53 protein-coding genes, 2 tRNA genes and 1 pseudogene (2 of these 56 running past the window's edge) are annotated in these 56,478 nt (G+C 67.1%); 29 read left to right on the forward strand and 27 right to left on the reverse strand.

The window, feature by feature from the left end:
- Positions 1–1,156, forward strand: the 3' portion of a protein-coding gene (gene hmgA / locus ACM0PB_RS04295) for a homogentisate 1,2-dioxygenase (protein ID WP_065186524.1). Its footprint begins 143 nt before the window's first position; the window shows 1,156 of its 1,299 coding nt (coding positions 144–1,299); its start codon lies off the left edge, out of view; the stop codon is at positions 1,154–1,156.
- Positions 1,157–1,240: 84 nt separating this feature from the next.
- Here hmgA and ACM0PB_RS04300 read toward each other — a convergent pair whose 3' ends face one another.
- Positions 1,241–1,774: a hypothetical protein gene (locus ACM0PB_RS04300; protein ID WP_065197057.1), complete on the reverse strand. Its 534-nt coding sequence runs from the start codon at positions 1,772–1,774 to the stop codon at positions 1,241–1,243.
- Positions 1,775–1,899: 125 nt separating this feature from the next.
- Between ACM0PB_RS04300 and ACM0PB_RS04305 the strand changes: the two genes are divergently transcribed.
- Together ACM0PB_RS04305 and ACM0PB_RS04310 are read left to right on the forward strand one after the other, a co-directional pair.
- The gene (locus ACM0PB_RS04305) at positions 1,900–2,556 is read left to right on the forward strand and encodes a hypothetical protein (RefSeq protein ID WP_164230231.1); all 657 of its coding nucleotides are present in this window, start codon (positions 1,900–1,902) and stop codon (positions 2,554–2,556) included.
- A gap of 72 nt (positions 2,557–2,628) precedes the next feature.
- Positions 2,629–3,594, forward strand: coding sequence for a sodium:calcium antiporter (locus ACM0PB_RS04310; RefSeq protein ID WP_164230233.1), 966 nt, complete (start codon positions 2,629–2,631; stop codon positions 3,592–3,594).
- Positions 3,595–3,681: 87 nt separating this feature from the next.
- Here ACM0PB_RS04310 and ACM0PB_RS04315 read toward each other — a convergent pair whose 3' ends face one another.
- The 8 genes from ACM0PB_RS04315 to ACM0PB_RS04350 form a co-directional block, all read right to left on the reverse strand.
- Positions 3,682–4,071 carry a Na+/H+ antiporter subunit G gene (locus tag ACM0PB_RS04315; RefSeq protein WP_005419868.1) on the reverse strand — a complete coding sequence of 130 codons (390 nt, stop codon included), beginning with the start codon at positions 4,069–4,071 and terminating at the stop codon, positions 3,682–3,684.
- On the reverse strand, positions 4,068–4,352 hold the full coding sequence (locus ACM0PB_RS04320) for a K+/H+ antiporter subunit F (protein WP_005411334.1): 285 nt from the start codon (positions 4,350–4,352) through the stop codon (positions 4,068–4,070). Before ACM0PB_RS04320 ends, ACM0PB_RS04315 begins: the two co-directional genes overlap by 4 nt.
- Positions 4,349–4,855, reverse strand: coding sequence for a Na+/H+ antiporter subunit E (locus tag ACM0PB_RS04325; protein ID WP_005419867.1), 507 nt, complete (start codon positions 4,853–4,855; stop codon positions 4,349–4,351). The genes ACM0PB_RS04320 and ACM0PB_RS04325 overlap by 4 nt, the downstream gene beginning before the upstream one ends.
- Entirely contained in the window at positions 4,852–6,387 is a 1,536-nt protein-coding gene (locus ACM0PB_RS04330; protein WP_065178873.1) for a monovalent cation/H+ antiporter subunit D, read from the reverse strand. Before ACM0PB_RS04330 ends, ACM0PB_RS04325 begins: the two co-directional genes overlap by 4 nt.
- Entirely contained in the window at positions 6,384–6,776 is a 393-nt protein-coding gene (locus tag ACM0PB_RS04335) for a Na+/H+ antiporter subunit C (protein WP_005419863.1), read from the reverse strand. Before ACM0PB_RS04335 ends, ACM0PB_RS04330 begins: the two co-directional genes overlap by 4 nt.
- Complete coding sequence (locus tag ACM0PB_RS04340) at positions 6,776–9,604, reverse strand: monovalent cation/H+ antiporter subunit A (protein ID WP_414603687.1); 2,829 nt, start codon at positions 9,602–9,604, stop codon at positions 6,776–6,778. The genes ACM0PB_RS04335 and ACM0PB_RS04340 overlap by 1 nt, the downstream gene beginning before the upstream one ends.
- A gap of 333 nt (positions 9,605–9,937) precedes the next feature.
- A complete protein-coding gene (locus tag ACM0PB_RS04345) occupies positions 9,938–10,423 on the reverse strand; it encodes an Mpo1 family 2-hydroxy fatty acid dioxygenase (protein ID WP_414603688.1) in 486 nt (161 codons plus the stop codon).
- A 135-nt stretch (positions 10,424–10,558) separates the two neighbouring features.
- Entirely contained in the window at positions 10,559–11,485 is a 927-nt protein-coding gene (locus ACM0PB_RS04350) for a phosphoribosylaminoimidazolesuccinocarboxamide synthase (protein WP_065186521.1), read from the reverse strand.
- A gap of 144 nt (positions 11,486–11,629) precedes the next feature.
- On the opposite strand from ACM0PB_RS04350, the gene ACM0PB_RS04355 reads away from it, so the two are divergent.
- From ACM0PB_RS04355 to ACM0PB_RS04400, 10 genes are all read left to right on the forward strand, one after another.
- The gene (locus tag ACM0PB_RS04355) at positions 11,630–11,959 is read left to right on the forward strand and encodes a J domain-containing protein (RefSeq protein ID WP_008265098.1); all 330 of its coding nucleotides are present in this window, start codon (positions 11,630–11,632) and stop codon (positions 11,957–11,959) included.
- Between the two features lie 30 nt (positions 11,960–11,989).
- Positions 11,990–12,667, forward strand: coding sequence for a ribulose-phosphate 3-epimerase (gene rpe, locus ACM0PB_RS04360; protein ID WP_005419843.1), 678 nt, complete (start codon positions 11,990–11,992; stop codon positions 12,665–12,667).
- Between the two features lie 13 nt (positions 12,668–12,680).
- Positions 12,681–13,163 carry a GNAT family N-acetyltransferase gene (locus ACM0PB_RS04365; protein WP_053497693.1) on the forward strand — a complete coding sequence of 161 codons (483 nt, stop codon included), beginning with the start codon at positions 12,681–12,683 and terminating at the stop codon, positions 13,161–13,163.
- A 256-nt stretch (positions 13,164–13,419) separates the two neighbouring features.
- Positions 13,420–14,355, forward strand: a complete 936-nt coding sequence (gene yegS, locus ACM0PB_RS04370) for a lipid kinase YegS (RefSeq protein ID WP_164093394.1) — start codon at positions 13,420–13,422, stop codon at positions 14,353–14,355.
- Between the two features lie 200 nt (positions 14,356–14,555).
- Positions 14,556–16,031 (forward strand): anthranilate synthase component I, encoded by a 1,476-nt coding sequence (trpE, locus tag ACM0PB_RS04375; protein ID WP_065178876.1) that lies wholly within the window; start codon positions 14,556–14,558, stop codon positions 16,029–16,031.
- A gap of 67 nt (positions 16,032–16,098) precedes the next feature.
- The gene (locus tag ACM0PB_RS04380; RefSeq protein ID WP_329844104.1) at positions 16,099–16,878 is read left to right on the forward strand and encodes an SIMPL domain-containing protein; all 780 of its coding nucleotides are present in this window, start codon (positions 16,099–16,101) and stop codon (positions 16,876–16,878) included.
- A gap of 2 nt (positions 16,879–16,880) precedes the next feature.
- Complete coding sequence (locus ACM0PB_RS04385; RefSeq protein ID WP_005419831.1) at positions 16,881–17,468, forward strand: anthranilate synthase component II; 588 nt, start codon at positions 16,881–16,883, stop codon at positions 17,466–17,468.
- Positions 17,469–17,484: 16 nt separating this feature from the next.
- Positions 17,485–18,516 carry an anthranilate phosphoribosyltransferase gene (gene trpD / locus ACM0PB_RS04390; RefSeq protein WP_049443905.1) on the forward strand — a complete coding sequence of 344 codons (1,032 nt, stop codon included), beginning with the start codon at positions 17,485–17,487 and terminating at the stop codon, positions 18,514–18,516.
- Positions 18,517–18,590: 74 nt separating this feature from the next.
- Entirely contained in the window at positions 18,591–19,385 is a 795-nt protein-coding gene (trpC, locus tag ACM0PB_RS04395; protein ID WP_005419828.1) for an indole-3-glycerol phosphate synthase TrpC, read from the forward strand.
- Complete coding sequence (locus tag ACM0PB_RS04400; protein WP_005419826.1) at positions 19,382–20,098, forward strand: haloacid dehalogenase-like hydrolase; 717 nt, start codon at positions 19,382–19,384, stop codon at positions 20,096–20,098. The genes trpC and ACM0PB_RS04400 overlap by 4 nt, the downstream gene beginning before the upstream one ends.
- 141 nt (positions 20,099–20,239) lie before the next feature.
- Here ACM0PB_RS04400 and ACM0PB_RS04405 read toward each other — a convergent pair whose 3' ends face one another.
- Together ACM0PB_RS04405 and crp are read right to left on the reverse strand one after the other, a co-directional pair.
- On the reverse strand, positions 20,240–21,001 hold the full coding sequence (locus ACM0PB_RS04405; RefSeq protein WP_414603691.1) for a sulfite exporter TauE/SafE family protein: 762 nt from the start codon (positions 20,999–21,001) through the stop codon (positions 20,240–20,242).
- Positions 21,002–21,135: 134 nt separating this feature from the next.
- Positions 21,136–21,825, reverse strand: a complete 690-nt coding sequence (gene crp / locus ACM0PB_RS04410; RefSeq protein WP_010482649.1) for a cAMP-activated global transcriptional regulator CRP — start codon at positions 21,823–21,825, stop codon at positions 21,136–21,138.
- A 149-nt stretch (positions 21,826–21,974) separates the two neighbouring features.
- Between crp and speD the strand changes: the two genes are divergently transcribed.
- Complete coding sequence (speD, locus tag ACM0PB_RS04415; RefSeq protein WP_005411315.1) at positions 21,975–22,769, forward strand: adenosylmethionine decarboxylase; 795 nt, start codon at positions 21,975–21,977, stop codon at positions 22,767–22,769.
- Between the two features lie 168 nt (positions 22,770–22,937).
- Positions 22,938–23,258, forward strand: coding sequence for a DMT family transporter (locus ACM0PB_RS04420; protein WP_005419816.1), 321 nt, complete (start codon positions 22,938–22,940; stop codon positions 23,256–23,258).
- A gap of 84 nt (positions 23,259–23,342) precedes the next feature.
- Here ACM0PB_RS04420 and coq7 read toward each other — a convergent pair whose 3' ends face one another.
- Positions 23,343–23,987 carry a 2-polyprenyl-3-methyl-6-methoxy-1,4-benzoquinone monooxygenase gene (gene coq7, locus ACM0PB_RS04425; protein ID WP_065178880.1) on the reverse strand — a complete coding sequence of 215 codons (645 nt, stop codon included), beginning with the start codon at positions 23,985–23,987 and terminating at the stop codon, positions 23,343–23,345.
- 196 nt (positions 23,988–24,183) lie between these two features.
- On the opposite strand from coq7, the gene rplM reads away from it, so the two are divergent.
- Complete coding sequence (rplM, locus tag ACM0PB_RS04430) at positions 24,184–24,612, forward strand: 50S ribosomal protein L13 (protein WP_005414692.1); 429 nt, start codon at positions 24,184–24,186, stop codon at positions 24,610–24,612.
- A 2-nt stretch (positions 24,613–24,614) separates the two neighbouring features.
- Complete coding sequence (gene rpsI / locus ACM0PB_RS04435) at positions 24,615–25,007, forward strand: 30S ribosomal protein S9 (RefSeq protein ID WP_005411311.1); 393 nt, start codon at positions 24,615–24,617, stop codon at positions 25,005–25,007.
- 333 nt (positions 25,008–25,340) lie between these two features.
- Here the strand turns inward: rpsI and ACM0PB_RS04440 are convergent.
- Together ACM0PB_RS04440 and ACM0PB_RS04445 are read right to left on the reverse strand one after the other, a co-directional pair.
- Positions 25,341–25,415, reverse strand: a tRNA-Gln gene (locus tag ACM0PB_RS04440).
- A gap of 55 nt (positions 25,416–25,470) precedes the next feature.
- Positions 25,471–25,547: transfer RNA gene (locus tag ACM0PB_RS04445), tRNA-Met, on the reverse strand.
- Positions 25,548–25,668: 121 nt separating this feature from the next.
- Between ACM0PB_RS04445 and ACM0PB_RS04450 the strand changes: the two genes are divergently transcribed.
- The 3 genes from ACM0PB_RS04450 to bfr all read left to right on the forward strand — a co-directional run bounded on the left by ACM0PB_RS04450 (position 25,669) and on the right by bfr (position 27,318).
- Positions 25,669–26,292, forward strand: a complete 624-nt coding sequence (locus tag ACM0PB_RS04450; protein ID WP_005419809.1) for an RNA pyrophosphohydrolase — start codon at positions 25,669–25,671, stop codon at positions 26,290–26,292.
- A 203-nt stretch (positions 26,293–26,495) separates the two neighbouring features.
- On the forward strand, positions 26,496–26,705 hold the full coding sequence (locus ACM0PB_RS04455; protein ID WP_065178881.1) for a (2Fe-2S)-binding protein: 210 nt from the start codon (positions 26,496–26,498) through the stop codon (positions 26,703–26,705).
- 142 nt (positions 26,706–26,847) lie between these two features.
- Positions 26,848–27,318, forward strand: coding sequence for a bacterioferritin (gene bfr, locus ACM0PB_RS04460; RefSeq protein ID WP_005419804.1), 471 nt, complete (start codon positions 26,848–26,850; stop codon positions 27,316–27,318).
- 1 nt (position 27,319) lies between these two features.
- Here the strand turns inward: bfr and ACM0PB_RS04465 are convergent, their stop codons facing one another.
- Genes ACM0PB_RS04465 through ACM0PB_RS04475 form a run of 3 tightly spaced genes read right to left on the reverse strand, consistent with a single transcriptional unit; the run spans position 27,320 to position 32,107 of the window.
- Entirely contained in the window at positions 27,320–29,554 is a 2,235-nt protein-coding gene (locus ACM0PB_RS04465; RefSeq protein WP_414604909.1) for an ATP-binding protein, read from the reverse strand.
- A gap of 1 nt (position 29,555) precedes the next feature.
- Positions 29,556–31,445 carry an EAL domain-containing protein gene (locus tag ACM0PB_RS04470; RefSeq protein ID WP_032954585.1) on the reverse strand — a complete coding sequence of 630 codons (1,890 nt, stop codon included), beginning with the start codon at positions 31,443–31,445 and terminating at the stop codon, positions 29,556–29,558.
- Positions 31,446–31,489: 44 nt separating this feature from the next.
- A complete protein-coding gene (locus tag ACM0PB_RS04475) occupies positions 31,490–32,107 on the reverse strand; it encodes a DUF4126 domain-containing protein (protein ID WP_005419792.1) in 618 nt (205 codons plus the stop codon).
- A 179-nt stretch (positions 32,108–32,286) separates the two neighbouring features.
- Here ACM0PB_RS04475 and ACM0PB_RS04480 point away from each other — a divergent pair, with 179 nt between their 5' ends.
- From ACM0PB_RS04480 to ampE, 5 genes are all read left to right on the forward strand, one after another.
- Positions 32,287–33,030 (forward strand): DUF6776 family protein, encoded by a 744-nt coding sequence (locus ACM0PB_RS04480; RefSeq protein ID WP_005419791.1) that lies wholly within the window; start codon positions 32,287–32,289, stop codon positions 33,028–33,030.
- A 4-nt stretch (positions 33,031–33,034) separates the two neighbouring features.
- Positions 33,035–33,499 (forward strand): bactofilin family protein, encoded by a 465-nt coding sequence (locus ACM0PB_RS04485; protein ID WP_053497672.1) that lies wholly within the window; start codon positions 33,035–33,037, stop codon positions 33,497–33,499.
- A gap of 31 nt (positions 33,500–33,530) precedes the next feature.
- A complete protein-coding gene (gene erpA / locus ACM0PB_RS04490; protein WP_005419789.1) occupies positions 33,531–33,923 on the forward strand; it encodes an iron-sulfur cluster insertion protein ErpA in 393 nt (130 codons plus the stop codon).
- A gap of 119 nt (positions 33,924–34,042) precedes the next feature.
- A complete protein-coding gene (gene nudC, locus ACM0PB_RS04495) occupies positions 34,043–34,948 on the forward strand; it encodes an NAD(+) diphosphatase (protein ID WP_065178883.1) in 906 nt (301 codons plus the stop codon).
- A gap of 146 nt (positions 34,949–35,094) precedes the next feature.
- The gene (ampE, locus tag ACM0PB_RS04500) at positions 35,095–35,982 is read left to right on the forward strand and encodes a regulatory signaling modulator protein AmpE (RefSeq protein WP_005419787.1); all 888 of its coding nucleotides are present in this window, start codon (positions 35,095–35,097) and stop codon (positions 35,980–35,982) included.
- A gap of 564 nt (positions 35,983–36,546) precedes the next feature.
- Here ampE and ACM0PB_RS04505 read toward each other — a convergent pair.
- From ACM0PB_RS04505 to ACM0PB_RS04550, 10 genes are all read right to left on the reverse strand, one after another.
- Positions 36,547–36,972, reverse strand: a complete 426-nt coding sequence (locus tag ACM0PB_RS04505; RefSeq protein ID WP_005419786.1) for a DUF2752 domain-containing protein — start codon at positions 36,970–36,972, stop codon at positions 36,547–36,549.
- Positions 36,973–37,015: 43 nt separating this feature from the next.
- On the reverse strand, positions 37,016–37,294 hold the full coding sequence (locus ACM0PB_RS04510; RefSeq protein ID WP_005419785.1) for a CD225/dispanin family protein: 279 nt from the start codon (positions 37,292–37,294) through the stop codon (positions 37,016–37,018).
- Positions 37,295–37,328: 34 nt separating this feature from the next.
- Entirely contained in the window at positions 37,329–37,616 is a 288-nt protein-coding gene (locus ACM0PB_RS04515) for a CD225/dispanin family protein (RefSeq protein WP_005419784.1), read from the reverse strand.
- A 229-nt stretch (positions 37,617–37,845) separates the two neighbouring features.
- Positions 37,846–39,735: an MFS transporter gene (locus ACM0PB_RS04520; protein WP_065178884.1), complete on the reverse strand. Its 1,890-nt coding sequence runs from the start codon at positions 39,733–39,735 to the stop codon at positions 37,846–37,848.
- 98 nt (positions 39,736–39,833) lie between these two features.
- Positions 39,834–40,628: an SDR family NAD(P)-dependent oxidoreductase gene (locus ACM0PB_RS04525; RefSeq protein WP_065178885.1), complete on the reverse strand. Its 795-nt coding sequence runs from the start codon at positions 40,626–40,628 to the stop codon at positions 39,834–39,836.
- A gap of 141 nt (positions 40,629–40,769) precedes the next feature.
- Complete coding sequence (gene yccS / locus ACM0PB_RS04530) at positions 40,770–42,947, reverse strand: YccS family putative transporter (RefSeq protein ID WP_171956164.1); 2,178 nt, start codon at positions 42,945–42,947, stop codon at positions 40,770–40,772.
- A 95-nt stretch (positions 42,948–43,042) separates the two neighbouring features.
- On the reverse strand, positions 43,043–45,112 hold the full coding sequence (locus ACM0PB_RS04535) for a TonB-dependent siderophore receptor (protein WP_414604493.1): 2,070 nt from the start codon (positions 45,110–45,112) through the stop codon (positions 43,043–43,045).
- 286 nt (positions 45,113–45,398) lie between these two features.
- Positions 45,399–48,521, reverse strand: a complete 3,123-nt coding sequence (locus tag ACM0PB_RS04540; protein ID WP_065197066.1) for an efflux RND transporter permease subunit — start codon at positions 48,519–48,521, stop codon at positions 45,399–45,401.
- Between the two features lie 31 nt (positions 48,522–48,552).
- Entirely contained in the window at positions 48,553–51,786 is a 3,234-nt protein-coding gene (locus tag ACM0PB_RS04545) for an efflux RND transporter permease subunit (protein WP_065186764.1), read from the reverse strand.
- A gap of 74 nt (positions 51,787–51,860) precedes the next feature.
- Positions 51,861–53,105, reverse strand: coding sequence for an efflux RND transporter periplasmic adaptor subunit (locus ACM0PB_RS04550; RefSeq protein ID WP_065186765.1), 1,245 nt, complete (start codon positions 53,103–53,105; stop codon positions 51,861–51,863).
- 186 nt (positions 53,106–53,291) lie between these two features.
- On the opposite strand from ACM0PB_RS04550, the gene ACM0PB_RS04555 reads away from it, so the two are divergent.
- The 4 genes and pseudogenes from ACM0PB_RS04555 to ACM0PB_RS04570 form a co-directional block, all read left to right on the forward strand.
- A complete protein-coding gene (locus ACM0PB_RS04555) occupies positions 53,292–54,611 on the forward strand; it encodes a M20 family metallopeptidase (RefSeq protein ID WP_414604492.1) in 1,320 nt (439 codons plus the stop codon).
- A gap of 491 nt (positions 54,612–55,102) precedes the next feature.
- Positions 55,103–55,915 (forward strand): annotated as a pseudogene (gene queF, locus ACM0PB_RS04560) (NADPH-dependent 7-cyano-7-deazaguanine reductase QueF); the annotation flags it as partial.
- A 128-nt stretch (positions 55,916–56,043) separates the two neighbouring features.
- Positions 56,044–56,337: a LysM peptidoglycan-binding domain-containing protein gene (locus ACM0PB_RS04565; protein WP_049410686.1), complete on the forward strand. Its 294-nt coding sequence runs from the start codon at positions 56,044–56,046 to the stop codon at positions 56,335–56,337.
- A gap of 43 nt (positions 56,338–56,380) precedes the next feature.
- Positions 56,381–56,478, forward strand: partial view of a hypothetical protein gene (locus tag ACM0PB_RS04570; protein WP_072169182.1) — the 5' portion only. It continues 415 nt past the right edge of the window; the window shows 98 of its 513 coding nt (coding positions 1–98); it begins with the start codon at positions 56,381–56,383; the stop codon falls past the right edge of the window.

The raw sequence follows: 56,478 nt of genomic DNA on the forward strand, positions 1-56,478 counted from the left end.
CACCGCCTTCACCGCGCCGCGCGGCAGCAATCGCCGCAGCTGGCTGTACCGGATCCGTCCGGCGGTGACCCATGGCGAGTTCACCCCGTTCGCGCAGTCGCAGCTGCAATGTGATTTCGGCGCACAGCCGGCCTCGCCGAACCAGCTGCGCTGGAGTCCGCTGCCGCTGCCGGAGCTGCCGACCGACTTCGTCGAAGGCCTGTACACGATGGGGGGCAACGGTTCGCCCGATGCGCATGCTGGCGTGGGCATCCACCTCTACGCTGCCAACCGCGACATGGTCGGCCGCTACTTCTACGATGCCGACGGTGAGCTGCTGATCGTGCCGCAGCTGGGCGCGCTGCGCCTGCTGACCGAGCTGGGCGTGATCGAGATCGAGCCGCAGCAGATCGCGGTGATCCCGCGCGGCGTGCGGTTCCGCGTTGAACTGCCCGATGGCCCGAGCCGCGGCTACATCTGCGAGAACTACGGTGCGCTGCTGAAGCTGCCTGACCTTGGCCCGATCGGTTCCAACGGCCTGGCCAATCCGCGCGACTTCGAAACCCCGCACGCGGCGTTCGAGGATGTCGATGGCGATTTCGAGCTGATCGCCAAATTCGAGGGCCGCCTGTGGCGTGCGCCGATCGACCATTCGCCGCTGGACGTGGTGGCCTGGCACGGCAACTACGCGCCGTACCGCTACGACCTGCGCCGCTTCAACACCATTGGCTCGATCAGCTACGACCACCCGGATCCGTCGATCTTCCTGGTGCTGCATTCGCCCAGCGACACGCCGGGAACCAGCAACATGGATTTTGCGATCTTCCCGCCGCGCTGGCTGGTGGCGCAGAACACGTTCCGCCCGCCGTGGTTCCACCGCAACATCGCCAGCGAATTCATGGGCCTGGTGCACGGTGCCTACGATGCCAAGGCCGAAGGCTTCGTGCCGGGCGGCGCATCGCTGCACAACTGCATGAGCGGCCACGGCCCGGACGCGCCGACCTTCGACAAGGCATCCAATGCCGATCTGTCCAAGGCGGACGTGATCAAGGACACGATGGCCTTCATGTTCGAGACCCGCGCGGTGATCCGCCCGACCGCACAGGCCCTGGCCGCCGGCCACCGTCAGGGCGACTACCAGCAGTGCTGGAACGGCCTGCGCAACAACTTCCGCTGACCCGAAAAAGGGGACGGAGGGGATTAAGCCGCAATCAGCACACGTGTGCTTGAAACGACTTAATCCCCTCCGTCCCCTTTTTCTTCAGGCCACCTCGGCGAACGCGTCGCAGTGCTCCAACGGCAGCGCTTCCAGCAGGCGTTGGCGTACACGCTGGCAATAGCCTTCCGAAGTCAGCCCGGGCAGCACCCGCATCGCCGAGTGCAGCACCTGCAGTACTTCACTTTCGGCGCGTGCCTGCTGCAGGTCGCGGAACAGCGCCGCCGCCTGCGGGTGTCGCTGCATTTCCAGGATGCCCAGCACATAGATGCGCGCGGACACCAGCGAGCGGCGGCGTTCGACCGCTGTGGCAGCAGCTGCGGCAGGTGTCGCGGGCTGCGGCTCTACCGTGGCTGCCGGCGGCGGTGGCGGGGCTGCGGCACCGGTGCCGGTGCTCAGGTAGCCGGCCTGCACCAGCTGGATGACCATCGCGGGCGCATCCTGGCCGAGCAGACCGGTCAGGTCGGTGATGCTGCGTTGGCCGTCGCACAGGATCAGCAACCGGCGCTGGCGCATGTCCAGCGGCGCGCGATGGGCCTGCAGCGCGGTTCGGGCGAGTTCGGTCTTGCGCGGTAGCATGGAAGGGACAGCCAGGTCGGTGCATGCCGAGCCTGAACGAGGGCGATGAAACCGCGATGACAATGCAGCGCCTGCACGCGCGCTGCGCTAGCGTGCAGCTACCTTCGTGCCAGGGAACCGCACCGATGAAGCACCTCCCGATTGCTGGTCTGTTGCTCCTTTCGCTCGCCGCATGCAGTGGCGGCCCCGACAAGCAGGGCGCCGCCGGCAGCGGCAGCGATACCCCGGCGGAAACCGCCTCGGCGACCGGTCCGGCCCAGTCGACGGATCCTGATCTGGCGGCCCGCCCGGCGAACGACCTCCGCAAGGACAGTCCGGCCCGCCTGGACGGCTTCGCGGGTGCGAAGCTGGGCACCGGCATCGCCGAAGTCCGCAGTGGTTTTGGCACGCCACTGCAGGGGCTGGGCACCGATGCCGCCGGCAAGCCGCTGTCCGCCGACGACGGCAACGACGGCTGCTACTTCCTTCGCCCGCAGGATGCCGAGGACCCGCGGCTGATGATCGAAGGCCGCAAGCTGGTGCGCTACGACGTGCGCAGCGCCGCCATCACCGCACCGGGCGGCGGCAAGGTCGGCATGACCCTGGGCGAGCTGCAGGTGCTGTATCCCGAGCGCGCAGACGTCGGTCCCGACAAGTACGACGAGAAGACCCAGCACCTGCGCGTGCGGCCGGCGCAGGAGGGCGGGGCAGTGATCGACTTCGCGCTCGGTGCCGATGGCCGGGTGGGGGCCTGGCGGGTCGGGCAGACCCCGCAGGTCGACTATGCGGAAGGCTGTGGCTGATCCTTGATCCATCGCCCAGCCATGCGCTCGGGCCAAGCGTAGAATCGCGCCACCACTGCTGGGGAGTGCTCGATGATCGCCATTGCCATTGCCTGGTTCCTGCTCGGCCTGCTGCTGCTGGCACTGGGCGGGGACTCCATCGTCAAGGCCGTCTCTGGCCTGGCCCAGCGCTTCGGGGCCGGCCCGTTCACTGCCGGGCTGCTGCTGCTCGGCGTGACCACCTCGTTGCCGGAACTGGCGGTCAACGCACGTGCGCTGGCGGTTGGCCAACCGGAGCTGGCACTGGGCAATGCAGTGGGCAGCAGCATCGTCAATCTGGGCTTGACCCTGGCGGTGGCCGCCGTCGCCGCCCCCCTGCTGCTGCGCGCGCGCCTGCAGGCGGTGCTGTGGTGGTCGCTGCTGGCGGCCGCCGTGCTGCTGATCCTGTTCGGCCTGGATGGTCACCTGGTGCGCTGGGAAGGCGGCGTGCTGGTGGCGGGCTTCATCGTCGTGCAGGTGCTGCTGCTGCGCCGCGGCCGCGTCGAGAGCGCCGAGGTGCAGGCAGCCATCGCCGAATCCGCGCTGAGCCGCACCAGCCTGCCGTTGAACGTGCTGCGCGTGTTGATCGCCGCACTGACCCTGTACTGGGGCGCGCGCCTGGTGGTGGGGGCTGCCGCCGACTTCGGTGCCGCACTGGGCTGGACGCCGTTGCTGGTCGGCCTGCTGCCGGTGGCGATCGGCACCGCACTGCCCGAGGTGGCCACCGCCATTGCCGCCTCGCGTCGCGGGCATGGCGACATGGTGCTCGGCCACGTGCTGGGTTCCAGCGTGGTCAACCTGCTGCTGGTGATCGGCGCGATGGCGATGTTGCAGCCGTTGGCCTTGCCGGCCTCGTTCGTGCGCCTGGAACTGCCTGCGCTGTTGGCGTTCGCGCTGGTGCTGTACCCGATGCTGCGCGGCGACCTGAAGATCAGTCGTGGCGAAGGCGGGATCCTGCTGGTCGCGTTCGTAGGCTGGTTCGTGCTGGAGCTGCTGCTGGTCGGCGCACCGGCGTTGTAGATCCACGCCATGCGTGGATGCAGTCGATTTCGTGCCGACCAACGGTCGGCACCCACGGGGCGTCACCCTGCCGGCCAGCGGCCGGCACTACCGGTTCTGCGTGGTTTCTTCTTCCCGCACCGGTTCCGGCGGCGGCAACTGCTCCTCGGCGGCCGGCTCGTTGCCCGGCAGGCTGGGGCGGGTTTCCATCAGCAGCGACAACGCCGCCTTGGCCATCATGTGCGCGCTGATCGGTGCGGTGATGAACAGGAACACGGTGATCAGCAGCTCGCGTGGCTGCGGGTCCTGGCCGAGGAAGATGTGGTAGCACACCGAGCACACCAGCACGCAGCCCACGCCCAGCGTGCTGGCCTTGGTCGGTGCGTGCAGGCGCTTGAAGAAGGTGGACAGCTTCACCAGGCCCAGTGCGCCGACCAGGATGAAGAAGCAGCCGAACAGCAGCAGGATCGACAGGACGATCTGGATCGCGGTGATCATTCGACGATGTCCCGGCGCAGCACGAACTTGCTCAGCACCACGGTGCTGCCGAAGCCGAGCATGGCGATGATCAGCGCCGCCTCGAAGTAGATCGGCGAGTTGAGGTACATGCCGAACAGCATCAGCTCAGCGATCGCGGTCACCGACAGCGTGTCCAGCGCGAGGATGCGGTCGGGCACGGTCGGCCCGCGCAACAGCCGCCAGGTGGCCAGCAGCATCGCCAGGCCGACCACGTGCATGCACACCACCAGGGTGGTCTGGATGACTTCAAAACCGGTCATGGGAAGATCTCCATCAACGGCGCCTCGTAACGGCGCTTGATCGTATCGATCAGGTCCTGCGGGTCCTCCAGGTGCAGCACGTGCACCAGCAGGTACTTGCGGTCGTCGCTGAGCGCGGCCGAGACCGTGCCCGGGGTCAGCGTGATCATGCTGGTCAGCGCAGCGATGCCATGGATGTTGGCAATGTCCAGCGGCAGCCAGATGAAACCGGGGTGGATGTTCTTCTCCGGCCCCAGTACCTGCAGGGCGACACGGATGTTGGACATCAGGATGTCCCACAGGGTCACGCACAGCAGTTTCGGCAACGGGCGCAGGGTGCCGATGCGGGCGAACTCGCGGTCCAGGCGTGCGGCGAACAGCGGCACCACCACGCCCAGCAGCAGGCCCAGCACGATCTGGCCAAGGGTGAAGCTGTCGGACATCAGCAGCCAGAACGCCACCACCATGATGCTCAGCATCGGCGACGGAATCAGGCGACGGAACAGGGAGCGCTGGGCGGTCATGGCTGGCGGATCTCCGGTGCAGTCGCACGCAGCTGCTGCACGTACTCGCTGGGGTGCAGCAGCTGCGCGGCGGTGGCGTCGGTGTAGCGCATCAGCGGTGCTGCGGCCAGGGTCATGCCGATGCCGTAGGCCAGCAGGATGCAGGCCGCGTACAGCTCGACCCGGCGCAGCCGCGCCTTGCGCGGTACCGGCGCTTCCGGATCGACCGGTGGCACGCGCCAGAACAGGCGGATGCCCCCCCGGGTCAGGCCCATGATCACCAGCAGGCTGCTGACCAGAACGGCGGTCCAGACCGGGCCGGTGTACTGCGCCGGCATGCCGGCCAGCAGCGCAGCCTTGGCCAGGAAGCCGGACAGCGGCGGCAGGCCGGCCACCGACACCGCGCCGATCAGGAACAGCACGGCGGGCGTCTCCTTGCCTGGCATCGGCGCGACCACTTCCTTGCGGTCGCTGGCGCCACCGCGACGGCGGCGGATCAGGTCGGCAACCAGGAACAGCGCGGCAGCGACGAAGCTGCTGTGTGGCAGGTAGTACAGGCCAGCCGAGAGCACCTGTGGCGTGCCCACCGAGAAGGCGATGAACAGCGTAGCCGCCGACACGATCACCAGGTACGAGATCAGCACGCGCAGGCGGGTCGCGGCCAGCGCGCCGAGGCCGCCCAGCACCAGCGTCGCGACGCCGGCCCACAGCAACCAGTCGCGGCCGTAGCCGGCCATCGCGCCGGCATCGTCGCCGAACCACAGCATCTGGATGCGCAGCACCGAGTACAGGCCGACCTTGGTCATGATCGCGAACAGTGCGGCCACGGCGGCCGGCGCGCGCGAATAGGCTTCCGGCAGCCACAGGTACAGCGGCATCAACGCGGCCTTGGCGCAGAACACCAGCAGCAACAGGCCCATCGTCGCCTTCACCAGGGTCAGCTGTGCCGGCGGTACCTCGGCGATGCGCTGCGACAGCTCGGCCATGTTCAATGAGCCCAGCGAGGCATACAGCAGGCCCAGCGCGACCAGGAACAGGGTCGAGGCGGTGACGTTGAACACCACGTAATGCAGGCCGATGCGCATGCGGAGGCCGCGGCCACCACTGAGCAGCAGGCCGTAGGAGGCGATCAGCATCACTTCGAAGAACACGAACAGGTTGAAGATGTCGCCAGTCAGGAACGCACCGTTGAGGCCGACCAGCTGGAACTGGAACAGCGCATGGAAGTGCGGCGCGCGGCGGTCCCAGCCCGAGCAGGCGTGCAGCAGGCAGGGAATGGCCAGCAGCAGGGTGGTCAGCAGCATCCACGCCGACAGCCGGTCGGCCACCAGCGCGATGCCCAGCCGCGACGGCCAGTCGCCAAGCAGGTAGACGTTGATTTCACCACTGGCCGTGGTGGCAAACAGCAACCCGACCGCCAGCGCCAGCGCCGACTGCGCGGTCCAGGCCACCGCCCGCTGCACCCTGGGGCCATAGCGGCGGTGTTCGACGAACAGCGACAGCGCCGCACCCAGCAGCGGAATCAGGATCGGCAGGATCACCAGGTGGTTCATGCGCGGTCCTCGCCCTGGCGCGGCGGCACGCGCTCATCCTGCAGGTCGTCATCCGGCTCGTGGGCATCCACGTGGTCGCTGTGGTTGTCGCTGCGGCTGCGCATGGCCAGCACAATGCTCACCGCGGTCATCGCAAAGGCGATCACGATGGCGGTCAGCACCAGCGCCTGTGGCAGCGGGTCGGTGTAGTTGCCCAGGTGGCTGTCCACGCCTTCCTGCAGCACCGGCGCCTTGCCCAGCACCACGCGGCCGCCGGCGAAGATCAGCAGGTTGGTGGCGTAGGACAGGAAGGTCATGCCGAGGATCACATCGAAGCTGCGCGCACGCAGCAGCAGGTAGATGCCGATGGCGGTCAGCACGCCGATCGCGGTAGCCAGGGCCAGTTCCATCAGTGCATCTCCCCGGTGCGTGCCGAGCGGCGTTGCAGGTCGATCTCACCCTTGCGGGCAGTGCGGGTACGCGACGGCTTGATCGTGCCCATCATCGACAGCATCAGCATGGCGCCGCCGAACACCACCAGATAGACGCCGATGTCGAAGCCGATTGCGCTGGCCAGCGGTACGTCGCCGATCAGCGGCAGGTGCAGGTCGAGATGGCCGCTGGTCAGGAACGGCACGCCGAACAGCATCGAGGCGCTGCCGCTGAGCAGGGCGATCAGCAGGCCCATGCCGATGCAGCGGATGTAGTCGAAGCCGAAGCGCGACTCCACCGATGCAGTGCCCTGGATCACGTACTGGATCAGCAGCGGCACTGCCAACACCAGGCCGGCGATGAAGCCGCCACCCGGTGCGTTGTGCCCGCGCAGGAACAGGAAAATCGACACGGTCAGGGTCAGCGGGAACATGATCTGCGCCAGGTCGGCCGGCACCGGCAGCTTGATCGGCGGGCCGGGCATGATCTGCTCCGGTGCCATCCGCGTACGCCGCAGCAGCGCATGCACCACCAGCGCGGCGATGCCGAACACGGTGATCTCGCCGAAGGTATCGAAGCCGCGGAAGTCGACCAGGATCACGTTGACCACGTTCTGGCCGTAGGCCTCGGGCAGGGCACGGGCGAGCAGCTCGCCGGCCATGGTGTTCGGCGGCAGGGTCATCGCCGAATAGGCCAGCGCGCCAAGCCCGGCACCGGCGATGATCGCGATCACCGCGTCACGGCGCTTGCGCCAGCGCGGCCGCTCAGGCCCGGACTGCGCGGGCAGGTAATTCATGCCCAGCAGCATCAGCACCAGCGTCACCATCTCCACCAGCAGCTGGGTGAGGGCCAGGTCGGGCGCGGACAGGAACACGAAGGTCAGCGCCACCATCAGGCCGACGCCGCCGACCAGCAGCACCGCCAGCAGGCGCTGCTTGTAGATGCGCAGGGTGGCGACCGCGCAGGCCATCATCACCAGCCACAGGGCCCAGCCCAGCAGCGGAATCGGCTGCGGCGCGGTCCAGTTCGGCGAGGCTGGGTTGGCCACGAACGGCGCAGCGGCAACCACGATCGCCACCAGCACCAGGCCCAGCAGCATGCGCTGCAGGCTGCCATTGGCGATGCCATTGGTCAGGCGCATCGCCAGCGCGGACACGGCGTCCAGCTGGGCGTGGAACACATTGCGGCCCGTGCTGACATTGGTCACGGCATGCAGGTTGATCAGCCTGCGTAGGCCGAAGTACAGCGCCACGCCACCGACCACGCCGATCGCGCTCATCGCCAGCGGCAGGTTGAAGCCGTGCCACACCGCCAGGCTGTATTCGGGCATGGCGGTGCCGAGGATCGAGGCCGCAGCGGCGTGCAGCACCGGCGCGACGGTCAGTGCCGGTGCCACGCCCACCGCCACACAGATCACCACCAGCAGCTCCACCGGCACCTTCATCCAGCGCGGCGGCTCGTGGGGCACGCGGTCCAGGTCGTGCGGGCCAGTGCCGAAGAAGGTGTCGTGCACGAAGCGCAGGCTGTACGCCACGCCGAACACGCCTGCCAGCAACGCAGCGATCGACACCGCCGTGCGCATTATGCCCGGGCCGCCGGCCGTAATCGCTTCGGCGAACAGCATTTCCTTGGACAGGAAGCCGTTGAGCAGCGGGATCCCGGCCATCGCCAGCGAGGCGATGATCGCCAGCGCGCTGGTGAACGGCATCAGCCTGCGCAGTCCCCCCAGCTTGCGCATGTCGCGGGTGCCGGTTTCGTGGTCGATGATGCCGGCGGCCATGAACAGCGAGGCCTTGAAGGTGGCGTGGTTGAGGATGTGGAACACGCCGGCGACCACCGCCATCGGCGTGGACAGGCCGAACAGCAGGGTGATCAGGCCCAGGTGGGAAATGGTCGAGTACGCCAGCAGGCCTTTCAGGTCGTGCTGGAAGATCGCGTTCCAGGCACCGATCAGCAGGGTCAGCGCGCCGATGCCGCTGACCGTATAGAAGAACAGGTCGCTGCCGGCCAGCGCCGGATGCAGCCGCGCCAGCAGGAACACGCCGGCCTTCACCATGGTGGCCGAGTGCAGGTAGGCCGAGACCGGGGTCGGCGCTGCCATCGCGTGCGGCAGCCAGAAGTGGAACGGGAACTGCGCGCTCTTGGTGAAGATGCCGGCCAGCACCAGGAACAGGGCGTACGGGTACAGCGTGCTGGCGCGGATCTGCTCGCCGGCGGCCAGCACCACATCCAGGTCGAAGCTGCCGACGATACGGCCGATCAGCAGCACGCCACCGAGCAGGGCCAGGCCGCCGCCGCCGGTGATCACCAGCGCCATGCGCGCGCCTTCGCGTGCGTCCTGGCGGTGCGACCAGAAGCCGATCAGCAGGAACGAGCTGATGCTGGTCATTTCCCAGAAGATCATCAGCAACAGCAGGTTGCCCGACAGCACCATCCCCAGCATGGCGCCCATGAACAGCAGCAGGTAGCAGTAGAAGCGGTGCGCGTTGTCCTGCTGGCTCAGGTAGTAGCGCGCATACAGCACCACCAGGGCGCCGATGCCCAGCACCAGCCCGGCGAACATCCAGGCCAGCCCGTCCAGGCGCAGGGTGAAGTCCAGCCCGATCTGTGGAAGCCAAGGGACCAGGGTGCGGACCACCTGGCCATCGAGCACCGCCGGGGTCAGCCAGCCGAGCATGGCCAGCCCGCCCAACGGCGCCAGTGCCGCCAGCCAGGCAGCAGTCGAGCGCGAACTACGGGGGAAGGCCGCAACAGCCGCTGCCATCAGGAACGGCAGGGCCAGCAGCAGGGGCAGGCTGGGGAGCATGCAGGGAATCCATGATTCACGAGCAGGTCAGGGAGAATAACAGGCTGCGAAATGTCGCCGAAACCCATCGAACAGCGATCAATTCCATGTAACGTTCGCTGATTCATTTTTTTCTGCGGCGCAACATCACGTTCCTGCGGTCCCTCCCGGGTTGCTCTCGGGGGACACCCTACGCCCACGCAGGGAGACCGCAGGCCCTGTCGCACAGGGGCTGCCGTCAACGGACGGGAAGCGGGGAGCGAGTCACCGGCGCAGGCTGGCAGGGCCGCCGTGGAGTGTGGGTGATGGAATTCGCCCGTTCAGGAAACGACGGCCGCTGTCGGCCACCCGCGATCAGTAGCGCCAGTCGAGCTTGCGATAGAACTTGCCCATCACCCAGGCCGGGCCGATCAGCAGGTAGGTCAGGTCGGTCAGGAAGCTGGGCTTGCGACCCTCGAACGTGTGGCCGATGAACTGCGCGATCCAGGCCGCCACGAACACGCCCACCGCCAGCCAGCGCAGCGCATGCAGGCCGATCTCGGCCTCCAGCAGGCGGCACAGGCAGCCAAATACGAAGAACTGGACGAGCATGCCGATGCCCAGGGGGCGCGACAGCTTGTTGTAGAAGCACCAGGCGCTGAACATCGCGAACGCCGACCAGATGCCGTACTGGAACCAGGTGATCAGCGGCGGCAGGCACCACAGCAGGGCCACCACCGACCACAGGATCGCCGGCACCGCCACCACGTGGATGCGCTGGTTGATCACGTTGCGGTGGTCGTCGGAGTAGCTGGCGAAATAGCGGTCGATCGGCCGCGCAAGCTCGGTGGATGTCTGCATGCGGCCAGCATACTCCCGCCGGGCCCGTCAGTAGAGCCAGGCCATGCCTGGCTGCAGGTGTTCGTCGACGTTGCCGGCCAGCGGCCGGCACTACCGAACGCACCCCCCGCCTTTCCGGCCGGGGGCGCAGGCGGGTCAGTCGACGCTGATCCCGGCCAGGCGCTGCAGCGCCTCAGCGTACTTGGCGCGGGTGCGCTCGATGATGTCGGCCGGGATGTTCGGACCCGGGGCGGTCTTGCCCCAGTCCAGCGTCTCCAGGTAATCGCGCACGAACTGCTTGTCGTAGCTCGGCGGGCTGGTGCCCACCTCGTACTCGTCGGCCGGCCAGTAACGCGAGGAATCCGGCGTCAGCATCTCGTCCATGATGTACAGCCGGCCATCGGCGTCGGTACCGAACTCGAACTTGGTGTCGGCCAGGATGATGCCGCGCTCGCGGGCGTAATCGGCGGCGAACTTGTAGATGCGCAGGGTGGCGTCGCGCACCCGCTCGGCCAGTTCCGCACCGACCTGCTTCACCATCGCGTCGAAATCGATGTTCTCGTCATGGTCGCCGACCGCGGCCTTGGTCGAGGGCGTGAAGATCGGCTCGGGCAGCTGTTCGGCCTGGCGCAGGCCATCGGGCAGGTCGATGCCGCTGACCTTGCCGGTGCGCTGGTAATCCTTCCAGCCGCTGCCGATCAGGTAGCCGCGGGCGATCGCTTCCACCGGCACCGGCTTCAGCTTGCGGGTGACCACCGCGCGCCTGGCGTACAGGGCCGGGTCCACGCCTTCGGGCAGCACGCTGGCCACGTCGATGCCGGTCAGGTGGTTGGGCATCAGGTGCGCAGTCTTGGCGAACCAGAAGTTGGAGACTTGGCAGAGCATCTCGCCCTTGCCCGGGATCGGGTCGGGCAGGACCACGTCGAACGCCGACAGGCGATCGGTGGCCACCATCAGCAGGTAGTCGCCCGGCGGGGTTCCGGCTGGCAGCCGCTCGCGCGGGATATCGAACACATCACGCACCTTGCCGCGATGGCGCAAGGGCAGGCCGGGGAGATCGGATTGCAACAGCGTGGTTGGCACGGGCACTCCTGGGGCGTTGTCGATACGGCTGCTGCCCAACGGACCCGGCGGGCCCGCTGACCAGCGGGCGGCCTAGTGTAAAGCCGTCCGGGCCCGCTGTGACGTAAAATGAGCGTCCATTTCGTCGGTCGACCCCGGAGCGCCATGCGCTGGTACGGAAAACTGCTCGGATTCATCGCCGGCGCCCTGCTGTTCCGGCCCAATCCGCTGTTCGGCGCGGTGGTCGGCCTGCTGATTGGCCACGCCTTCGATTCGGACTGGTTCCGCCTGAACAAGGAGAACCCGTACCGGGAGCTGGGGCTGACTTCCGAAGCCACCGATGCCGAGATCGAACGCGCCTACCGCAAGCTGATCTCGCAGTACCACCCCGACAAGCTTGGCGGCGCCGCCCCCGAGCTGCAGCAGCAGGCCGAGCAGAAGTCGCGGCGGATCAATGCCGCCTACGACCGCATCAAGACCCTGCGCAAGCGCTGACCCACTTTCCCCTCGTTGCAAGGCCCGGCCATGTCCCACTGCCTCATCGCCCCCTCCATCCTGTCCGCCAACTTCGCCCGCCTCGGCGAGGAAGTCGACAACGTCCTCGCTGCCGGTGCGGACTGGGTCCACTTCGACGTGATGGACAACCACTACGTGCCGAACCTGACCATCGGCCCGATGGTCTGCCAGGCCCTGCGCAAGCACGGCGTCACCGCGCCGATCGACGTGCACCTGATGGTCGAGCCGGTGGACCGCATCATCCCGGACTTCGCCGAGGCCGGTGCCACCTACATCAGCTTCCACCCGGAGGCGAGCCGGCACGTGCACCGCACCATCCAGCTGATCCGCTCGCTGGGCTGCAAGCCGGGCATCGTGCTCAATCCGGCCACCCCGGTGGACATCCTCGACTGGGTGCTGGATGACCTGGACCTGGTGCTGCTGATGTCGGTCAACCCGGGCTTCGGCGGCCAGGCCTTCATCCCCTCGGCGCTGGACAAGCTGCGCGTGGTGCGCAAGATGATCGATGCCAGCGGCAAGGACATCCGCCTGGAGATCGACGGTGGCGTGAAGGCCGACAACATCGGTGAGATCGCTGCCGCCGGCGCCGATACCTTCGTCGCCGGCTCGGCCATCTTCAATGCCAGGACCAGCTATCAGGACGTGATCGCGCAGATGCGCGCCAACGTTGCCGCGGCGCGGGGCTGAACTCATGAGCACGGTGGCCGTGTTGAACATCCGACCGGCCACCGTGGCCGATGCCGGTCTGATCCTGCATTTCATCCGCGAGCTGGCCATTTACGAGAAGGCCGAGCACTCGGTGCAGACCGATGAGATCGGCATCGCCGAAAGCCTGTTCGGACCCGATGCCACTGCACGTGCACTGATCTGCGAAGCCGGTGGTGAAGCGATCGGCTATGCGGTGTATTTCTACAACTACTCCACCTGGCTGGGCCGCAAGGGCATCTACCTGGAAGACCTCTATGTCAGCCAGGAAAAGCGTGGCGCGGGCGCCGGCAAGGCGCTGCTGAAGTACATCGCACGCCAGGCCGTGGCCGAGGGTTGCGGTCGTTTCGAATGGTCGGTGCTGGACTGGAACACTCCGGCCATCGAGTTCTACACCGCCGCCGGCGCGAAACCGCAGGATGAGTGGACCGTGTACCGGCTGCAGGGGCAGGCGCTGCACGATTTCGCCAACGGGTGAGGCGTGTGGCGGGTGCGAACCGCAACCCGGTGGGTGCGAACCTTGGTTCGCACTCCCTGGGTACCCGCCCCCCAAAAAAAAAGCCACGCCAATCACTGGCGTGGCCTCGCTGCATGCGTGGGAGGCTGATCCTGCCTCCATCCGTCGTCCCTGCTATGGCCTTCCATTCTCCAGCAGCTGAATGACACCTGCGTGACATTCACTGCGGGCAAACAGTGCATTGCTAGCCTGTGCCGCCCTGACCTGGAAGTACCGCATGACCACCCCGCGCTGGCGCCTGATCCTCAACGGCAAATCGGCTGGCAACGATGAACTGCGCGACGCCGTGGGCCATTGGCGCGGGCAGGGCGTGCAGCTGGAGGTGCGGGTGACCTGGGAAGACGGTGACGCTGAACGCTACGTTGCCGAGGCCATCCATCATGGCGTGGACGTGATCGTGGCGGCCGGTGGCGATGGCACGCTCAGCGCGGTGGCCGAGACGTTGGCCCATCGTGAGGAACCGGCAGAAGCGCTGCCTTCGCTGGCGTTGATTCCGATGGGGACCGCCAACGACTTCGCCACGTCGGCAGGCATTCCCACCGAGCCCGGCGATGCCCTCGCGCTGATCGGCCAGGTGCCGGCACGGCCCATCGACCTGTTGCGCGTGGATGCCGATGGCACGCCCTGGTGGTGCGCCAACCTCGCCAGTGGTGGCTTCGGCACGCAGGTGACGGTGGAGACCGATGCCGGCTTGAAGAAGATGCTCGGTGGGCTGGCCTACGTGATCACCGGCATCGCCAAGCTGGGCCGCATCGAGCCGATCGCCGCGCGCCTGTCCGGCCCGGACTTCGCCTGGGAAGGTGACTTCATCGCGCTCGGCATCGGCAATGGCCGGCAGGCCGGCGGTGGCCAGCAGCTGTGCCCGCAGGCACTGATCGATGATGGACTGCTGGATGTGACCGTGCTTCCGGAACTGGAAGGGGAGGTCGCCGCCACCCTCGGCCAGATGCTGAAGTCCGGTACCCAGGCCGCACTGGAACAGCTGGCCACACGGGCGCGGCTGTCGTGGCTGCAGATCGATGCGCCCAAGGCGCTGACCCTGAATCTGGACGGCGAACCGGTGCAGGCCCGTCACTTTCGCGTCGAGTGCGTGCCGGGCAGGGTGCGGATGCATCTGCCGACCGGATGCCCGTTGCTGGAGGGGCAGGGGTAGAGTCATCAGTCCCCGTGGCCACTGCGGGCGTCCGGTGGTTCAGTTTCCCAGGGTTCCCCTGCCGCGCAAGCTGCGATACAGTCAAGGGGTGTCCAGCCTGACGACCCCGCATACTCTTTCTTCCGCACGCCGTTGGTGGCGATGGTGGCCCGTTGCCGTCGTCCGCCCCCATAACGCTGTGTCCCGGAAGGAAAGTCGTCTTGAACTCGCACGCTCAGTTTCAGCAGCAGGCCGCTGAAGGCCACACCCACATTCCCGTCGTCCGCGAAGTGCTGTCCGACCTGGACACGCCGCTTTCGGTCTATCTGAAGCTCGCCGACGGCCCCAATACCTACCTGTTTGAATCCGTCGAAGGCGGCGAGCGCTTTGGTCGTTACTCGATCATCGGCCTGCCGGCGCGCCGCGTGTATGCCTTCCACGGCCACACGCTGACCGTGCGCGAAGACGGCCAGGTGGTGGACACCCGCGAGGTAGCCGATCCCTTCGCCGAAGTCGAGGCGCTGCGCAGCGCCCACTCGGTGCCCAAGCTGGAAGGCCTGCCGGGCTTCACCGGCGGCCTGGTCGGCTGGTTCGGCTTCGAATGCATCGGCTACATCGAGCCGCGCCTGGCCCCGCCAGCTGGCCGTGATGAGCTGGGCACGCCGGACATCCTGCTGCTGGACTCCAACGAGCTGGCGGTATTCGACAATCTCAAGGGCCGGCTGTACCTGATCGTGCACGCCGACCCGCGTGTCGACGGTGCCTTCGAGCAGGCGCAGGCGCGCCTGGATGCCCTGACTGCGAAGCTGCGTGCGCCGGGTGCCGGCTATCCGGCGCCGCTCAACAGCGACGTGCTGGACGAATCGGATTTCGTCTCCGGCTTCACCCGCGAAGGCTTCGTCGATGCGGTCCAGCGCAGCAAGGAATACATCCGCGCCGGTGACATCTTCCAGGTGGTGCTCAGCCAGCGCCTGAGCGTGCCGTTCAAGGCGCGCCCGGTGGATGTGTACCGCGCGCTGCGCGCGTTGAATCCCTCGCCGTACATGTATTTCCTCGATGTCGGCGACCTGCAGGTGGTTGGTTCCTCGCCGGAAATCCTGGTGCGTTTGCAGGATGGCGAAGTGACCGTGCGCCCGATCGCCGGCACCCGCCCGCGTGGCGCCACGCCCGAGCTGGACCTGGCACTGGAAGCCGAGCTGCTGGCCGATCCGAAGGAACGTGCCGAGCACCTGATGCTGATCGACCTCGGCCGCAACGATGCCGGGCGCGTCTCCAGGGCCGGTACCGTGGAAGTGGGCGAGCAGTTCGTGATCGAACGCTACAGCCATGTCATGCACATCGTCAGCGAAGTGACCGGCCAACTGCAGCCGGGCCTGAGCTATGCCGACGTGCTGCGCGCCACCTTCCCGGCCGGCACGGTCAGCGGCGCGCCAAAGATCCGCGCGCTGGAAGTGATCCGCGAACTGGAACCGATCAAGCGCAACGTCTACGCCGGCAGCATCGGCTACATCGGCTGGCACGGCGATGCCGATACCGCGATCGCGATCCGCACTGCGGTCATCAAGGATGGCCGCCTGTACGTGCAGGCCGGCGCCGGCATCGTCTACGACTCGGACCCGGACAAGGAATGGGACGAGACGATGAACAAGGGCCGTGCGCTGTTCCGCGCCGTCGCCCAGGCCGCCAAGGGCCTGTGACGCTCCCCGTGCCGTGGCCTGCGCCGCGGCATCTTCCGCTGTTCCCATTGAAGACAAGGAGTACCGCATGAAGCTGCTGAGCGCATTGCTGTGGTCGTCGCTGCTGGCCACGATGGCCCCGTCTGCGTGGGCGCAGGCCAATACCATTCCGTCGCAGCCGCACCTGCTGGTGAAGGGCGAGGCGCGTCGGGTGGTGATGCCGGACCGCTTCGGCCTGCAGTTGAACATCGAAGAGACCGACATGGATGCCGACGCCGCGCGCCGCCGCGTGCAGGGCAACGTGGCCCGCGTGCTGGCGCTGTTCAAGCAGCACAAGGCGGTGGACGGCAGCGTGCGTGCGGACAACCTGCGGATCGGCCCGGCGACGCGCTATGAGCAGAACCGGCAGGTCTTCATCGGTACCCGCGTATCGCGCCAGCTGCGTGCGAGCTTCGCCAGCGTGAAGGCGATGCAGGATGTGCTGGGTGCGTTGAAGGCCGACGAGAACGTACAGGTGAGCAGCCTGGCGCCAACCTATTCGGGTGAAGTGGCGCTGCGCCGCGAACTCAAGGGTGAGGCGGCGGCCCGGACCCGCGAGTCCGCGCAGGGCCTGGCCAAGGCCTACGGCACCCGGCTGCGCGGCCTGTACAGCATTTCCGACGTAGCGCCGAACTTTGCTTATGGCATCCAGGCCGGCAGTTGGCCGAGCAGTGGGGATCTGGTGACGCCGCCTTCGCCGCCCGCGCCCGAGGCACCGATGAACAGCATCGAGACCACGGGCTCCCGCCTGCCCGAGTCGGTCGAAGCCGGCCCCATCACCTACACCGAAAACGTGTACGCCATTTTCCTGATAAGCGACGGAACCTGACCATGTTGTGGATGATCGACAACTACGACAGCTTCACCTACAACCTCGTGCAGTACCTGCAGACGCTGGGCGCCGAGGTGAAGGTGGTGCGCAACGATGCGATGAGCGTGGACGAGATCGCCGCGCAGAAGCCCGAGCGCATCGTCATCTCGCCCGGCCCGTGCACGCCCAACGAAGCGGGCGTGTCGCTGGAGCTGATCCAGCGGCTGGGCCCGACCACGCCGATCCTCGGCGTGTGCCTGGGCCACCAGGGCATCGGCCAGGTCTACGGCGGCACCGTGATCCGCGCCGGCAACATCATGCACGGCAAGACCTCGCCGATCCGCCACGAAGGCAAGGGCGTGTTCGCCGGCCTGCCGGACCGCTACCAGGCCACCCGCTACCACTCGCTGGTGGTGGACAAGAACAGTCTGCCGGACTGCCTGGAAGTGACCGCCTGGACCGAGAACGAGGACGGCTCGATCGAAGAGATCATGGGCCTGCGCCACCGCCAGTTCCCGGTGGAAGGCGTGCAGTTCCACCCCGAATCCATCCTCACCGAACACGGCCACGCCCTGCTGCGCAATTTCCTGCAGCGCCCGGCGGCCTGATCCAAGGAGCATTCCCATGAGCTTCTCCCCCCAGGAAGCCCTGCAACGCACCATCGAGCACCGCGAGATCTTCTTCGACGAGATGGTCGACCTGATGCGGCAGATCATGCGCGGCGACGTGTCGCCGATGATGACCGCCGCCATCCTCACCGGCCTGCGGGTGAAGAAGGAAACCATCGACGAGATCGCCGCCGCCGCCACGGTCATGCGCGAATTCGCGCTGGCGGTGCCGGTGGCCGACAGCACCCACCTGGTCGACATCGTCGGCACCGGTGGCGATGGCTCGCACACCTTCAACATCTCCACCTGCGCGATGTTCGTGGCGGCTGCGGCCGGTGCGCGCGTGGCCAAGCACGGCAACCGCAGCGTGTCGTCCAAGTCCGGCAGCGCCGATGCGGTGGAAGCACTGGGCGCGGCCATCGAGCTGCAGCCAGCGCAGGTGGCCGCTGCCATCGAGCAGACCGGCATCGGCTTCATGTTCGCGCCGATCCATCATCCGTCGATGAAGGTCGTCGCGCCGGTCCGCCGCGAGATGGGCGTGCGCACCATCTTCAACATCCTTGGTCCGCTGACCAACCCCGCCAGCGCGCCGTCGGTGCTGATGGGCGTGTTCCATCCTGATCTGGTGGGTATCCAGGCGCGCGTGCTGCGCGAGCTGGGCACCGAGCGCGCCATGGTGGTCTGGGGCCGCGACAACATGGATGAGATCTCGCTCGGCGCCGGCACCCTGGTGGGCGAGTTGCGCGACGGCAAGGTGCGCGAGTACGAGATCCACCCGGAGGACTTCGGCATCGCCATGTCGGCCAGCCGCAACCTGCGCGTGGACAGCCCGGAGCAGTCCATCCAGATGCTGCGCGCGGTGCTGGACAACGAGCCCGGCCCGGCGCTGGACATCGTCGCGCTCAATGCCGGCGCCGCGCTGTACGTGGCCGGCGTGGCCAGCGACATCGGTGATGGCCTGGCCCGCGCCCGTGCCGCCATCGCCAATGGCAGCGCCCGCCAGCGCCTGCAGCAGTATGTGGAGACCACCCGCGCGCTGGTTGCCTGAGCGCGCGGTTCAGCCTGACCCCGTCGATGGCCGATAATGGCCGTCCTCAGCGCCCCCGCACCGAATCGAAGACGATGAGCGACATCCTGCAGACGATCCTGGCCCGCAAGGCCGAAGAAGTAGCCCAGCGCCGCGCCCAGCGCCCGCTCGAGGAGCTGCAGGCCGCCGTGGCCAGCGCCCCGCCGGTACGTGGCTTCGTGCGCGCGTTGCAGGCGGCCGTGGCCAACGGCGACCCGGCGGTGATTGCCGAGGTGAAGAAGGCCAGCCCGTCCAAGGGCGTCATCCGCCCCGACTTCCGACCGGCTGACATCGCGGTCAGCTACGAGTTCGGTGGTGCCAGCTGCCTTTCGGTGCTGACCGACGTGGACTTCTTCCAGGGCGCCGATACCTACCTGCAGCAGGCCCGTGAAGCCTGCACGCTGCCGGTGCTGCGCAAGGACTTCGTGATCGACGCCTACCAGGTGTACGAGGCACGCGTGCTGGGCGCCGACTGCATCCTGCTGATCGTCGCCGCGCTGGACGACACCCAGCTGGCCACGCTGTCGGAACTGGCGCTGTCGCTGGGCATGGACGTGCTGGTGGAAGTGCACGACATCGACGAACTGGAGCGCGCACTGCAGGTGCCGGCGCCGATGATCGGCATCAACAACCGCAACCTGCGCACCTTCGAGGTGTCGCTGCAGACCACGCTGGATATGCAGCAGGCCGTGCCGCGTGACCGCCTGCTGGTCACCGAAAGCGGCATCCTCGGCCCGCAGGACGTGGCGCTGATGCGCGACGCCGGCATCCATGCCTTCCTGGTCGGCGAGGCCTTCATGCGCGTGGAAGAGCCGGGCGAGGGCCTGCGTCAGCTATTCTTCGCAACATGACAACGCACTATCCGACGCCGCGCGAGGATGCGCCGCTGGTGGTCTTCGACTTCGACCACACCCTCTACGACGGCGATTCGGGTACCCACCTGTTCGCCTCGCTGATCAAGCGCAACCCGCTGCGCATGCTGGCGGCGCTGCTGGTCACGCCGATCGCCGGGCCGATGGTGGCGATGCTGCCGACCCGTCGCGCGGGCATCTCGGTCTATGTGTGGATCGGCAGCTTCGGCCTGCACCGTGCGCGCGACTTCAACAAGGTGATCGACGCCTACGTGCTGCGCAACCAGGCGCAGATGCGCGCCAAGCTGCTGCCGCAGGCGCTGGAAGTGTTCGCCGCGCACCGCGCCAAAGGCGATCGCGTGGTGGTTGCCACCGGCGCGCCGCCGGAGCTGGCCCGCGCGATCCTGGCCTTCGTGGCCCATCAGGATGTGCCGGTGATCGGCACCGAGGTCGGCCCGCGGCTGGGCGGCGTCGGTCCCACCCGTCACTGCCACAACGAAGAGAAGATGCGCATGCTGCGCGAGCGCGGCTATGGCGACATCGATATCGCCTATTCCGACAGCACCGCCGACCTGCCGCTGCTGCTGGCGGCCAAGGCGCCGGTGGTGGTGAACCCGAAGCCGGGGCGGGTGGCGTTCTTCCGCCGCGTGCTGCCGGCCGGCACCCGCATCCTCAACTGGGGATGCGTGGATCGCGGCGGCGACAAGGCGTAGCCCGGGGCCAGATCCCATGGGGGCTCTGACCCCATCGCACGATGACGGATCTGCCGGCCAGCGGCCGGCGCTACCCTTCTCCGTCGCGGTTGTGCCGACCCTTCTCCGTTCCGGTAGTGCCGGCCGCTGGCCGGCAAGCGCTCAGCGCCCCAGGTACCCGTGCACCGCATGCCCGATCTGGAACAGGCTGATGCCCAGTACCAGCACGCCCACGGCCACCAGCACCCAGCGCTCCTTCACCCGCTTGACCAGGATCGCCGCCACCGGCGCGGCCATCATGCCGCCGATCAGCAGGCCGGCAACGATCTGCAGATGCTGCACGCCCATCGACAACAGGAAGGTCGCTGACACCGTCAACGTGACCACGAACTCGGCTGCGTTGACTGTTCCGATGGTGGTGCGCGCCTGGCCGCCGCGGGCGAGCAGGGTGGACGTCGCGATCGGCCCCCAGCCACCGCCGCCGCTGGCGTCGAGCAGGCCGGCGAAGAAGCCCAGCACCGGTACCCGGCGGATCTCGCCCTGGGGCATCCAGCGCCCAGCGGCGCGGGCCAGGATGATGATCGCCAGCACCAGCAGGTACAGGTAGATCAGTGGCCGGATGATCTCGCCCGGGACCTGCGTGAGCACGTACGCGCCCAGTGCACCGCCCACTGCGCCGGGCAGGGCCAGGCGCAGGAACAGGCGTTTATCGACATTTCCGGCTGCGAGGTGCGACACCCCCGAGGCGCCCGTGGTGAACACTTCAGCGGTGTGGATGCTGGCGCTGACCTGCGCCGGGGGCAGGCCCATGCTCAGCATCACCGACGAGGACACCAGGCCGAACGCCATGCCCAATGCACCGTCCACCAGCTGTGCGCCGAGGCCGATGAGGATGAACCACCAGAATTCGCTGCTCAGCTCCATGCACCGAGCCTAGCCCAGCGGGCCGCGCAGGGGCCGTGTAGAGCTGAAGCCATGCGCGGCTGCCTTCGACGGACAGCAGCCGAGCGTCGGCTCGGCTCTACAGGATGGCTCGGCAGCCTTGGGTTGCCTTGCAATCAACGGGTGCCGTACAGCACCACGGTCTTGCCGCGGGCATGCAGCAGGCCGTCGGTCTGCAGTTTCTTCAGCACGCGGCCGGCCATTTCGCGCGAGCAGCCGACCAGTCGCGCCAGTTCCTGTCGCGATACGCGCAGCTGGCTGCCCTGCGGGTGGCTCATCGCCTCCGGTTCCTGCGCCAGGTCGTGCAGGGTGCGCACGATCCGGTCGGTCACGTCCAGGAATGCCAGGCGGCTGGCCTTGCGGCTGGTGTCGAGCAGGCGCTTGGAAATCTGCTGGCCCAGCGCGTACAGCAGGCGCGGGGCATCGGCCGACAGCGGGCCGAGGAACAGCTGATGCAGGCGCTCGTAGCTGATTTCAGCCAGCTCGCAGGCGGTACGGGTCCGCAGGATCACCTCCCGGCGGTCCGATTCGACGAACAGGCCCATCTCGCCGACGAACTCGCCGGCACCGAAGTAGCCCAGCACAAGCTCGCGATCGTCATCTTCCTCGGCCATGATCGAAACCGAGCCGCTGATGACGTAATACAGGGTTCCCGCCGGGTCTCCGGGCCGGAAGACGTCGGTACGGGTGGGATATCGCCGCCTGTGGCTGTGCGCCAGGAAACGATCGATTGTGGCGATATCCAGGGCCAGTGGACTGCTAGCTAGGCGCACGGTTGACACGATAGGAGCGCTCCCTCTGCGCATGAACGGATTCACGGGGTCGATAGCGGAGCTTAACCAGCGCAATTGTTAAGGGCAAACAGTGTGCCAGAACTCTTGCGTCTTCACGTTCCCCCCGGGGGCAGTTTGCCCCATAATTCCCCCTTTCCCTTCTTACACAGGAATCGACCGCCGTGGTCAAGCCGTTGCCTCGCCTGAGGCTGCAGGGTTTCAACAACCTCACCAAGGCGCTGAGCTTCAACATCTATGACGTGTGTTACGCGCGCACCGAAGAGGAGCGTCAGCGTTACATTGAATACATCGATGAAGAGTACAACGCCGACAGGCTGACTCAGATCTTGACCGATGTCGCCGAGATCATCGGCGCCAACATCCTGAACGTGGCCCGCCAGGACTACGATCCGCAGGGTGCCTCGGTGACCATCCTGATCTCCGAAGAACCGGTGATCGACAAGAAGCTGGCCGGCAAGGAGCTGATCTCCGACGCCGTGGTCGCGCACATGGACAAGAGCCACATCACGGTCCATACCTACCCGGAAACCCATCCGCAGGAAGGTATCGCGACGTTCCGCGCGGACATCGACGTGGCCACCTGTGGCGTCATTTCCCCGCTGAAGGCCCTGAACTACCTGATCGAGAGCCTCGAGTCGGACATCGTGATCATGGACTACCGCGTCCGTGGCTTCACCCGCGATGTGAAGGGCAAGAAGCACTTCATCGACCACAAGATCAACTCGATCCAGAACTTCCTGGCCAAGAACATCAAGTCGCGTTACGAGATGTTCGACGTCAACGTCTACCAGGAGAACATCTTCCACACGAAGATGCACCTGAAGGACTTCGACCTGGACCAGTACCTGTTCGAGGAAAAGGCCAAGAACCTGTCGTTCAAGGAACGCATGAAGATCGAAGCGCTGCTCAAGCGCGAGATCGAAGAGCTGTTCCACGGCCGGAACCTGTCCGAGTAAGCCCCATGTGCGATGCCCGCAGGCATCGCCACCCAGGCGGGACGACCCGCCCCGTGGAACCAGTGCCTCGCACGCGTTACAGTTCCACGGTGATGTACCGACCCACGGCCCGGTGTGAAAACACCGGGCCGTTTCGTTTTTCTCAAAAAAGGTAAGGAGCCCCCACCCATGCCCTGGATCTACCTGCTGCTGGCCGGCCTGTTCGAGATCGGTTTCGCCCTCGGAATGAAGTACTCCGAAGGCTTCAGCAAACCCCTGCCCACCGTTGCCACGGTGGTATCGGCCCTGATCAGCCTGTACCTGATGAGCCAGGCGATGAAGAGCATCCCGGTCGGTACGGCCTACGCGATCTGGACCGGCATCGGTGCCATGGGCGTGGCTGTGCTCGGCATCTACCTGTTCAATGACAGTGCGTCGCCGGCCCGCCTGGCCTGCGTGGGCCTGATCGTGGCCGGCGTGATCGGCCTGAAGCTGGTCTCGCCCAATTAATCGGTAGTGCCGGCCGCTGGCCGGCAACCTCTTGATCTTCTGCGGTGCCTGCGTGGTCGCCGGCCAGCCGGCACTACCCCGGGCCTACAGCCGGTAGGCGATGGTCTTCATCACCCTGGAGGCCAGCGCCATCACGCCAGGGATCGGGAACGGCAGGCGGCGTGCGCCGGCCTGCTCGGCGTGCTCCGCATGGCGGGCTTCGTCTTCCTTCATCACCTCGATGACCGCACGGCTGCGCAGGTCGCCGGCCGGCAGATCGACCAGGTGCTCGTCCAGATGGGCTTCCACCTGGCGCTCGGTTTCGACCACGAAGCCGAGGTTCCAGCCGTCGCCGCGCAGCCCGGCCAGGGTGCCGATGGTGTAGCTGCCGGCGTACCACAGCGGGTTGAACAGGCTCGGGCGGCTGTCCAGCTCGCCCAGCCGGGTGGCACACCACGCCAGGTGGTCGGTCTCCTCCTGGGCCGCTTCCAGCAGGTGTTCACGCGTGGCAGGGTCGCGGGCCACGGCGGCCTGCCCGAAATACAGGCCCTGTGCGCAGACTTCGCCGACGTGGTTGATCCGCATCAGCCCGGCCGCGTGGCGGCGTTCAGCGTTGTCCATGCCCGGCTCGCTGGTGTCCGCGGCCGGGTAGGGGCGGGCTGCCGGCGGGTTGCCGAACACCGTGTCCAAGGCGCGCTGCGCTTCGGTCAGCAGATGGTCCAGCGGTGTGGTCTGGCGGAGCACGGTCATGGCGGTACGCGGTGGGACGGAAGACCCCTCGATTCTCCCCCGGCTCCGGCCCCCTGCCAACCCGGGACATGGCCGGCTTGCACCGGGGGCTTGACCTGCGTACAATCCCGCCTCTTACGCTTCACCTTTCACAACGCGTGGCAGAGTTCCGGCGAGCCGTTCGCCGCAATGAGCCCGACCTAACATAGAGTTCTTCATGAGCACTTTCACTGCCAAGAACGAGACCGTCCAGCGCGACTGGTACCTCGTCGACGCCGAGGGCAAGACCCTGGGCCGTCTCGCCACCGAGCTGGCCCGCCGTCTGCGTGGCAAGCACAAGCCGGTCTACACCCCGCACGTTGATACCGGCGACTACCTGGTCGTCATCAATGCAGAAAAGATTGCCGTCACCGGCAAGAAGCTGCAGGACAAGATGTATCACCGTTTCACCGGTTACATCGGCAACCTGAAGACCGAGTCCCTGGCCCAGGCGCTGGAGCGCCACCCGGAGCGCGTGATCGAGATCGCCGTCAAGGGCATGCTGCCGAAGGGCCCGCTGGGTCGCCAGATGTACCGCAAGCTCAAGGTCTACGCCGGCACTGAGCATCCGCACGCCGCACAGCAGCCGCAGGTTCTGGATATCTAATCATGGCTATCACTCAAAACTACGGCACTGGCCGCCGCAAGTCCTCCACCGCTCGCGTGTTCCTGCGCAAGGGTTCGGGCAACATCACCGTCAACGGTCGTCCGCTGGACGAGTTCTTTGGTCGTGAGACCGCGCGCATGATCGTGCGCCAACCGCTCGAGCTGACCAAGAACACCGAAAGCTTTGACATCCTGGTCACCGCCGCTGGCGGCGGCACCACCGGCCAGGCCGGTGCGATCCGTCTGGGCATCGCCCGTGCTCTGGTCGAGTACGACGAAACCCTGAAGTCCGAGCTGCGCAAGGCTGGCTTCATGACCCGTGACGCCCGTGAAGTCGAGCGTAAGAAGGTTGGTCTGCACAAGGCCCGCCGCGCCACCCAGTTCTCCAAGCGCTGATCTACCGCGCCTGGTTGGGCTCCTTCGGGAGCCCGCTGGATGGGAAAGCAAAAGCCCGGCTTCGGCCGGGCTTTTGTCGTTTCGGGGGTCATCGATGTCCTGGTTGCCGGCCAGCGGCCGGCACTACCCGGGGCGTCGCATCTCGGAAGGGGTGGGGTGGTGCCGTTTCCTGCGGAGCAGGGTCCGATCCCGCGGGCGCCTCTCTGGAGAAGAGCCCCCTTGATGTTCAAGGGGGGGGGGGGGGGCGCCGACAGGCGCAGGGATCAGGTGGAATGCGCGACCAAATTAAAAGCAAAAGGCCAGATCTTTCGATCTGGCCTTTTGCTTTTAATTTGGCTGCCCCGGATGGATTCGAACCACCGAATGCCTGAGTCAGAGTCAGGTGCCTTACCGCTTGGCGACGGGGCAAAACGTGCAACTATTTTCTCACTTTTCACACTGAAAAACAACTTGATTTTCAGTGTGGTGGCTATGGGTGGACTCGAACCACCGACCCCAGCATTATGAGTGCTGTGCTCTAACCGGCTGAGCTACATAGCCTTGGTGAGCCCGCTATTCTGCGGATGTGTATCGGCCCTGTCAACACTTTTGTGCCGTGCTTGTGGGCCGACAGAGGGCATGGGATAGTCCCGACCAGTAGATTTTCTTAGGAGTCCGCATCGTGATCGATCCGGACGGCTATCGACCGAACGTCGGCATCGTGCTGATGCGGCAGGACGGCCAGGTGTTCTGGGCACGACGCGTGCGCCGGGACGGCTGGCAGTTCCCGCAGGGTGGCATGAACACCGACGAGACGCCTGTCGAGGCCATGTATCGTGAACTGCAGGAAGAGACCGGCCTGCTGCCTGAGCACGTGGAAGTGCTCGGGGCGACGCCCGGCTGGCTGCGCTACAAGCTTCCGGCGCGGGCCATCCGCCGCAATGAACGGCAGGTCTGCATCGGGCAGAAGCAGGTCTGGTTCCTGCTGCGCCTGACCGGCGATGAATCGCATGTGCAGCTGGACCATACCGACTCGCCCGAGTTCGACCACTGGCGGTGGGTGGACTTCTGGTACCCGGTGGAGCACGTGGTGATGTTCAAGCGTGGCGTCTATGCGCGCGCGCTGCGACACCTGGCGCCGTTGGCGCGTGGGGTGGCCGGGCAGGGCGTCAGCGCCATGCCCAAGAGTGCCGCCGAGGCCTGGATGCCGGGCCACGCGGCCGGCCATGACAGGCCCCGGAAGCGCACGCCCAAGCGCGGCGGCTACTGGCCGCGCAAGGCCAAGGGGGAGTCCGGGGCGGTTTGAATGGGAGGCCACGCAGGCTGCGGGCCGATCCGTCACAACGCGTCCCCGCCGGCTGTTTCCAGCAGGACCGGGCTGTCCGGCGGGCCGGCCAATCCGACTGTGAACGGTATCGAGAATGGTTCAGGTCTCTGATTGACAACCATTCTCGTTTCCATTGGAATAGGCAACAGGCCGCTTCTGGCCTGCCAGCCCGGTTCCCGCCTGTGTACGTCTGCATCTGCAACGGAGTCACCGACCACCAGATCCGCGAAGCCGCCCACCATGGTGTCAGCACGGTGGCCGAACTGACCATGCGTACCGGTTGCGGTGCCACCTGCGGTTCCTGCCTGGACATGGCCGGCGACCTGCTGGCCAAGGCACGCGCGACGCACGATCTGCCGCTGCCGGTATTGGGCCTGGCCCAGGTTGCCTGATCGTTTCCTCGCGGCCTGTTGACGCCGCGCTTTCGCGTCCTTCACCTGCAACCGCGCAGGCCAATGCGCACGATTCGCGTTCCTTCACCACCGCACGCAAGGCGTTACAGTGCCTGCGTTTTCAGCGTGCAGGAGCATCCCCATGAAGGGCGACACCAAGGTCATCGAATTCCTCAACAAGGTCCTCTACAACGAGCTGACCGCGATCAACCAGTACTTCCTGCACGCCAAGATGCTGAAGAACTGGGGCATCAAGGAACTGGCCGAACACGAGTACAAGGAATCGATCGACGAGATGAAGCATGCCGACATGCTCGCCGACCGCATCCTGTTCCTCGAAGGCCTGCCGAACTTCCAGGCGCTCGGGAAGCTGCGCATCGGCGAGAACCCGACTGAAATTCTGCAGTGCGACCTGTCGCTGGAACGCGATGGCGTGGTCACCCTGCGCGAGGCGGTGGCCTATTCCGATTCGGTTGGCGACTATGTCAGCCGCCAGCTGTTCGTGAAGATCCTCGACTCGGAGGAAGAGCACATCGACTGGCTGGAAACCCAGCTCGACCTGATCGAGCGCATCGGCGAGCCGAAGTACCTGCTGAGCAAGCTGGAAGAGTGAATCAGCGGTCCTGGCCGGCGCGATGCTGTGCCAGGTAGCCCGTCAGTGCAACGCGCGCCCGGGCGAATTCCGCAACCAGCAGCGCCACCGCGACTGCGGGGCGCTGCAGGCTGCCACTACGGGCCTCGTGCTCGATCCGCTGCGCGATCGCCGACAGCGACAATGCCCCCACGTTCGCGCTTGATGATTTCAGGCTGTGCGCGACGGCCTGCATGCGCGGTTCATCGCTGTTCCGCGCGGCCAGCTGCAACTGCTGCACCATCGCCGGCGCATCTTCAAGAAATACCGTGACGATCTGGGTGGCAGCATCGCCGATCACCGCGTGCAGTTCATCCAGTACATCGCGGTCGAGCACCGGTTGTGCTGCTGGCGCCACCTGCTTTTCCGGATTCGGTAGAGCCGAGCCATGCTCGGCTGATGGCGTGCGACTGCAATTGGCCGTCAGCCGAGCATCACCCGGCTCTACAGAAGGCCGTGCAGGTGCTGCGGCTTTACCGCCACCCCAGCGCTGCAGCAGCGCATGCAGCGTGGCGCGTGCGATCGGCTTGGACAGGTAATCGTCCATGCCAGCCTGCAGGCAGCGCTCGCGGTCGCCGGCCATCGCATTGGCGGTCATCGCGATGATCGGCAATCGCGCATGCCCGGTTTCCGCTTCTTCGGCGCGCCAGCGGCGCGTGGCGGCGTAGCCGTCCAGCACTGGCATCTGGCAATCCATCAGCACGATGTCCAGCCCGCCTTCGCGGAGGGCGGCCAGGGCCTGTTCGCCATCGGCGACGTTGCGCACCTCGCACTGGAACACCCGCAGCAGCTGCTCGGCCACCATCCTGTTCACCGTATTGTCCTCCACCACCAGCACGCGCAGATGCAGCGGCGGCAGCGTGGCAGCCGGTTGCTCGTGTTCCGCGCTGGCCAGCAGCGCAGCGGGGCGGGCAGAGGCGACCGGTGCTGCCAGCAGTGCATGCAGGGCGGCGTCGTCGAAGTGGGAGGGCAGCTGGCGCTGGCGGGGGCGTTGCGCAATCGCATCCTCCTGCAGCCACAGTACCTGCAGTGCATCGTCGTCGCCGCGTTCCCCCAGTGCGAGCTGCAGCGTGGCCTCGCCGTTGCGGCGTGCGCGCGCATCGACCAGCAGCCAGGCGGGTGCCGGTTTTCCGGGCCGCGCGGGAGCGCGCAGGCGCTCGACCACGTTGTCCAGTTGCGCCAGCACCTCCACCTGCAGTCCATGGTGGGCAGCGATGCGCTCGATGCGTGCCTGCAGCGTTGCATCGGCACTGAACAGCAGCAGCGGTGCCGGCGCGCGCGTCATCGCCGGCAGGTCGCCAGGAACCTTCAGCAGCGGGATCTCGAACCAGAACGTAGCACCCTGGCCGGGCGTGGACTGCACACCAATACGCCCATGCATCAGGTCGATGATGCGTTTGCAGATGGCCAGGCCCAGGCCGGTGCCGCCGTAGATGCGCGTGGTGGATGCGTCGGCCTGGCTGAAAGACTGGAACAGGCGTGCCTGCAGCGCGTCGTCGATGCCGATGCCGGTATCGATGATCTCGAAGCGCAGCTGGTGCTGCGCGGCACCTTCGCCCAGGCGCAGCACGCGCAGCTGCACCTGGCCGCGGGCGGTGAACTTGATCGCATTGGCCAGCAGGTTGCTCAGCACCTGGCGCAGGCGCACCGGGTCGCCGCGCACCGGCAGGCGCACCGATGGATCCAGCTGCAGGCCCAGTGCCAGGCCCTTGGCGTCGGCGGCGCGCTGCATCAGCTGCACCACGCCATCGAGCAGATCGCGCAGGTTGAAGCTGGTGATTTCCAGCTCCAGCGCCTGTGCTTCCAGCCGGGAGTAGTCGAGGATGTCGTCGACGATGCGCAGCAGCTGCTGCGAGCTGGCCGAGGCGGTGGCCAGCATCTGCCGCTGGTCCTCGCTCAGTGGCCCGCGTGCGATCAGCTCCAGCATCGGCAGGATGCCATTGAGCGGGGTGCGGATCTCATGGCTCATCGTGGCCAGGAACTCGCCCTTGGCCAGCACGGCCGCCTCGGCGGCCTGCTTGGCCTGCAGCAGCTGTTGTTCCAGCTGGCCCTGGCGTTCAGTGGTATGGCGTAGCTGGTCCCGTTCAGCGGCCAGCGCTCCGTGCGTGCGCTGCAGCTGCGCCAGCGCACGGTCGCGCGCGCGAAGCCGCAGGCCCAGCACCATCAGCGCGATGGTGGCCGCGGCGAGGGCAACCAGCAGCACGCCCCACAGCGGCACGTCAGAGCACCGCGTTGTGGAAGTCGAAGTTCAGGTCGCTGCCGGCCGACTGCACCATGTTGCCCTGGATGTAGTCGACGCCGCCGACCCACATCGCCGCCGCAGCCTGCGGATCCTCGATCTGCTGGCCGATGATCTGCAGCCCGGCGGCATGGGCCTGATCGATCGCCTTGCGCAGCTCCTCGCGCGTGGCCGGATTGGCATGGCTGCTGGAAAAGCGCGCAGCCATGCGCACGAACGACAGCGGCAGCTGGTTCAGCAGGGCATCGGCCTCGCCGCTGGGTTCGAACTGGCTCAGGCAGAAGCGCACCCCGGCACTGGCCATGCGCTGGCAGAACTGCTGCAGCGGCACGGTGTGGATCAGTGCGTCCGGCAGGCGCACGTCGATCACCAGTGCACTGCCCGGCAGGTCGCGCTGCTGCAGTGATTCCAGCAGCCAGTCGGCGAAGGCGTCGCGCTGCAGGGTGCGCAGCGACTGCGAGACGAACAGGTTCAGTGGCTGCGTCGCGTGGCGGTACAGGTCCAGCAGCCCCAGCGCGTGATCCATCACCTGCTGGTCGAGATCGGCAATGCGGCCTGCGGCTTCCGCTGCCGGGATCACCTGCCCGGCCGCCAGCACGGTGCCGTCGGCCTGGCGAAGGCGCAGCAGCAACTGGTACTGCGCGGTGTTGCCGCCGGCAACAGCGACGATCGGCTGATAGGCCAGTTCCAGCTGTCCTTCCAGCAGCGCCAGGTGTTCCTGTTCGGTGACTGCCTGGCGGTGCACATGGCCGGCCACCCCGGCGCTGAGCAGGCGCGCCTGCAGGGTGGTGCGCTCGACGGCTTCCAACGCACTGTTGGCATCCTCGAAGCCCGGTGACAGCGGTGCATAGCCAACTACGCCGCGCAGGTGCACGGATTCGTCGTCGCGGATCACGAAGGCACGTGCCGACAGCTGCTCGCGCAGGCTGGCAGCGATGCTTTCAAGGGCGTCCTCGTCGGCGCTGCGGGCCAGCAGCAGGAAGCTGTTGTCGTTCAGGCGTGCCAGCAGGTGCGGATGGCCGGCTTCGGCCAGGCGCTGCCCGGCCTGCACCATCAGCCGTTCAAACGCGGCATAGCCATAGCGTTCGCGCAGGCCCAGCGCGCTGGCCACTTCGATGAAGAACACGCCGCCCTGATCGCGGTGGGCGAGTGCGGTGTTGAGCTGCTGCAGCACGTGGTGGCGCGTCGGCAGGCCGGTTTCCGGATTGCTGGTGGCCGGTGCGCCGGTGGCGCCGGGCAGGGTCGCGGCCTGGGCTCGTGCGCGGCGGATGCGGTTGGCCACCGCTGCGATCAGGTGGCGGGGCCGGATCGGTTTGCTCAGGTAGTCGTCCGCGCCGCTGTCGAGGACTTCGAACTGGCGCTCCGGATCCGGATCACCGCTGAGGAACACGATCGGAAGCAGCTGCAGGCCGGGCTGCTGGCGGATCAGCGCGGTCAGGCGCATGCCGTCCAGGCCGGGCAGGTGAAGATCCATCAGGATCAGGTCGGGGCGGTGCTCCTTGATGGCCTGCAGCGCGGCATCGGCATCGTTGTGGACGATCGCCTGCATGCCGGCGCCGTGCAGCACGCTCTGCGCGAACAGGGCCTGCGCCCGATCGTCTTCAACGATCAGCACGCGGTAGGGCGAGTCCGATGGCGACGGGGCCAGATCGTTGTTGCCGGCGTCGGCCAGTGCGATCGGGCCGGGCAGCGGCGGCGGTGCGCTGTTGGCCGGCGTGGACGCATCGGCCGCGACAGGGGATGGGGTCGCCGCCATCGGTGGGTCCACGGCCGGAGGTGCCGTCTCGGGGGCCCAGCGCTGCCAATGGTCGGCCGGAGGGGTTTCAGCGCGTCCCGGGCGGGCGCCCGCGGGGGATTCGTTTGCGGCCATCGGTGCTCCTGGTGTTCGCGTCCATTATGCGACAAGCCCGGCGCTCAGCCGGTACCGGTGTGCCCTGGCGGTGCTGCCGATGCACCGCGCGCCAGCCAGCGCACGCCCTTCCACAGGGCGCGCCAGACCAGCCACACCAGCAGCGCACCGGCCAGGCTGCAGGCCAGTACCACGATCAGCGCGATCCACGGGTGTGCCAGGGCGAGGGCCAGGCCACCGATCACGACGGTGTCTTCGGCCGCAGAGGCGACCCAGTTGCTGGCCGGTTCCGGCGAGGTGTTGAGCAGGGCGCGGGTACCGGCCTTCAGGCCATGGCTGGCCAGGGCGACGCCGGCGCCGGCGGCGAGCGCACCGGTGCCCAGCTGGCCATCCGGCGACAGCGTGGCCGCCGCAAGGAATGCGCCGGCCGGTACGCGCGCGAGCGTCTGCACCAGGTCCCACACCGAATCCACGCCAGGGATCTTGTCGGCGAAGAATTCGGCCACCGCCAGCGCCGCCGAGGTGCCCAGCACCCACCAGGATTCGGTGGCCTGCAGGGCGGGGGGGAGGTCGACCCAGCCAAGCAGCCCGGCCAGGCCGACACCGAACACGGTGAGGTAGACGCGGATACCGGCCAGCCAGGCCAGCAGGATGCCGATCACGAACAGGTGGGCTTCGGTCATGGCGGTGCTCCGGCGACGGAACTGTGCAGGGGGCCACACTATCGACGATGGCGTGCCTGAACGCCACCGACCGTGGCCGGCCACTGCGCAGGAAACCCACCCGTCCTGTCATACACTAGCCCGTCGTTTGCCACAGGGGCCGTACCGGTGTCGCCCTTGCGATACCCCGGAAACCACCCATGACCAACCGTCCTCCCATGCGCGTGCAGGTCCGCCTGCCCGGCGCGCCGCAACCGCCTGCCGACCGTCGCCGCCTGCTGGTGATCGGCGGCATCTGGCTGCTCAGCCTGGTGCTGGCGGTGCTTGGCGGCTGCTGGATGGCCACCCCGCGCGATGCCCAGGGCCAGCGCCTGCAGGCCGCCGAAAAGCGTGCCGAGGCGCTGCAGGCACAGCTGACCGAGCTGCGCCAGAAGCAGGCCACGCTGGAAGCCTCTGACCGCATCAGCCGTGCCGCCAATACCGAGGTGCAGTCCTCGCTGGCAGAGCGCGATGAGGAAATCGCCGGGCTGCGCGCCGATGTTGCCTTCTATGAGCGGCTGGTCGGCTCGACCAGCCAGCGCAAGGGCCTGAACACCCATTCGATCGAGTTCAGCCCGGAAGCGGCCGGCACCTGGCAGTACACCGCCGTGCTGACCCAGAACCTCAACCGCGGGGCCATCAGCCAGGGGCAGATGCGCTTCACCGTGGAAGGCGTGAAGAACGGCAAGCTGGCCACGATCAGCTGGGATGATCTGCACCAGCGCAGCAAGGTGCCGGGACAGGACTACTCGTTCCGGTACTTCCAGCAGCTCACCGGCAGCGTGATGCTGCCGGCTGACTTCACCCCGCAACGCGTGCGGGTGACATTGGGGAGTGGTACGGGGGGTACCACCCAGGTATTCGACTGGAAACAGGCCGGTGCGCCGGCCAGCAAAGGGGAGTAGGCAGATGTTCGGAAGCAGCAAATCCAACCGTGAAGGCCAGCTGGTGGTGGATGCCCTGATCGGCAACCAGGTGGTGATCCGCGGGGATGTGGAATTCAGTGGTGGCCTGTATGTGGAAGGCCGCATCCACGGCAAGGTGATCGCCGCCGAAGGCGCCAGTGGTGCGACCCTGACGGTTGCCGAGCACGGCGTGATCGAAGGTGAGATCCGGGCCCAGGTGGTGGTCATCAGCGGCCGCCTGGACGGCGATGTACACGCCACCGAGAAGGTCGAGTTGACCCCGAGCGCACGGGTCAATGGCAACGTCCATTACCAGGTGGTGGAGATGAACGCGGGCGCGCAGCTGAACGGCCGCCTGATCCATGCCAGCGCCCCGATGGCAGCCTTGCCGGCGCCGGAAGGCGAAGACGCCCATGATGGCAAGGGCGATACCGCCGCGCGTCGCAAGCTGGCCGAGGCGATGGCTTGAAAGCCGTCGTCGGCACCCCCATGCTGGCAGCATGAGCACGCTAGTCTCCCTGCCCGGCGCCACCCCGGTTGCCGCGCCCGATTACCAATCGCTGGAGCGCCCGCTGAACTTCACCGAGTCGGCGGCCGCCAAGGTCAAATCCCTGATCCAGGAAGAGGGCAACCCCGACTTGGCCCTGCGTGTGTACATCGAGGGAGGCGGCTGTTCGGGCTTCCAGTACGGGTTCGAGTTCGACGAGAACCGTGCCGAGGATGACCTGGCGGTACAGACCAGCGGGGTGACCCTGCTGGTCGATCCGCTGAGCCTGCAGTACCTGATGGGCGCGGAGGTGGATTACACCGAGAGCCTGACCGGTGCCCAGTTCGTGATCCGCAACCCCAACGCAAAGACCACCTGCGGCTGCGGCAGCAGTTTCAGCATGTAACCAGGGCGCGGGACCTGTGTCCCGCGCGACAAGGTGTGTGGAGCAAGCTCCGGACCCACAGGCGGTTTCCGCAAAGCCTGCGGCTTGCCACCTGCATCGATTGGCGGCACGCTTGGCGGATGCCCAATACTCCTTCGCCGCTTTCCGGTTTCGCCTTCGTTGGCGAACCGTTGGAGCGCGCCGATGCCCTGCGCGAAGATGCTGATGCACTGGCGCGCCTGTGGCCGGGCGCGCGCATCCTCGTCCTCGATCACGATGGCAGCGCCTTCACCGGCGATGACGACCAGCCGCTGGCGCTGACCGGCGCCGACGTCGGCGGTGGCCCGGGCGCCGCAGTTTTCCTGGGGCTGCGCGGTGATCAGGCATGGTTCTCGGTTGAAGCCAGCAATGTCACCGTGAGCGCGCCACGCCGACTCGATCTGCGCCAGGCTGCGTTGTTGTGGCCGATGGCCGATGCCACCGCTTTCAGCTATGCCCGTGGCATGTCCTACTGGCACTCGCGCACCCGCTTCTGCGGCGTATGCGGCGGCGCGGTGGCGTTTGCCCGTGGCGGCTTCGTCGGCCGTTGTGCGCAGTGTTCCACCGAACACTATCCGCGCGTCGATCCGGCGGTGATCGTCGCCGTGGAAAACCAGGGCCGGCTGCTGCTTGGCCGGCAGTCGAACTGGGCCCCGCGCCGTTACTCGGTGCTGGCCGGCTTCGTCGAACCCGGCGAGACCTTCGAGCAGACCGTGGTGCGCGAAGTCCATGAGGAGAGCAAGGTGCGGGTGACCGCCTGCCAGTACCTCGGTTCGCAGCCGTGGCCGTTCCCCGGCGCGCTGATGGTCGGCTTCCGTGCACAGGCGCATGACGACCTGCCGACCGTGGATGGCGAGCTGGAAGACGCGCGCTGGTTCAGTGCCGACGAGGTCGGCGCCGCGTTGGCGCGCGATGTGGAGGACGACGGCCAGGGCATCCGCCTGTCGCCACCGATCTCGATTTCGCGGGGCCTGATCGAACACTGGTACCGCCAGCAGCGAGGCTGAGTCGGCGTTTCGGCCGGGCCGGTCGTGGCAGCTGTATTGCCGCCACCTGAACACGGCCCGGGTTACAGTCCGGTTCACCCGCGAGGGCACCGCTGCGACAGGTAAGGTAGCGGCGCCGAGCGTTCTGTTTCGTAGGGAGACCTGCCATGTTCACCACTCTGGCCGCCGTGCTGGTGGCGCTGGCCCTGGGCCACGTTGCCCCGGCCGCTGCCGCCTCGATGCGCCGTTTCGACGGCTTCCGGCGCTGGCTGGGCTGGCTGGACGCGCGTGGTGGCAAGGCCTGGCAGGGACCGGCTGGAGTGGCGCTGGCGCTGCTGCCGCCGTTGCTGCTGATGGGGCTGCTGGCGTGGCTGCTGCGCGGAGTGCTGTTCGGCCTGCCGTCGCTGCTGCTGGGTGTGGCCGTGCTGGCCTGGTGCTGGGGGCCGCGTGACCTGGATCGGGATATCGAAGCGATCATTGATGCGGACGACGCCGCGACGCGGCAGGCAGCCGTGCGCAACCTGCAGGCCGCCGGTGGCAGCCTGCGCGAAGACGTGCCGTCGCTGGTCGAGGCGACCGTGCTCAATGCGCTGCGTCGCTGGTTCGCGGTGCTGTTCTGGTTCCTGCTGCTGGGCCCGGCCGGTGCGCTGGGCTACCGCTTGCTGGCGTTGATGGCGGAAAGCCCGATGCGTGCACGCGTGCCGGTGGAGCCGCTGGCGCTGGCGCAGCGCCTGCTGGGCTGGATCGAGTGGCCGGTAGCGCAGCTGATGGCGTTCTCGATGGCGCTGGTCGGCAACTTCGATACGGCGTGGAAGGCCTGGCGCCAGGCCCATGGCGAACGCCTGGCCGGCTCCATCGGGTTCCTGGGCGCGGTGGCGCGGGCCAGCGTCAACGCCGAGCTGCGCGAGGACGCGCACGATTACACCGAGGCGGGGCTGTTGCCGGTGTGGCAGCGGCTGCCGGACCTGCGTGATGCGATGAGCCTGGTGTGGCGGATGCTGCTGCTGTGGCTGGCGATCCTCGCGTTGCTGGTGATTGCAGGCTGGGTGACGTAGTTGTTGTGCAGGGCTTGCAGCCCTGCACCTGCAGAGGCCAACGCCAAAGCCAAAGCGGCTCTGGGTTGCTGAGGGTTGGGCGGGGCGGTGTGGGGCTGCAGGACACGCCGTAAACCCCCAAACCGGCCCAGCCGCTGGCGGCTGTGCGTTCGGGCGCTTGCGAAGCAGTGCTTCGCAAGCAAAGCGCCCTCACCCCTGGGGGCTCGATGGCGCCATCCATGGCGCCAACGGTCCTGCGGCCCCACACCGCCCCACCCCCGACAGTTTCCGGCGGCTGTTGGTAGGTGTCGACCTTGGTCGACACGGTAGATCCACGCCATGCGTGGATGCAGAGCGAAGCGATCCGCTTCCGCTTTTGATCTTCTCTTTCTTTTCCGTGGTGGACGCACACGGAAACTGTCCGTGGCCGGGCGGGTGGGCTGCGCAGGGGCGTGAGCCGCATGGATGCGGCGACCGAGCTTACATGGACGTACTTGCAGCGCCCCCTGCGCAGTCCACCCGCCCGGCCAATCCCATGACCGACAAACGCCGCCCACCACGAGGGGCTGCGCCGTTGGCTGGAAACTAGACCGGTGCCAGCGCCGTGAACGGTGCCCACGGCAGGTTACGCAGCAGCGCATACCCGGGCAGTACCCAGAGCCAGAACGTGGGATTGGCCAGCACCCGCATCAGCGGGTCCAGCAGGCGCGGACGGATGCCGGCGACGTTCAGCAGCATCAGCAGCAGGAAGGGCAGGCTGATGACCAGCAGCGGGTTCATCGCCATCGCGCCGGGCAGGTCGAAATGGACCAGCGAATACAGGCAGCGGGTGCTGCCACAGCCCGGGCAGTACAGGCCGGTCAGCGCGTACAGCGGGCAGCTCGGCAAGGGATTGCCGGCGACATACGGATTGACGTTGCGCAGCACCAGCGCGGCACCGGCGGCCAGGCCGGTGGCGGCCAGCAGCGGTGCCCAGCGGGCCAGTCGGGATCGGGTGGGCAGTGCGGACATGCAGCAACGGATCCGGCGCAGGCGCCGGATCCGTCCACGCGGATCAGTAGCCGCTGTTGCTCATCGCACCCATGCCGCCGAGAGCGACGATCAGGATGCCGTACAGCACGCCGACCACGACGGCGGCAATGGCCGACCAGATGGCCCACTTCTTGGCCTTGGCCGAGGATTCCTGGGCACCGGCGATGTCGCCAGCGGCCAGCTTGCCGTTGACCTGGGCGGCGTAGACGATCGACACGATGCCGGCCGGCAGGCAGCAGAACAGGGTGCTCAGGATGGCCCAGACCAGATTGTTCGGGACCTGCGGAGTGGCGGTATTCATGGGTTCAAGCTCCTTGATGGGTGGTGGTGGTGAATCATTGGTCGGAAAGAGCGCCCAGTACGGCCAAGCCGCCGAACAGCCCGAACCACAACAGCAACAGGACCGGCAGGGCCACGGCCGAAGCCACCGCCCACCAGCCCGCCTTGCGCGACGCGCTGTAGGCCCCCGGCAGGTCGCCGGCTGCGCGGCGGCCATCGACCTGGGAGGCATAGACGATCGACACCACGCCCAACGGCAGGCAGCAGAACAGCGTCGTCAGGATCGCCCAGACCAGATGGTTGGGGATGTAGACCGGACGGCTGAGCGGTGGCGGTTGATTCAAAGCAAGACTCCATTCCTTGGTGGCCGGCCTTGGTGCATTGGCCGAACCTCCCCCCTGTGGGTGCGTAATCTACCTCAACCTGCGCTGCATGTATGCGTTTACAGTCAGATGGTGGCGTGCATGGCCCTTGACTGGGTGCTATTGGACCGGCCTCTGTCATGAAACAGAGGCCGTCATTCCAGGGATTGGGGCTATCGCCTGAAAGCGCTACCGACGGCTGCCGGGCCGATCAGGCGTGATCGCCACGCAAGGCCCGTACCTGCGCCTCCAGCACCGGGGCGCGGGTGGCGTGGCCATCGACGGCCGGTGCCGCCACGACCTCGACCGTGGCGCGGAAACGGCGCGGCACCCGCATGCGGCCGAGGCGGCTGTCGCGGCGACTCCACATGCTCGACCACATGCCGCGCAGCGCCATCGGCACCACCGGCACCGGCCGCCGCTCGAGGATCTTCTCGACGCCGGACTTGAACGGCGCCATTTCCCCGTCGCGGGTCAGCGCACCCTCGGGGAAGATGCAGACCAGTTCGCCTTCGGCCAGCGCAGCGTCGATCTCGTCGAACGCGCGCTGCATCAGTGCCGGGTCTTCGCGAGCACCGGCGATCGGGATTGCCTTGGCGGTCCGGAAGATCCAGCGCATTACCGGGATGTTGAAGATCCTGTAGTACATGACGAAGCGCACCGGGCGCGGAATCGTCGCCGACAGGATCAGCGCGTCCATGTAGCTGACGTGGTTGCAGACCAGCAGCGCGGCGCCTTCGTCCGGCACGTTGGCCTCGATGCCGTGCGGGCGCAGCCGGTACAGGGTGCGCACCATCAGCCAGCTGAGGAAGCGCATCAGGAATTCAGGGACGATGGTGAAGATGTAGATCGCCACCAGCGCGTTGGCGATGGCCAGCGCCAGGAACTGCTGCGGAATGGTCCAGTGCAGCAGCTTGTGCGCGGCCAGCGACAGCAACGCCGCAGCGACGATGAAGCCCGAGTTCTGGATGTTCAGTGCGGCGAACACGCGCGACATCTGCGCCTTCGGCGTGCGGCTCTGGATCAGTGCGAACAGCGGCACCACGAAGATGCCGGTGAACAGGCCGATGCCGACCAGGTCGATGACGATGCGGATGCTGCCGGGCTGCTGCAGGAACGGACCAATGGTCAGCCCGTGCACGGTCGCTTCGCCGCTGCGGGCGAAGTACAGGTCGAGCAGGAAGGCGGTCATGCCGAACGCACCCAGCGGCACCAGGCCGATTTCCACCGTGCGTGCCGACAGCTTCTCGCACAGCAGCGAGCCGACGCCGGTGCCGACCGAGAACAGGGCCAGCGCAAAGATGTACAGGGTCGGCTCGCCGCCCAGGTTGGTCACCGCGTAGGCCGGTAGCTGCGAGGTCAGCACGGTGCCAACGAACCAGAACCAGGACACGCCCAGGATCGAGTTGCGCACGGCCTTCTGCTGGCGCGCCATGCGCAGTACCGCCAGCGATTCCGGCAACGGGTTCCAGTTGATCTTCAGGGTCGGGTCGCCTGCATCGACCCTGGGAATCAGGCGCGCGGCGATGTTGCCGCAGATCGCCAGGGCGATGATCGCGCACGAAGCCACCACCGTACCGTGGCTGCCGGCCACGGTGAACACCAGGCCGCCGACGATCATGCCGGAGAGGATCGACATCGAGGTCCCCATCTCGACCAGGCCGTTGCCGCCGGTCAGTTCCTCGGGCCTGAGCACCGACGGCAGCACCGAATACTTCACCGGGCCGAACAGGGTGGACTGCATGCCGGTACAGAACAGCGCGACCAGCAGCACCGGCAGGCTCTGGGTGAGGAAGCCGGTGGCCGCCAGCGACATGATCACGATCTCCATGGTGGTGGTGATCACGATCAGCCGCGATTTTTCCAGTTTGTCGGCGATCTGCCCGGCCAGCGCCGAGAACAGGAAATACGGCAGGATGAAGATGGCCGGTGCCAGGGTGGCGTACAACCCCAGTTCTTCCTCCGGCACGGCCATGAACAGCAACATGCTGATGATCGCCTGCCGGTACACGTTGTCGTTGAACGCACCGAGCGCCTGTACGACGAAGAACGGCAGGAAACGGCGCTGGCGCAGCAGGGCGAATTGGTTGTGACCGGACATGGAGCCTCCTTGACCGGCGCAGCCTAGCATTCCTGCCCATCCGCTGTGGGTGCGGACCTGTGGGTGCCGACCGCTGGTCCGCACACCTGCCAGCACCCTCAGACGATATCGTCGACCACGCCGCCGTCCACGCGCAGCGCCGCGCCGGAGGTGGCGGAAGCCTGCGGCGAGGCCAGGTACACCACCATGTTGGCCACTTCCTCGACCGTAGCGGTGCGCTGGATCACCGAAGACGGCCGGTGCGCCATCACGAACTCGCGGCCGATCTGTTCCAGCGGCTTGCCGCTGCGCTGGCGTTCATCCTCGAACATCGCGGCGAAGCCATCGGACAGGGTCGGGCCAGGCAGCACTGCGTTGACGGTGACGCCACTGCCGGCCACGCGCTTGGCCAGGCCGCGTGACAGTGACAGCTGCGCGGTCTTGCTGACCCCGTAATGGATCATGTCGGACGGAATGTTGCGCGCCGATTCGGACGAGATGAACAGCACGCGGCCCCAGCCGGCATCGACCATCGCTGGCAGCAGCGCACGCGACAGGCGTACGCCGGACATCACGTTGGTCTGCCAGTAGCGCTCCCAGGTGGCGTCATCGGTCTGGAAGAAATCCTCTGGGCCGAAGATGCCAGCGTTGTTGACCAGGATGTCGACCCTCGGCAGCCCAGCCAGCAGCGTATCGACACCGGCCGCATCGGAGAGGTCGGCGGCGACACCCAATACGTCGGCTACCGGCACGGCCGCGAGCAGGTGTCGGCGGGCGCGCTCGACGCTGTCGGTGCTGCGGCCATTGAGAACGACCCGCGCACCAGCGCTGGCCAGGCCCTGGGCGATGGCCAGGCCGATGCCGGCGGTGGAGGCGGTCACCAGCGCGGTGCGGCCGCTGAGTTCGATTTTCATGGTGATGATCCAGAGCGGGCGATTGCCCAGTATCCGCGTGGCGGCGTGATCGAACTGCATCGCCCGGTGCAACGCGCCGTTGCACGCGGCGCAGCAGATCCACGCCATGCGTGGATGGGATGCCCGATCAGCGATGAGGGATCAGGTCAGGTTGGTCGCCGCCTCATTGGCCGCGGCACGCACCTTCGGCAGCATGCGCAGTACCAGCGCCATCTGGGTACGGATCAACTGCAGTTTCGGTGGCATCGCCTCGTCGATCTGCTCCAGCTCGGCGGCCACCGCGCGGTCGGCGTCGTTGTCATCGTCCGCGACGGGTTGCCGCGCGGTCAGCGCCGTCGCCAGCTCCTGAAGTGCCTTGCGCACGCGATCGCCCGCGGCCAGCGCCAGTGGATCGCCTGCGTAGCTGTCCACCTGGTCGCGGTGCGCACCCAGCGCCGACAGATGCCCCAGCAGCGTGTTGGACAGCGCCAAGAAGCGGAAGCCGGCATCCAGGTTGCGGCGCACGTGGCCGGGTTCGCGCAGCATGTTCGACAGTGCGGTGGACAGCGCGGCGTCGGCGTTGTGCATGTCGCGGCGGGCGATGCGGTAGGCCAGGTCGTCGCGCATGCCGCTGCGGTACTGGCCCAGCACCGAATCCAGGTAGCGAGCGGCAGTGTCCAGCACGCGTGCCAGGACGAGATGCAGCTGGCGGCCCTGCCAGTCGGGCAGGATCAGGAACGCTGCCGCCGCTGCGATCGCGCAGCCCAACAGCGTATCGACCATGCGCGGTACGATCAGCACGAAGCCATCGCCGATCAGGTTGAAGCAGGTCAGCGCCATCACGGTGATCGCGGCTGATGCCACCAGGTAGCGGTCGGTGCGGGTGAAGAAGAACAACAGTGCCGACAGCAGTGCGATCAGCAGCTGTACGTGCAGCTGCGGGAACAGCTGCAGCAGTGCCCAGGTCAGCACCAGTCCGGCGACGGTGCCGACGATGCGCTGTGCCAGGCGCTGGCGGGTGGCGCCGAAGTTGGGCCGGCACACGAACACGATGGTCAGCAGTACCCATGAACCGTTCTGCGCATTGAACAGCCGGATCGCTGCAAAGCCGGCGATCAGCGCCAGTGCCATGCGCAGGCCATGGCGGAACAGCACCGAGCCGGGCGTGAGCTGCTGGCGGATGCGCACGCCCATCTCGCGCAGGGTATGCGGGTTGCTGTCGCGCAGGCGGGTGTCGACGTTGTCCAGGCTGGCTTCGGAACGTTCGGCATCCAGCAGGCGGCGCTCGATGCTGCGCAGGTTGTGAACCAGCAGGTCCAGCGAGCCGAGCAGGCGCTGCCACTGCGGGCGCTGCTGGTCACGCAGGTAGGCGAGCGCGTCGGCCAGGTCGCGCCCGGCCTGCTGGTTGCTTTCGCCGTATACGAACGGACGACGCAGCCGGATCGCCTCGCCCAGGCGGGCACAGGCCTGGCCCTGCAGGTCGAGCAGGCGCTGGCAGCGGTAAAGCACATCGCTGTGGAAGAAGGCGTCCACCAGCGCGCCATACGGGTAGTGCGAGGAACTGGCGCGCTCGTGGAAATCCTGCGCCATGTAGTACAGGCGCAGGTACAGGCCGGAGTTCACCCCGGGCCGGCCGGAGCGGCCGAAGCGGGCCAGGATCGCTGTCTTGGCCTCGTTCAGTGCACCCACCACACGGCGGTTCTGTTCGGCCAGGTCGAGCTGGCGACGTTGCAGGTCGGCTTCGCGCACCGGCTCGAACAGCGCAGCCTTCAGCTGCAGGTAGCGGCCCAGCTCAACGTACAGCCGCGCCACGCGTTCGCGCACCGGCCGGTTGGCGAACAGCGCAGTCCACAGGATCGACAGCAGCCCGTACCAGGCTGCACCGGCCAGCAGATGGCTGACCGCGTCCAGCGCGCTGTGCAGGTCGCTGGCGCCATGCTGCTCCAAGCCGATCATGGTGTAGATCGCCAGCGTCACCGTGGCCTGGGCAATGGATGCGTAGCGCTCACCGAGCGCGCCAAGCAGGGTCAGGCCGAAGGTGGACAGTGCCAGCGCGCCGATGAAGAACCACGGCCACGGGAACAGCCAGATCACCGAGGCCGCCGCAATGCAGAAGCACAACAGTGACAACACCACGGCCTTGATCCGGCCCCACCAGTTGTCGTCCGTTTCTGCGATGGCGCTTGCGATGATGCCGAGGAACACGCCGGGCAGGGCGGTCAGCGCCTCGAACTGCCAGCACACGGCCACGGCCGCGGTCAGCGCGATGAACACGCGCAGGCCGTAGCTGGCCTTTTCGTGGGCCCACAGGCGGCTGAGGCGGGATTGGCGGGCGGACATGCAGGCTCGGTGGAAGGGTCTTCCACCATTATTGCGGGCTGCGCGTGAAATATGGAGTGCGGACCAACGGTCCGCACCCACGGTGCTGCCGGGCCTTACATGTCGAACCGCACGCTCACAGCGAACGTGCGTGGCAGGCCTGTGCCGGCGTTGGACCAGTACTTCCGGTTGGCCAGGTTCTCGACACTGGCGCGCACGGTCACCGGATGACCGGAGACGAGCAGGCGGTAGCCGATGCCTGCATTGACCAGCGTGTAGTCGGGCAGCTTCAGGGTGTTGTCGGCGTCGTACCAGACATCGCCGTAATAGCGCACCGCGGCGTAGGACTCCAGCCCATCCACCCACGGCAGCTGGTAGGTGGCGTGCACGACCCCACTCCAGCGCGCTGCACCGGCGGTACGGTTGCCTTCCTGTGCGACGCTGGCCGGGGACAGCCTGTCGTAGGTCGGGTCCAGCCAGGTGACGCCTCCGCCAACCGTGAGGACATCGCTGAGGTGCAGGTCGGCACTGGCTTCGATGCCTTCGTACAGCGTGATGCCGTCCTGCACCAGGCGCTTGCCGGCCGGTGTGAATTCATCGATGTTGGCGCCACGCTCCAGCCGGAACGCCGCCACGTTCGCGTTCCAGCGCGCGGCCTCGGCCTTCGCGCCGATCTCGTACTGCTTGCTGAGGGTCGGGTCGAGCACATCACCGGCGTTGATGTAGTTGTTGCCTACGCGGCTGCCCGCTTCCAGCGATTCGATGTAGCTGGCGTAGAGGGTGACCGCCTCGCTGGGCTTGAACATCACGGCATAGGTCGGTGTGACCGGATAGGTGTGGTAGCGGCCCTTGGTCTCGTAATCGTTGTAGCGCCAGCCCGCCAGCACCGACCAGCCGCTGCCGAGATCGACGGTATCGCTTGCGAACACGGCCTGCTGCACGGTCTCGTCGCCGCGGGTCATCACCCGTGAACCGACGGCGTCATGGCGGATGGCATGGCGCTGGTACAGGTTGGCGCGGCCGATCAGGCTCCATTCGTAGGGACGGTCCCAGCCCAGCCCGGTCTGGTGACTGATGCCTGCCACCACCTGATGCTGCAGCGGACCGGTGTGGAAGCTGCCCTGCAGCATCGCCTGCGCCAGCTTCCACTCGCTCTTGCCACCCAGTTCATAGACGTTGACGTCATAGTCGCCATTGGGCGAATCGATGTAGGCGAAGATCTTGTTGACGTCATTCCACGAGGTGGTGACGCCGTAACTCAGGCTGGTTTTCCAGTCGCTGTTGATCTGCCAGTCCAAGCGGGTCGACAACAGGCTGGAACGAGTGTCGTAGTAGGTGCCGGGGACACTGTTGCCGATATTCCCGGCGATCGGTCGCGGCAACGAGGTCAGTCCGCGGAAGTAGTACTGCGGCGATTCCTCGCGCAGGTCGCGTGACTGGAACACGCCGTCGAAGGTCCAGATCAGTGCGTCGCTCAGGCGCGCGTCCAGCGACAGTGCGCCCACCTTGCGATCGACGTGGCCACCATTGAAGGTCTCACCCTTTTCCCCGAAAGCATTGAAGCGATAACCGAACATCTGCTCGTTGCCGAAGCGGCCGCCGACGTCCATCCCGGCACTGACGATGCCCTGCTCGCGCCAGCCCAGCTGGGCGGAGAAGGTGGGCGTATCGGTCGGCTTCTTGGTGATGTAGTTGACGATGCCACCGGGGGCACCGAAACCATAAAGGAATCCACCCGGGCCTTTCAGCAGATCGACCTGTTCCATCACTTCCAGCGGCCACTCGGTACCCCACGAGGAAACCTGCAGGCCATTGACGCGATAGCTGTCGAAGTTCAGGTCGATGCCACGGTTGCGGATCGGCGAACTCCAGCCACTGGCATAGGCGCTGACCTGGGTGGTGACCGAAGGGTCGAGCAGGAACGCTTCGCCCAGCGAGACCACTTGGCGCTGCTCGATCTGCTCGCGGCCCACGGCGGTGATCGCGAACGGGGTATCACGCAGCACGCGATCACCAAGGGCGCCGGTATCGGCGTGGGTGCGTTCGGCGGTGACCTTCACCGCATCCAGATCGGTGGCACTGCGGTTCCGATGGGTGCGCTCGGGTACGGACTGGGCATGCGCGGCACAGGCCAGTGACAGGGAAACGGCAAGCAGCGCCGGGCGGCAGAGTGGGTGCAGGAGCATGGTTCAGTCATCCTCGGCGAACGGCCACGCGCCATCCGCCCGCATGGGGGGAAAGGTTGATGGCTGGGATCACGCAGGCTTGCCGGAGAGGGCAGCGGGGCGCCGCGAAGGGGCGCAGGACCATGGCTGGAGGGGAATTGTTCTCTTTTCGTTACAGCACGTCAAACCCGGAGGCGTGCGGACCAACGGTCCGCACCCACCCTCCGCGCCGGTGGTAGTGCCGGCCGCTGGCCGGCAGATTCGCAGTACCGAGAACTAGATCCACGCCATGCGTGGATGGGCTCTACTACGCCCGCTGCGCGCGCTTGAGCAGCTTCGCTTCGCGCCTGCGCGCGCGACGGGCGCGCCAGCGCTCGGCCAGGCAGGAGAAGATCACGTACAGTGCCGGCGTACTGAGCAGGGTCAGGCTCTGCGAGAACAGCAGGCCGCCGATCATCGCGATGCCCAGCGGGCGGCGCAGCTCGGACCCTTCACCCAGGCCGATCGCCAGCGGCACTGCGGCCAGGATCGCGACCATCGTGGTCATCATGATCGGGCGGAAGCGCACGATGCTGGCCTCGCGTGCGGCATCGCGCGGCGCCAGCCCATGCTCGCGCTGCGCCACCAGTGCGAAGTCGATCATCATGATCGCGTTCTTCTTGACGATGCCGATCAGCAGCACCAGCGCGATCATCGAGATCACCGACAGCTCGGTGTTGGTGCCGAACAGGGCCAGCAGCGCACCGACACCCGCCGCCGGCAGCGTGGACAGGATGGTGACCGGGTGGATCAGGCTCTCGTAGAGCATGCCCAGTACCAGGTACACGGTCAGGATTGCGGCGAACACCAGGATCAGCATGTCGCTGGGATCGGAGTTGAAGCCGAAGCCCGCATCGTCGGCCAGGCGGATGTCGCCGGGCATGCGCATGCCGGCCACGGTCGCGTCGATGATCGCCTTGGCCTCGCCCATGCTCACGTTGGGAGCCAGGTTGTAGCTGAGGTCCATCGTCGTGTACTGGTTCTCGTGGGTGATCTGCGATGGGGCCAGGCCAGGCATCTGCGTGGCCACCGCGGTGATCGGCACCATGTCGCCGTTGCGCGCACGCACGTACACCTCATCCAGCGCCGCCGGGGTGGCTGTCTGCGAGGGCAGGGCATTGACCACCACGCTGTACTGGTTGATGTCCGAATAGATGGTGGAGATCTGGCGCTGGCCGAACGCACCATACAGCGCGCCGTCGATGGCGCCCACTGTGATGCCCAGGCGCGCGGCCTTTGCGCGGTCGATCTGGATGTTCTGGCGCAGGCCGGCATTGTCCACGTCGGTCCCGACGTCGCGCAGCTTCGGGTTCCTCTTCAGTTCCGCCTGCAGCTTGGGCAGCCATTCCTGCAGTGCGGCCAGGTCGTTGCCCTGCAGCGAAATGCGGTACTGCGCGCCCTGGCTGGAACCGCCGCCATCGTTGCTGGGCAGGTCCTGGATCGCGCGCAGGCGCAGCTGCAGGTCGGGATAGCGATCGGCCTTGGCGCTGAGGCGCGCCAACGCATGCGCGGTGGTTTCGCGGCGGCCGTCACTGCGAGATTTCAGCTCGATGTTGAACTGTGCACTGGAGCCCTGGCGGCCGCTGCCCAGGCGTACACCCACCGTCTTCACCGCCGGGTCGGCCATCAGCATGTCGGTGATGCGGCGCTGGCGCGCGACCATGTCCTCGAACGACACGGTGGCACTGGAGTTGGCGCGGCCCCAGATCAGGCCGGTGTCCTGCGGCGGGAACGCGCCCTTCTTCACCGCGCCGAACAGGAAGATGGTGACGCCGATCAGGATCAGCGGCGTCAGCGACAGCAGCAGCGCGTGGCGCAGCGAGAAGTCGAGGAATACGGTGTAGATGCGCAGCATGCGCTCGTGGCCGGCGTCCAGCCAGCGGCCGAAACGCGACGGCGGCGCGCTGTGGTCGTGCGCGCTGAGGAAGCGGCTGCAGAGCGCCGGGGTCAACGTCAGCGAGACGATCATCGAGACCACGATGGCCGCCACCAGGGTCACGGTGAACTCGCGGAAGAACGCGCCCATCATGCCGCTGGCGAACAGCAGCGGGATGAACACCGCCACCAGCGAGGCGGTGATCGAGACGATGGTGAAGCCGATCTCGCGCGCACCGGTCAACGCCGCCTGCATGCGCGGCATGCCTTCGTCGAGGTGGCGCATGATGTTCTCGATCACCACGATCGCATCGTCGACCACGAAGCCGATCGCGATCACCAGCGCCAGCAGGCTCAGGTTGTTCAGGGTGAAGCCCATCACGTACATGACCAGCGCGGCGCCGGCCAGCGACAGCGGCACGGTCACCGCCGCGATCAGGGTGGGTGCCAGCCGGCGCAGGAACAGCGCCATGGTCAGCACCACCATTGCCAGGCTGATCAGCAGGGTGACCTGCACTTCATGCAGCGACGAACGGATGGTCGGCGTACGGTCGAAGTACGGCGTCATCGTGGTGCCCGGCTGCAGGTAGTCGCGCAGGGTCGGGATCTGCGCCTTGACCCGGTCCACGGTCTCCACGATGTTGGCGCCGGCACGGGTGAACACGTACATCACCACCGCCGGCTTGTGGTCGAACCACGCCGCCTGGTAGGCATCCTGCTGGCCGTCGTAGACGTTGGCGATGTCCTTCAGCCGGATCACCCGGCCGTCGCCCTGGGTCTTGACTACCAGGTCGGCGAAGTCGGCGGCGCGCGCCACCGAGTCGTTGGCGATGATCGCCGTGGTGGTGTTGCCATCGCTGAGGAAGCCGGTGGGCGAGGTCACGTTGGCCGCGCGCACTGCGTTGCGCAGGTCATCGGCGGTCAGGCCCAACGCGTTCATCAGGCGCAGGTTGACGTCCACGCGCACCGCTGGCGTCGACGCGCCAGCGATGTCGACCGAGGCGACGCCGCTGATCTGGCGGATGCGCTGCGCCAGCAGCGAGTCGGCCACGTTGTAGAGCTCGTCGGCCGACTGCGTCTGCGAGGTCAGCGCGATGGCGATCACCGGGTCGTCGTTCGGGTTCGCCTTCTGGTACATCGGCGAGCCCATGCCCGAGGGCAGGTCGGCCTGAGCCGAGTTGATCGCCGTTTGTACATCCAGTGCCGCCGAATCGATGTTGTGGCCGCTCTGGAAGATCATGAACACCAGCGAGCTGCCTTCCGAGCTCGACGAGCGCATGCGATCGATGCCCGGCAGCTGGCCGAGATGGCGTTCCAGCGGCGCGGTGACCGTCGAGGCCATGGTCGCCGCGTCGGCGCCGGACTGGCTGGCATGCACGAAGATCACCGGGATCTCGATGTTCGGCAGCGCCGATACGCCCAGGCGCAGGTAGCAGATCAGGCCGACCATGAACAAGCCGATGGCCAGCAGTGCGGTGCCGATCGGGCGGCGGATGAAGGGGCCGGACAGGTTCATCGTGCGGCCCCCCACGGCAGCGGGGCGTGGATCATGCCTGCGGCTCCTGCAGCGAACCGTCGCGCAGCGCACGCTGTTCGCGGCGGCGCGCCAGCCACTCGGAGAAGCGCTCCATGTACAGGTAGATCACCGGCGTGGTGTACAGGGTCACCAACTGCGACAGCAGCAGGCCTCCAACGATGGCGATACCCAGCGGGCGGCGCAGCTCCGAACCGATGCCGGTGCCCAGCGCCAGCGGCAGCGCGCCGAGCATGGCCGCGGCGGTGGTCATCATGATCGGGCGGAAGCGCAGCAGGCAGGCGCGGCGGATCGCTTCGTGCGCGTTGGCGCCGGCGCGGCGGGCTTCGATGGCGAAGTCGACCATCATGATGCCGTTCTTCTTGACGATGCCGATCAGCAGCACGATGCCGACGATGCCATCCACCGACAGGCTCAGCCCGCACAGCATCAGCGCCAGCAGCGCGCCGACACCGGCCGGCGGCAGCGTGGAGATGATCGTGATCGGGTGGATGTAGCTCTCGTAGAGCACGCCCAGCACGATGTAGATCACCACCAGCGAGGCCAGCAGCAGCCACACCACATCGGTCTGGCTGCCGGTGAACTCGGCGGCCTTGCCGATGAACTCGGCATGCAGGTGGGTGGGCATGTCCAGGCTGTCCTTGGTCTCCTGGATCGCTCGCACCGCTTCGGACAGCGAATAGCCTGGCGCCACGTTGAACGACACGGTCACCGCCGGCAGCTGCTGCTGGTGGCTGACCACCAGCGGGGCGCTGCTGACCTTGCCTTCGGCCAGCGCCGACAGCGGGATGATGTTGCCGGCGCCGACGGTGATGCCGGTGTTCTGCGCGCCGATGCCGGTGGCGGTGGACGAGTTGGAGGAGGTGACCTGGCCGAAGCTGGTGGCATTGGTGCCGGTCAATGCGCCGGCGCCGTTGGAGGCGACGGCCAGCTGTTCCATCAGCGCAGTGCTGGTGCGGAACTCCGGTGCCACTTCCAGCACCACGCGATACTGGTTGAGCTCGGTGAAGATGGTCGAAATCTGGCGCTGGCCGAACGCATCGTAGAGCGTGTCGTCGATGGTCTGCATCGGCACGCCCAGCACGCTGGCCTTGTCGCGGTCGATGTTCAGCTCCAGGGCGCGGCCCTGGTTGGACAGGTTGTTGTCGACGTCGGCCAGTTCCGGGCGCTTGCGCAGCGCTTCGGTCAGGCGCGTGGCCTGGGTCGCCACCGTCGCCGAATCCACGTCCGACAGCGAGTACTGGTACTCGGTGGCGGCCACGCGGGTATCCAGGGTTACGTCCTGCACCGGCTTCAGGTACAGCGCCACGCCCGGAATGCCGGCCACTGCCTTCTGCAGGCGCGGCAGGATCTCGTCCAGGCCGTCGCGCTGGCTGCGCTCCTTCAGCACGATCGACAGCTGGCCCTGGTTGAGCGTGGGGTTCATGCTGCCGGCACCGATGAAGGCCGACACGCCGGTCACGTCTGGATCCTGGCGCAGCGCTTCGGCCACCTGCCTGGTGCGCTGCTCCATCTGCGGGAAGGCGATGTTCTGGTCGGCCTGCACCACGCCGGTGATCAGGCCGGTGTCCTGTTCGGGCAGCAGGCCCTTGGGAATCAGCACGTACAGCAGCACGGTCAGCACCAGCGCGCCACCGGCCACGGCCAGGGTCAGCCGCTGGTGGCCAAGCACCCAGTCCAGGCTGTGCTCGTAGAGGCCGACGGTGCGCGTCCACAGGTTCTGCTTGCCGGCCGCCGCCGCGCGCTCATGCGCGTCCTCGCCCTCGGGCAGGGCATCGGGCTTGAGCAGGTAGGCGCACATCATCGGGGTCAGCGTCAGCGAGATCAGCATCGACAGCACCACGGCGATGCTCAGCACCCACGCGAACTCGTGGAACAGGCGGCCGGTGACGCCGGGCATCAGCAGCAGCGGCAGGAACACCGCCACCAGCGAGACCGTCAGCGACAGCACGGTGAAGCCGATCTGGCGTGCGCCGATCTCGGCCGCTTCCTTGCCACTCTTGCCCTGCTCGATGTAGCGCACGATGTTCTCGATCATCACGATCGCATCGTCGACCACGAAGCCGGTGGCCACCACCAGCGCCATCAGCGAGAGGTTGTCCAGCGACATGCCGGCGAAGGCCATCACCGCGAAGGTGCCGGCCAGCGACAACGGCACCGCCACCGAGGGAATGATCGTGGCCCACAACCGGCGCAGGAACACGAAGATCACCGCCACCACCAGCCCGATGGTCAGGATCAGGGTGAACTGCACTTCATGCACCGAGGCGCGGATGGTCTCGGTGCGGTCGTTGAAGATCTCCAGGTGCACGTCGGCTGGCAGCACGCCCTGCAGCTGCGGCAGGATGGCGCGGATGCGCTCGACGGTCTGCACGATGTTGGCACCGGGCTGGCGGCGCACTTCCAGCAGTACCGCCGGCTTGCCGTCGGCCCAGGCGGCAAGCTGGTCGTTCTCCACGCCATCGATTACCTCGGCCACGTCCGACAGCCGCACCGGGCGGCCATTCTTGTAGCTGATGATGGTGTCGCGGTACTCGGCGGCGCTGGCCAGCTGGTCGTTGGTGCCGATGCTGTAGGACTGCGTCTTGCCGTTCAACGAGCCCTTGGGCGCATTGACGTTGGCCTGGGTCAGCGCGCTGCGCAGCTGCTCCAGGGTCAGGCCCATGTTCGACAGCTGCGCCGGATTGACCTGGATGCGCACGGCCGGGCGCACATTGCCGGCGATCGAGACCAGGCCCACGCCCTGCACCTGCGACAGGCGCTGGGCCAGGATGGAATCGGCGTAATTGTTGACGTCGCGCAGCGGGCGCGTGTCAGAGGTCAGTTTCAGGGTGACGATGGCCGCGTCGGCCGGGTTCACCCGGTTGTAGACCGGCTGGTAGGGCAGCGACGAGGGCAGGGTGGCCTGGCGGATCGCCGCCTGCACGTCCTGCGCGGCGATGTCGATGTCGCGGTCCATCGAGAACTGCAGGATGATCGTCGACAACCCGGCCGACGAGTCGGAGGTCATCAGCTCCAGCCCGGAAATCTGCCCGAACTGGCGCTCCAGCGGGGTGGTGACCAGCGAGGCCATGGTGGTGGCGTTCGCACCGGGGTACTGGGTGGTGACCACAAGGCTGGGTGCATCGATTTCCGGCAGCGCCGACACCGGCAGCTTGCGGTAACCGAGGATGCCCAGCAGCAACAGGCCCGCCATCAACAGCGAGGTGGCGATCGGGCGGCGGATGAAGATCGTCGAAAAGCCCACGGACTGATCCTTGCTGGCACTTCAATGTCGGCGCCGGCAGGTCCGCCGGCGCGAGGGAGATCAGTGGCCTGCGCTCAGCGCGGGCCACCACCGCGACGGCCACCGCCGCCTGCGTTCTTCTGCTCGGCTGCCTTCAGTTCGGCCTCGGTCGGTGCGGCCGGGGTCTCGCCCGGCTTCAGTGCGGTGACCTTGCTGCCCGGCTTCAGGCGGAACTGGCCTTCACTGACCACCCGCTCGCCGCCTTTGAGGCCTTCGGCGATCTGCACCTGGCTGTCGCCCACTTCCACGCCGCTGCGCACGGTCTGCATCTTTACCGTGTTGTCGCCCTGCACGATGTAGACGTACTCGCCATCCGGGCCACGCAGTACCGCCTGGGTGGGGATCACCACGCCGCCGGCAATCGTGCGCAGCTGCATGCGCACGTTGACGAACTGGCCCGGCCACAGGCCGTTGTCGGTGTTGTCGAACAGGGCGCGCGCCTTGAACGTGCCGCTGTCGGCACTGATCAGGTTGTCGACCACATCGAGCTTGCCGTCGCCGGACAGCACGTGCGAATCGGCGCGGTCCAGCGCCGCTACCGGTACCGTGCCGGCGGCCTGCGCCTGGCGCACATCGCCGAGCTGGCGCTCGGGCAGGTTGAACAGCACGTGGATCGGATGGATCTGGGTCAGCGTGACCAGCGCGGTACCGGCGCTGACCACGTTGCCGGCGTCGACCGCACGGATGCCGGCGATGCCTGAGATCGGCGCGGTGACCCGGGTGTACTGCAGCTGCACCTGCGCCGAGCGCATGCTGGCCTCGTTGGCGGCCACGGCGCTTTCGTACTGTGCCACTTGGTTTCGCTGTGTATCCAGATCGGTCTTGGCGACGTACTGGCGATACTCCGGCGCGTTCGAGCGCTGGTAGTTGGAGCGCGCGGTGGCCAGCAGGGCCTCGTTCTGGCGCTTGGCTGCAGCGGCCTGGTCGTAGCTGGCCTGGGCGGTGCGCGGGTCGATCACCGCCAGCACATCACCCTGCTTCACTTCCTGGCCTTCACGGAAATTCAGGCTCATCAGCTGACCGCCGACCTGCGGGCTGACGGTGACGGTGTTCATCGCGGTCACCGTACCCAGCGCGCTGGCATACACCGGTACGTCCTGGCGCGTGGCTTCGACCACGGTTACCGGCACCGGGCCGGCATCCGGGTCTTCCCCGCCCTGGCGCGCGCCCGCAGCAGGTTTTCCAGCCTTGTCCTTGCCCCCGCCAATGACGCGCAGGCCGACCACGGCCAGCACCAGGATCGCCACGACCAGCAGCACGATCTTCCAAACACGTGACATTACGAGGACTCCGAGAGGGCTGGACCGGACGGGACGCCGGGACAATGCGCAAAGCATACCTGTGCCACATCACGTTTCCTGCATGACGGATGGGACGGGCGCTAAGACCGGATGCGGCACCGGAGGTTCCCGTGGCGCCGGTGTTGCCCTACATTCAGCTGGAACCCTCTTGCTGTGGAGATTGCGATGCGCCGTTCGCTGCTGCTGTCCGCCCTGCTGCTGGCCCTGCCGGCGCTTGCCCATGCCCAGGACGGGCAACGCCCCGAAGTGACCGCCGCCGCGCAGCGGCTGCAGGCCCAGGTGGTCGAATGGCGTCGTGACTTCCACCAGCACCCGGAGCTGTCCAACCGCGAGGCGCGCACCTCGGCCGAGGTCGCCAAGCGCCTGCGTGCGATGGGCCTGAAGCCGAAAACCGGCATCGCCCACCACGGCGTGGTGGCGATCATCGAAGGCGGCAAGCCAGGCCCGAAGATCGCGTTGCGCGCGGACATGGACGCGTTGCCGGTGACCGAGCAGACCGGTCTGCCGTTCGCCTCCAAGGCCACCGACCAGTACCGCGGGCAGACCGTGGGCGTGATGCATGCCTGTGGCCACGACGCGCATACCGCCACCCTGCTCGGCGTGGCCGAAGCGCTGGTATCAATGAAGAAGGACCTGCCGGGCCAGGTGATGCTGATCTTCCAGCCGGCCGAGGAAGGCGCGCCGCCGCCGGAAGAGGGCGGTGCCGCACTCATGCTGAAGGAAGGGCTGTTCGCCGATTTCAAGCCGGAGGCCGTGTTCGGCCTGCATGTGTTCTCCAGCGTGCAGGCCGGCCAGATCGCTGTGCGCGGCGGCCCATTGATGGCCGCCTCGGATCGCTTCGGGATCAAGGTGATCGGTCGCCAGACGCATGGCTCGGCACCGTGGAACGGTGTTGACCCGATCGTCGCCACCGCCGATCTGGTCGGCACCGCGCAGACCATCGTCAGCCGCCGCGCCAACCTGTCCAAGCAACCGGCGGTGCTGACCTTCGGCGCGATCAACGGCGGCATCCGCTACAACATCATTCCGGACGAGGTGGAGATGGTCGGCACCATCCGCACCTTCGACGAGGGCATGCGCCAGCAGATCTTCGCCGATCTGCGCAACGTGGCCGAACACACCGCCGCCGCGCACGGTGCGAAGGCGGTGACCGACATCTACGAATCGGAAGGCAATCCGGCCACGGTGAACGACCCGACGCTGACCGCGAAGATGCTGCCGAGCCTGCAGGCGGTCGTGGGCAAGGACAACGTGTACGAGCCGCCGTTGCAGATGGGCGCGGAGGATTTCTCGCTGTACGCGAAGGAAGTGCCGGGCATGTTCTTCTTCGTTGGATCCACCAGCGTGGGCATCGACCCGGCGACGGCGCCGGCCAACCATTCGCCGAAGTTCCTGCTGGATGAGAAGGCGCTGGATGTGGGATTGCGGGCGTTGCTGCAGGTGAGCCTGGATTACCTGCACGGTGCCGGCACGCCTGCGGGGTGAGGGTTGCCGGCAGGGCTTGCAGCCCTGGGTACGCGACATCGCATGCGCGCTGTCGCTCCCACAGTTCGCTGCGCGAACGGTGGGCCCCCCTTACCAGCTTCCAGACCCCTGCCGCTTCGCGGCCGCCCCCTGACTCAGGGGGCTTTCCTCCAGACCCGATCCCGTGGCTTGCCGGTAGATCCACGCCATGCGTGGATGGCAGACATCGAAAATGTCCGAAGGATCGGATTTTGATTTTCTGATCTTTCCCGTGGTGGATCGGCGGCAGAAATGTGTCGGGGGGCCGGGGGGGTGGGGCTGGCGGGGTATCCGCGCCATGGATGGCGCGGCTAAGCCTCCAGGGACGGATTCACGGCGTCCCCGCCAGCCCCATCCGCCCGGCCCACTCCCGGGAATCCAGGCTTTCGACGACCCAACACCCCACCACGGAGGGGCTCCGCCGTTGGCCGGCCCGGCCGAAGGCCCGGTCTCCGCGCGATACAATGACCTCCATGAACACCCCACAGGATTCCAGCCTCGGTCGCGAGGTCAGTTACCCGTCGCAGTACGACCCCGGCCTGCTGTTTCCCATCCCGCGCAGCGGCGCGCGCGCCGAGATCGGCCTCGATGACGCAGCGCTGCCGTTCGTCGGCCACGACCGCTGGCACGCCTTCGAGCTGAGCTGGCTCGACCCGCGCGGCAAGCCGCAGGCGGCCGTCGCCACCGTGCAGGTGCCGTGCACCTCGCCGCAGTTGATCGAATCGAAGTCGTTCAAGCTGTACCTCAACTCCCTCAACAGCACCCGCATCGACAGCGCCGAGGCGCTGCGCGCGCGCATCGTGGCGGATCTGTCGGATTGCGCCGGTGCGCCGGTCCAGGTCGAGTTCGGCCTGCCGGGCCTGCGCGAGACGCCGCTCGGCGAGTCCATCGACGGGCTGGAACTGGAGATCGACTGCTACGGCCCGCCGCAGGCGGACTTCCTCGCCGCCGATGCGGGTGAGGTGGTGGAAGAGACCCTGGTCTCGTCGCTGCTGAAGTCCAACTGCCCGGTCACCGGCCAGCCGGACTGGGCCACGGTCAGCCTGCGTTACCGCGGGCCGAAGATCGATCGCGCGGGCCTGCTGCGCTACTTGGTCAGCTACCGTGAACACGCCGAGTTCCACGAGCAGTGCGTTGAGCGGATCTTCAGCGAGGTATCTGCGCGCTGCCGGCCGCACTGGCTCGAGGTTGAGGCCCGCTACACCCGCCGTGGTGGCCTGGACATCAACCCTTGGCGTGCCAGCCCCGGCATCGCCGCCCCGGCTGCGACCTACCGCGAGCTGCGGCACTACCGGGCACCGGCTCCCCCGATTGTTCAGCCGCCCCCGGGGGCGGCTTCACATCTGCACCATCCCCATTTAACAACCTCCATGGCACCGTGCGAACCACGTAGTCATGCAGACGGGAGTTGTGGATGAGTACCGAGAAGAAAGCCGATTTCTCCGGCGTCAGCAGCAGCGTCGACAGTACCGCCGAACAGGCACCGAAGGCGGACTTCTCCGGCGTCAGCGCTTCGGTGGACAGCACCGCAGACGTTGTCAGCGGCGGCACCTATACCGTGCAGAAGGGTGACTCGCTGTCGAAGATCGCCAAGCAGCATCTGGGCGACGCCAATGCCTGGAAGAAGATCTTCGAAGCCAACCGCGATGTGCTTGATGACCCGGACAAGATCTTCCCGGGCCAGACCCTGAAACTGCCGCCGAAGTAAGCCGGCCAGAGTGCCGTCCAACAATCCCTGGGAGGAACCCCGAATGATCAAGACCACCCCGCTCCAGACCGCCCTGATCGCCGCCCTGCTGGGCAGCGTCGCCCTGGTCGGTTGCAAGAAGAAAGAAGAGTCGACCGACAA

The sequence above is a fragment of the Stenotrophomonas sp. AR029 genome, from assembly GCF_047520695.2.
Taxonomy (GTDB): domain Bacteria; phylum Pseudomonadota; class Gammaproteobacteria; order Xanthomonadales; family Xanthomonadaceae; genus Stenotrophomonas; species Stenotrophomonas sepilia.

Bases quoted from the DNA above. Each gene is read 5' to 3' on its own strand.
- ACM0PB_RS04300 (WP_065197057.1), bottom strand. From the start codon at position 1,774: ATGCTACCGCGCAAGACCGAACTCGCCCGAACCGCGCTGCAGGCCCAT.
- ACM0PB_RS04305 (WP_164230231.1), top strand. From the start codon at position 1,900: ATGAAGCACCTCCCGATTGCTGGTCTGTTGCTCCTTTCGCTCGCCGCA.
- ACM0PB_RS04310 (WP_164230233.1), top strand. From the start codon at position 2,629: ATGATCGCCATTGCCATTGCCTGGTTCCTGCTCGGCCTGCTGCTGCTG.
- ACM0PB_RS04315 (WP_005419868.1), bottom strand. From the start codon at position 4,071: ATGATCACCGCGATCCAGATCGTCCTGTCGATCCTGCTGCTGTTCGGC.
- ACM0PB_RS04320 (WP_005411334.1), bottom strand. From the start codon at position 4,352: ATGACCGGTTTTGAAGTCATCCAGACCACCCTGGTGGTGTGCATGCAC.
- ACM0PB_RS04325 (WP_005419867.1), bottom strand. From the start codon at position 4,855: ATGACCGCCCAGCGCTCCCTGTTCCGTCGCCTGATTCCGTCGCCGATG.
- ACM0PB_RS04330 (WP_065178873.1), bottom strand. From the start codon at position 6,387: ATGAACCACCTGGTGATCCTGCCGATCCTGATTCCGCTGCTGGGTGCG.
- ACM0PB_RS04335 (WP_005419863.1), bottom strand. From the start codon at position 6,776: ATGGAACTGGCCCTGGCTACCGCGATCGGCGTGCTGACCGCCATCGGC.
- ACM0PB_RS04340 (WP_414603687.1), bottom strand. From the start codon at position 9,604: ATGCTCCCCAGCCTGCCCCTGCTGCTGGCCCTGCCGTTCCTGATGGCA.
- ACM0PB_RS04345 (WP_414603688.1), bottom strand. From the start codon at position 10,423: ATGCAGACATCCACCGAGCTTGCGCGGCCGATCGACCGCTATTTCGCC.
- ACM0PB_RS04355 (WP_008265098.1), top strand. From the start codon at position 11,630: ATGCGCTGGTACGGAAAACTGCTCGGATTCATCGCCGGCGCCCTGCTG.
- rpe (WP_005419843.1), top strand. From the start codon at position 11,990: ATGTCCCACTGCCTCATCGCCCCCTCCATCCTGTCCGCCAACTTCGCC.
- yegS (WP_164093394.1), top strand. From the start codon at position 13,420: ATGACCACCCCGCGCTGGCGCCTGATCCTCAACGGCAAATCGGCTGGC.
- ACM0PB_RS04380 (WP_329844104.1), top strand. From the start codon at position 16,099: ATGAAGCTGCTGAGCGCATTGCTGTGGTCGTCGCTGCTGGCCACGATG.
- ACM0PB_RS04385 (WP_005419831.1), top strand. From the start codon at position 16,881: ATGTTGTGGATGATCGACAACTACGACAGCTTCACCTACAACCTCGTG.
- trpD (WP_049443905.1), top strand. From the start codon at position 17,485: ATGAGCTTCTCCCCCCAGGAAGCCCTGCAACGCACCATCGAGCACCGC.
- trpC (WP_005419828.1), top strand. From the start codon at position 18,591: ATGAGCGACATCCTGCAGACGATCCTGGCCCGCAAGGCCGAAGAAGTA.
- ACM0PB_RS04400 (WP_005419826.1), top strand. From the start codon at position 19,382: ATGACAACGCACTATCCGACGCCGCGCGAGGATGCGCCGCTGGTGGTC.
- ACM0PB_RS04405 (WP_414603691.1), bottom strand. From the start codon at position 21,001: ATGGAGCTGAGCAGCGAATTCTGGTGGTTCATCCTCATCGGCCTCGGC.
- crp (WP_010482649.1), bottom strand. From the start codon at position 21,825: ATGCGCAGAGGGAGCGCTCCTATCGTGTCAACCGTGCGCCTAGCTAGC.
- ACM0PB_RS04420 (WP_005419816.1), top strand. From the start codon at position 22,938: ATGCCCTGGATCTACCTGCTGCTGGCCGGCCTGTTCGAGATCGGTTTC.
- coq7 (WP_065178880.1), bottom strand. From the start codon at position 23,987: ATGACCGTGCTCCGCCAGACCACACCGCTGGACCATCTGCTGACCGAA.
- rplM (WP_005414692.1), top strand. From the start codon at position 24,184: ATGAGCACTTTCACTGCCAAGAACGAGACCGTCCAGCGCGACTGGTAC.
- rpsI (WP_005411311.1), top strand. From the start codon at position 24,615: ATGGCTATCACTCAAAACTACGGCACTGGCCGCCGCAAGTCCTCCACC.
- bfr (WP_005419804.1), top strand. From the start codon at position 26,848: ATGAAGGGCGACACCAAGGTCATCGAATTCCTCAACAAGGTCCTCTAC.
- ACM0PB_RS04470 (WP_032954585.1), bottom strand. From the start codon at position 31,445: ATGGCCGCAAACGAATCCCCCGCGGGCGCCCGCCCGGGACGCGCTGAA.
- ACM0PB_RS04475 (WP_005419792.1), bottom strand. From the start codon at position 32,107: ATGACCGAAGCCCACCTGTTCGTGATCGGCATCCTGCTGGCCTGGCTG.
- ACM0PB_RS04480 (WP_005419791.1), top strand. From the start codon at position 32,287: ATGACCAACCGTCCTCCCATGCGCGTGCAGGTCCGCCTGCCCGGCGCG.
- ACM0PB_RS04485 (WP_053497672.1), top strand. From the start codon at position 33,035: ATGTTCGGAAGCAGCAAATCCAACCGTGAAGGCCAGCTGGTGGTGGAT.
- erpA (WP_005419789.1), top strand. From the start codon at position 33,531: ATGAGCACGCTAGTCTCCCTGCCCGGCGCCACCCCGGTTGCCGCGCCC.
- nudC (WP_065178883.1), top strand. From the start codon at position 34,043: ATGCCCAATACTCCTTCGCCGCTTTCCGGTTTCGCCTTCGTTGGCGAA.
- ampE (WP_005419787.1), top strand. From the start codon at position 35,095: ATGTTCACCACTCTGGCCGCCGTGCTGGTGGCGCTGGCCCTGGGCCAC.
- ACM0PB_RS04505 (WP_005419786.1), bottom strand. From the start codon at position 36,972: ATGTCCGCACTGCCCACCCGATCCCGACTGGCCCGCTGGGCACCGCTG.
- ACM0PB_RS04510 (WP_005419785.1), bottom strand. From the start codon at position 37,294: ATGAATACCGCCACTCCGCAGGTCCCGAACAATCTGGTCTGGGCCATC.
- ACM0PB_RS04520 (WP_065178884.1), bottom strand. From the start codon at position 39,735: ATGTCCGGTCACAACCAATTCGCCCTGCTGCGCCAGCGCCGTTTCCTG.
- ACM0PB_RS04525 (WP_065178885.1), bottom strand. From the start codon at position 40,628: ATGAAAATCGAACTCAGCGGCCGCACCGCGCTGGTGACCGCCTCCACC.
- yccS (WP_171956164.1), bottom strand. From the start codon at position 42,947: ATGTCCGCCCGCCAATCCCGCCTCAGCCGCCTGTGGGCCCACGAAAAG.
- ACM0PB_RS04535 (WP_414604493.1), bottom strand. From the start codon at position 45,112: ATGCTCCTGCACCCACTCTGCCGCCCGGCGCTGCTTGCCGTTTCCCTG.
- ACM0PB_RS04540 (WP_065197066.1), bottom strand. From the start codon at position 48,521: ATGAACCTGTCCGGCCCCTTCATCCGCCGCCCGATCGGCACCGCACTG.
- ACM0PB_RS04550 (WP_065186765.1), bottom strand. From the start codon at position 53,105: ATGTCACGTGTTTGGAAGATCGTGCTGCTGGTCGTGGCGATCCTGGTG.
- ACM0PB_RS04555 (WP_414604492.1), top strand. From the start codon at position 53,292: ATGCGCCGTTCGCTGCTGCTGTCCGCCCTGCTGCTGGCCCTGCCGGCG.
- ACM0PB_RS04565 (WP_049410686.1), top strand. From the start codon at position 56,044: ATGAGTACCGAGAAGAAAGCCGATTTCTCCGGCGTCAGCAGCAGCGTC.